General features: G+C 64.7%; 59 protein-coding genes (1 of these 59 cut by a window edge). 38 read left to right on the forward strand and 21 right to left on the reverse strand.

All coding sequences use genetic code 11. The features are described from left to right. The first annotated feature begins 26 nt into the window (after positions 1–26). Positions 27–812, forward strand: coding sequence for a GyrI-like domain-containing protein (locus AC0L3U_RS15715; RefSeq protein ID WP_473362318.1), 786 nt, complete (start codon positions 27–29; stop codon positions 810–812). A 5-nt stretch (positions 813–817) separates the two neighbouring features. Next, positions 818–1534: an SIMPL domain-containing protein gene (locus tag AC0L3U_RS15720; protein ID WP_473293603.1), complete on the forward strand. Its 717-nt coding sequence runs from the start codon at positions 818–820 to the stop codon at positions 1532–1534. A gap of 193 nt (positions 1535–1727) precedes the next feature. On the opposite strand, the gene AC0L3U_RS15725 is transcribed toward AC0L3U_RS15720, so the two are convergent. Beyond that, entirely contained in the window at positions 1728–2792 is a 1065-nt protein-coding gene (locus AC0L3U_RS15725) for an MBL fold metallo-hydrolase (protein ID WP_473362319.1), read from the reverse strand. A gap of 385 nt (positions 2793–3177) precedes the next feature. On the opposite strand from AC0L3U_RS15725, the gene ffh reads away from it, so the two are divergent. The 7 genes from ffh (at position 3178) to AC0L3U_RS15760 (ending at position 9147) form a co-directional block, all read left to right on the forward strand. Then, on the forward strand, positions 3178–4725 hold the full coding sequence (gene ffh, locus AC0L3U_RS15730) for a signal recognition particle protein (protein ID WP_007598828.1): 1548 nt from the start codon (positions 3178–3180) through the stop codon (positions 4723–4725). 86 nt (positions 4726–4811) lie between these two features. After that, positions 4812–5144 (forward strand): 30S ribosomal protein S16, encoded by a 333-nt coding sequence (rpsP, locus tag AC0L3U_RS15735; RefSeq protein WP_143842481.1) that lies wholly within the window; start codon positions 4812–4814, stop codon positions 5142–5144. 9 nt (positions 5145–5153) lie between these two features. Continuing rightward, positions 5154–5741: a ribosome maturation factor RimM gene (gene rimM / locus AC0L3U_RS15740; protein ID WP_473362320.1), complete on the forward strand. Its 588-nt coding sequence runs from the start codon at positions 5154–5156 to the stop codon at positions 5739–5741. A 116-nt stretch (positions 5742–5857) separates the two neighbouring features. Then, positions 5858–6613 (forward strand): tRNA (guanosine(37)-N1)-methyltransferase TrmD, encoded by a 756-nt coding sequence (trmD, locus tag AC0L3U_RS15745; RefSeq protein ID WP_473362321.1) that lies wholly within the window; start codon positions 5858–5860, stop codon positions 6611–6613. Between the two features lie 110 nt (positions 6614–6723). After that, complete coding sequence (rplS, locus tag AC0L3U_RS15750) at positions 6724–7110, forward strand: 50S ribosomal protein L19 (RefSeq protein WP_007598824.1); 387 nt, start codon at positions 6724–6726, stop codon at positions 7108–7110. Positions 7111–7435: 325 nt separating this feature from the next. Beyond that, a complete protein-coding gene (gene leuC / locus AC0L3U_RS15755) occupies positions 7436–8842 on the forward strand; it encodes a 3-isopropylmalate dehydratase large subunit (RefSeq protein ID WP_473362322.1) in 1407 nt (468 codons plus the stop codon). A gap of 95 nt (positions 8843–8937) precedes the next feature. Further along, positions 8938–9147, forward strand: coding sequence for a hypothetical protein (locus AC0L3U_RS15760; protein ID WP_473362323.1), 210 nt, complete (start codon positions 8938–8940; stop codon positions 9145–9147). Between the two features lie 54 nt (positions 9148–9201). On the opposite strand, the gene AC0L3U_RS15765 is transcribed toward AC0L3U_RS15760, so the two are convergent. The 3 genes from AC0L3U_RS15765 to AC0L3U_RS15775 all read right to left on the reverse strand — a co-directional run bounded on the left by AC0L3U_RS15765 (position 9202) and on the right by AC0L3U_RS15775 (position 10507). Further along, positions 9202–9771 (reverse strand): hypothetical protein, encoded by a 570-nt coding sequence (locus tag AC0L3U_RS15765; protein ID WP_473362324.1) that lies wholly within the window; start codon positions 9769–9771, stop codon positions 9202–9204. A gap of 155 nt (positions 9772–9926) precedes the next feature. Next, on the reverse strand, positions 9927–10184 hold the full coding sequence (locus AC0L3U_RS15770; protein ID WP_473362325.1) for a hypothetical protein: 258 nt from the start codon (positions 10182–10184) through the stop codon (positions 9927–9929). A gap of 41 nt (positions 10185–10225) precedes the next feature. Further along, positions 10226–10507, reverse strand: coding sequence for a hypothetical protein (locus tag AC0L3U_RS15775; RefSeq protein WP_456769762.1), 282 nt, complete (start codon positions 10505–10507; stop codon positions 10226–10228). Between the two features lie 155 nt (positions 10508–10662). Here AC0L3U_RS15775 and AC0L3U_RS15780 point away from each other — a divergent pair, with 155 nt between their 5' ends. The 6 genes from AC0L3U_RS15780 (at position 10663) to AC0L3U_RS15805 (ending at position 14767) form a co-directional block, all read left to right on the forward strand. Next, positions 10663–11064: a metallopeptidase family protein gene (locus AC0L3U_RS15780; protein WP_456766812.1), complete on the forward strand. Its 402-nt coding sequence runs from the start codon at positions 10663–10665 to the stop codon at positions 11062–11064. An 89-nt stretch (positions 11065–11153) separates the two neighbouring features. Next, positions 11154–11759 carry a 3-isopropylmalate dehydratase small subunit gene (leuD, locus tag AC0L3U_RS15785; RefSeq protein ID WP_456766813.1) on the forward strand — a complete coding sequence of 202 codons (606 nt, stop codon included), beginning with the start codon at positions 11154–11156 and terminating at the stop codon, positions 11757–11759. 81 nt (positions 11760–11840) lie between these two features. After that, entirely contained in the window at positions 11841–12626 is a 786-nt protein-coding gene (locus AC0L3U_RS15790) for a glycosyltransferase family 32 protein (protein ID WP_473362326.1), read from the forward strand. Between the two features lie 150 nt (positions 12627–12776). Then, a complete protein-coding gene (locus AC0L3U_RS15795; RefSeq protein WP_473362327.1) occupies positions 12777–13196 on the forward strand; it encodes a hypothetical protein in 420 nt (139 codons plus the stop codon). Between the two features lie 192 nt (positions 13197–13388). Further along, entirely contained in the window at positions 13389–14090 is a 702-nt protein-coding gene (locus AC0L3U_RS15800; RefSeq protein WP_473362328.1) for a hypothetical protein, read from the forward strand. 203 nt (positions 14091–14293) lie between these two features. Next, entirely contained in the window at positions 14294–14767 is a 474-nt protein-coding gene (locus tag AC0L3U_RS15805; RefSeq protein WP_473362329.1) for a hypothetical protein, read from the forward strand. 57 nt (positions 14768–14824) lie between these two features. Here AC0L3U_RS15805 and AC0L3U_RS15810 read toward each other — a convergent pair whose 3' ends face one another. Continuing rightward, entirely contained in the window at positions 14825–15706 is an 882-nt protein-coding gene (locus tag AC0L3U_RS15810; protein ID WP_473362330.1) for an HpcH/HpaI aldolase/citrate lyase family protein, read from the reverse strand. A gap of 110 nt (positions 15707–15816) precedes the next feature. Between AC0L3U_RS15810 and AC0L3U_RS15815 the strand changes: the two genes are divergently transcribed. Further along, entirely contained in the window at positions 15817–16461 is a 645-nt protein-coding gene (locus tag AC0L3U_RS15815) for a carbonic anhydrase (protein ID WP_473362331.1), read from the forward strand. 113 nt (positions 16462–16574) lie between these two features. On the opposite strand, the gene AC0L3U_RS15820 is transcribed toward AC0L3U_RS15815, so the two are convergent. Continuing rightward, positions 16575–17609, reverse strand: a complete 1035-nt coding sequence (locus AC0L3U_RS15820; protein ID WP_473362332.1) for an aspartate-semialdehyde dehydrogenase — start codon at positions 17607–17609, stop codon at positions 16575–16577. Between the two features lie 116 nt (positions 17610–17725). Between AC0L3U_RS15820 and AC0L3U_RS15825 the strand changes: the two genes are divergently transcribed. Beyond that, a complete protein-coding gene (locus tag AC0L3U_RS15825; RefSeq protein WP_473362333.1) occupies positions 17726–18526 on the forward strand; it encodes a hypothetical protein in 801 nt (266 codons plus the stop codon). Positions 18527–18682: 156 nt separating this feature from the next. Further along, positions 18683–19069 carry a hypothetical protein gene (locus tag AC0L3U_RS15830; protein WP_027566362.1) on the forward strand — a complete coding sequence of 129 codons (387 nt, stop codon included), beginning with the start codon at positions 18683–18685 and terminating at the stop codon, positions 19067–19069. A gap of 77 nt (positions 19070–19146) precedes the next feature. Here the strand turns inward: AC0L3U_RS15830 and leuB are convergent, their stop codons facing one another. Next, complete coding sequence (leuB, locus tag AC0L3U_RS15835) at positions 19147–20259, reverse strand: 3-isopropylmalate dehydrogenase (protein ID WP_473362334.1); 1113 nt, start codon at positions 20257–20259, stop codon at positions 19147–19149. Between the two features lie 229 nt (positions 20260–20488). Here leuB and AC0L3U_RS15840 point away from each other — a divergent pair, with 229 nt between their 5' ends. Next, the gene (locus AC0L3U_RS15840) at positions 20489–21679 is read left to right on the forward strand and encodes a YbfB/YjiJ family MFS transporter (RefSeq protein ID WP_473362376.1); all 1191 of its coding nucleotides are present in this window, start codon (positions 20489–20491) and stop codon (positions 21677–21679) included. Between the two features lie 165 nt (positions 21680–21844). On the opposite strand, the gene AC0L3U_RS15845 is transcribed toward AC0L3U_RS15840, so the two are convergent. The 4 genes from AC0L3U_RS15845 to AC0L3U_RS15860 all read right to left on the reverse strand — a co-directional run bounded on the left by AC0L3U_RS15845 (position 21845) and on the right by AC0L3U_RS15860 (position 25072). Next, positions 21845–22627 carry a molybdopterin-dependent oxidoreductase gene (locus tag AC0L3U_RS15845; RefSeq protein ID WP_473362335.1) on the reverse strand — a complete coding sequence of 261 codons (783 nt, stop codon included), beginning with the start codon at positions 22625–22627 and terminating at the stop codon, positions 21845–21847. A 15-nt stretch (positions 22628–22642) separates the two neighbouring features. After that, positions 22643–23272, reverse strand: coding sequence for a cytochrome b/b6 domain-containing protein (locus AC0L3U_RS15850; protein WP_473362336.1), 630 nt, complete (start codon positions 23270–23272; stop codon positions 22643–22645). Between the two features lie 183 nt (positions 23273–23455). Next, entirely contained in the window at positions 23456–24010 is a 555-nt protein-coding gene (locus AC0L3U_RS15855; protein WP_473362337.1) for a fasciclin domain-containing protein, read from the reverse strand. A 300-nt stretch (positions 24011–24310) separates the two neighbouring features. Beyond that, positions 24311–25072, reverse strand: a complete 762-nt coding sequence (locus tag AC0L3U_RS15860) for an SDR family oxidoreductase (protein ID WP_473362338.1) — start codon at positions 25070–25072, stop codon at positions 24311–24313. 126 nt (positions 25073–25198) lie between these two features. On the opposite strand from AC0L3U_RS15860, the gene AC0L3U_RS15865 reads away from it, so the two are divergent. Further along, complete coding sequence (locus AC0L3U_RS15865; RefSeq protein ID WP_473362339.1) at positions 25199–26728, forward strand: malonate--CoA ligase; 1530 nt, start codon at positions 25199–25201, stop codon at positions 26726–26728. 28 nt (positions 26729–26756) lie between these two features. Further along, positions 26757–27266 (forward strand): hypothetical protein, encoded by a 510-nt coding sequence (locus tag AC0L3U_RS15870; protein ID WP_473362340.1) that lies wholly within the window; start codon positions 26757–26759, stop codon positions 27264–27266. On the opposite strand, the gene AC0L3U_RS15875 is transcribed toward AC0L3U_RS15870, so the two are convergent. Continuing rightward, entirely contained in the window at positions 27259–28119 is an 861-nt protein-coding gene (locus AC0L3U_RS15875; RefSeq protein ID WP_473362341.1) for a sulfite exporter TauE/SafE family protein, read from the reverse strand. The two genes, AC0L3U_RS15870 and AC0L3U_RS15875, sit on opposite strands and share 8 nt — an antisense overlap. A 516-nt stretch (positions 28120–28635) precedes the next feature. Here AC0L3U_RS15875 and sdhC point away from each other — a divergent pair. The 11 genes from sdhC (at position 28636) to AC0L3U_RS15930 (ending at position 41052) form a co-directional block, all read left to right on the forward strand. Then, on the forward strand, positions 28636–29034 hold the full coding sequence (gene sdhC, locus AC0L3U_RS15880; RefSeq protein ID WP_473293580.1) for a succinate dehydrogenase, cytochrome b556 subunit: 399 nt from the start codon (positions 28636–28638) through the stop codon (positions 29032–29034). Further along, entirely contained in the window at positions 29031–29447 is a 417-nt protein-coding gene (gene sdhD, locus AC0L3U_RS15885) for a succinate dehydrogenase, hydrophobic membrane anchor protein (RefSeq protein ID WP_473293579.1), read from the forward strand. Before sdhC ends, sdhD begins: the two co-directional genes overlap by 4 nt. A 3-nt stretch (positions 29448–29450) precedes the next feature. Beyond that, on the forward strand, positions 29451–31286 hold the full coding sequence (sdhA, locus tag AC0L3U_RS15890) for a succinate dehydrogenase flavoprotein subunit (protein WP_473362342.1): 1836 nt from the start codon (positions 29451–29453) through the stop codon (positions 31284–31286). A 42-nt stretch (positions 31287–31328) separates the two neighbouring features. Next, positions 31329–32111 carry a succinate dehydrogenase iron-sulfur subunit gene (locus AC0L3U_RS15895; RefSeq protein WP_027566351.1) on the forward strand — a complete coding sequence of 261 codons (783 nt, stop codon included), beginning with the start codon at positions 31329–31331 and terminating at the stop codon, positions 32109–32111. 189 nt (positions 32112–32300) lie between these two features. Continuing rightward, the gene (locus tag AC0L3U_RS15900) at positions 32301–34472 is read left to right on the forward strand and encodes an ATP-binding protein (RefSeq protein WP_473362343.1); all 2172 of its coding nucleotides are present in this window, start codon (positions 32301–32303) and stop codon (positions 34470–34472) included. Between the two features lie 53 nt (positions 34473–34525). After that, a complete protein-coding gene (locus tag AC0L3U_RS15905; RefSeq protein WP_473362344.1) occupies positions 34526–36481 on the forward strand; it encodes an ABC transporter ATP-binding protein/permease in 1956 nt (651 codons plus the stop codon). A 162-nt stretch (positions 36482–36643) separates the two neighbouring features. Next, positions 36644–37468, forward strand: a complete 825-nt coding sequence (locus tag AC0L3U_RS15910; protein WP_473348880.1) for an FkbM family methyltransferase — start codon at positions 36644–36646, stop codon at positions 37466–37468. A 21-nt stretch (positions 37469–37489) separates the two neighbouring features. Continuing rightward, entirely contained in the window at positions 37490–37876 is a 387-nt protein-coding gene (locus AC0L3U_RS15915; protein WP_027514944.1) for a VOC family protein, read from the forward strand. A gap of 72 nt (positions 37877–37948) precedes the next feature. Further along, a complete protein-coding gene (locus tag AC0L3U_RS15920) occupies positions 37949–38434 on the forward strand; it encodes a pyridoxamine 5'-phosphate oxidase family protein (protein ID WP_456766839.1) in 486 nt (161 codons plus the stop codon). Then, a complete protein-coding gene (locus tag AC0L3U_RS15925; RefSeq protein ID WP_456766840.1) occupies positions 38434–38676 on the forward strand; it encodes a hypothetical protein in 243 nt (80 codons plus the stop codon). The genes AC0L3U_RS15920 and AC0L3U_RS15925 overlap by 1 nt, the downstream gene beginning before the upstream one ends. 186 nt (positions 38677–38862) lie before the next feature. Further along, positions 38863–41052 (forward strand): OmpA family protein, encoded by a 2190-nt coding sequence (locus tag AC0L3U_RS15930; RefSeq protein ID WP_473362345.1) that lies wholly within the window; start codon positions 38863–38865, stop codon positions 41050–41052. A 161-nt stretch (positions 41053–41213) separates the two neighbouring features. Here the strand turns inward: AC0L3U_RS15930 and argG are convergent, their stop codons facing one another. The 6 genes from argG to AC0L3U_RS15960 all read right to left on the reverse strand — a co-directional run bounded on the left by argG (position 41214) and on the right by AC0L3U_RS15960 (position 47106). Next, positions 41214–42551 carry an argininosuccinate synthase gene (argG, locus tag AC0L3U_RS15935; RefSeq protein WP_473362346.1) on the reverse strand — a complete coding sequence of 446 codons (1338 nt, stop codon included), beginning with the start codon at positions 42549–42551 and terminating at the stop codon, positions 41214–41216. 93 nt (positions 42552–42644) lie between these two features. After that, positions 42645–43421: a phosphatase PAP2 family protein gene (locus tag AC0L3U_RS15940; protein ID WP_473362347.1), complete on the reverse strand. Its 777-nt coding sequence runs from the start codon at positions 43419–43421 to the stop codon at positions 42645–42647. Positions 43422–43477: 56 nt separating this feature from the next. Continuing rightward, positions 43478–43972, reverse strand: a complete 495-nt coding sequence (locus AC0L3U_RS15945; protein WP_473362377.1) for a hypothetical protein — start codon at positions 43970–43972, stop codon at positions 43478–43480. A 123-nt stretch (positions 43973–44095) separates the two neighbouring features. Next, positions 44096–45298 (reverse strand): dual-specificity RNA methyltransferase RlmN, encoded by a 1203-nt coding sequence (gene rlmN / locus AC0L3U_RS15950; RefSeq protein WP_473362348.1) that lies wholly within the window; start codon positions 45296–45298, stop codon positions 44096–44098. Between the two features lie 189 nt (positions 45299–45487). After that, positions 45488–46150 carry an invasion associated locus B family protein gene (locus AC0L3U_RS15955; RefSeq protein WP_473362349.1) on the reverse strand — a complete coding sequence of 221 codons (663 nt, stop codon included), beginning with the start codon at positions 46148–46150 and terminating at the stop codon, positions 45488–45490. Between the two features lie 98 nt (positions 46151–46248). Further along, the gene (locus AC0L3U_RS15960; protein WP_473362350.1) at positions 46249–47106 is read right to left on the reverse strand and encodes an SDR family oxidoreductase; all 858 of its coding nucleotides are present in this window, start codon (positions 47104–47106) and stop codon (positions 46249–46251) included. 230 nt (positions 47107–47336) lie between these two features. On the opposite strand from AC0L3U_RS15960, the gene AC0L3U_RS15965 reads away from it, so the two are divergent. Further along, entirely contained in the window at positions 47337–48311 is a 975-nt protein-coding gene (locus AC0L3U_RS15965; protein ID WP_473362351.1) for an NADPH:quinone oxidoreductase family protein, read from the forward strand. A gap of 78 nt (positions 48312–48389) precedes the next feature. Here the strand turns inward: AC0L3U_RS15965 and AC0L3U_RS15970 are convergent, their stop codons facing one another. Continuing rightward, positions 48390–48770 (reverse strand): YkvA family protein, encoded by a 381-nt coding sequence (locus AC0L3U_RS15970; RefSeq protein WP_473348886.1) that lies wholly within the window; start codon positions 48768–48770, stop codon positions 48390–48392. Positions 48771–48874: 104 nt separating this feature from the next. Further along, a complete protein-coding gene (locus AC0L3U_RS15975; protein ID WP_473362352.1) occupies positions 48875–49177 on the reverse strand; it encodes a 4a-hydroxytetrahydrobiopterin dehydratase in 303 nt (100 codons plus the stop codon). Positions 49178–49331: 154 nt separating this feature from the next. On the opposite strand from AC0L3U_RS15975, the gene AC0L3U_RS15980 reads away from it, so the two are divergent. Together AC0L3U_RS15980 and AC0L3U_RS15985 are read left to right on the forward strand one after the other, a co-directional pair. Beyond that, entirely contained in the window at positions 49332–50777 is a 1446-nt protein-coding gene (locus AC0L3U_RS15980) for a TAXI family TRAP transporter solute-binding subunit (protein WP_473362353.1), read from the forward strand. A gap of 106 nt (positions 50778–50883) precedes the next feature. After that, positions 50884–52425, forward strand: coding sequence for an alkaline phosphatase D family protein (locus tag AC0L3U_RS15985; protein WP_473362354.1), 1542 nt, complete (start codon positions 50884–50886; stop codon positions 52423–52425). Positions 52426–52435: 10 nt separating this feature from the next. Here the strand turns inward: AC0L3U_RS15985 and AC0L3U_RS15990 are convergent, their stop codons facing one another. After that, on the reverse strand, positions 52436–52837 hold the full coding sequence (locus tag AC0L3U_RS15990) for a response regulator (protein ID WP_473362355.1): 402 nt from the start codon (positions 52835–52837) through the stop codon (positions 52436–52438). Between the two features lie 156 nt (positions 52838–52993). On the opposite strand from AC0L3U_RS15990, the gene AC0L3U_RS15995 reads away from it, so the two are divergent. The 3 genes from AC0L3U_RS15995 to AC0L3U_RS16005 all read left to right on the forward strand — a co-directional run. Beyond that, positions 52994–53758, forward strand: coding sequence for a Crp/Fnr family transcriptional regulator (locus AC0L3U_RS15995; RefSeq protein WP_473362356.1), 765 nt, complete (start codon positions 52994–52996; stop codon positions 53756–53758). Positions 53759–53838: 80 nt separating this feature from the next. Continuing rightward, positions 53839–54555 carry a prolipoprotein diacylglyceryl transferase family protein gene (locus AC0L3U_RS16000; protein WP_473362357.1) on the forward strand — a complete coding sequence of 239 codons (717 nt, stop codon included), beginning with the start codon at positions 53839–53841 and terminating at the stop codon, positions 54553–54555. Continuing rightward, on the forward strand, positions 54536–54908 hold the beginning of the coding sequence (locus AC0L3U_RS16005) for a radical SAM protein (protein WP_473362358.1). Its footprint extends 1058 nt past the window's final position; the window shows 373 of its 1431 coding nt (coding positions 1–373); its start codon is at positions 54536–54538; the stop codon falls past the right edge of the window. Before AC0L3U_RS16000 ends, AC0L3U_RS16005 begins: the two co-directional genes overlap by 20 nt.

A 54908-nucleotide genomic window follows, 5' to 3' on the forward strand; every position in this document is an offset into this window, starting at 1 on the left:
CGGATAAGCTATTGGGGAGAATAAAAATGTTCAGGTTTCGTCGTCTCGCTTTGGCCGCGCTGATTCCGGCAGCGGCCTTGTCGTTTGGTCTGTCGGCCACGCTGGCCCAGACGCCGAGCCCGGCGCCGGCCACATCAGCGAGCCCCTCGCCGAGCCCGTCGGCTTCGCCCTCCCCGGCCGCGAGCGCTGCACCCGCGGCCACGCCCTCGCCGGCGGCCAGCGCCTCGCCAAGCCCTTCAATGTCGCCTGCAACGTCCCCTGTAACCTCGCCCTCGCCCGCCGCCAGTGCCTCACCGAGCCCCGCCGCCCCGCCGCCCGCTGCGGCCGCAACCCCGGCTCCCGTGCAGACCGCCGATCCCTTCGGCCAGGAGACCACGCTCGAGCCCAAGAAGGTCGTGATGGTCAAGGGCACTGCCAATTGGGACTCGGCCTTCGACACGCTGATCGACGCCTTCAAGGCGCTGAACACACTGCTGGACAAGCAGGGCATCAAGCACGCCGGCAATTCGATGATCGTCTACACTTCGACCGACGACACCGGCTTCACCTTCCTTGCCGAGATCCCGGTCGAGCAGGACCCGAAGAACCTGCCCAAGGACATGAGCGTCGGCAAATCGCCGGAGGGCAAGGCGCTGAAATTCGTCCATCGCGGCTCCTACGACAACATGGACAACACCTACGAGGCGATCACCAACCACCTCGACGACAAGAAGCTGGAAGCCAAGGACACCTTCATCGAGGAATACCTCACCGATCCCCTGAAGACGGCCGAGGACAAGCTCGTGATCAATGTATTCGTGCCGCTGAAGTGAGACCTATGAAAAAGCCTGCCATCCTTTTGACCTCCCTTGTCACGTCCTTTGCCGCCGCGCTGCTGGCAACGCCTGCGCTTGCCGACGATTTTCCGTCCGCGATTTCGGTGAGCGGCGAAGCCACGATCTCCGCCGCGCCTGATCTGGCGCAGATCGACGCCGGCGTCGCCAACGACGCCAAGTCTGCGAAGGAAGCGTCCGACGCCAACAACGCCGCGATGGGCAAGGTGCTGCTGGCGCTGAAGGGGGCAGGCATTGACGAGAAGGATTACCAGACCTCGCGGCTGTCGCTGCAGCCGCAATACGGCCAGAACAAATCCACCGGTGCCTCACCCGTGGTCGGTTTCCGCGCCTCTAACCGCGTCACCGTGAAGATCCGCGACGTGACCAAGGTCGCCGCCATCATCGACACGCTGGTCGGCGCCGGCGCCAACGATATCGGCAACATCTCCTTCGAGGTGACGCAGGCCTCGAAACTGCTCGACGATGCCCGCGAGAAGGCTGTCGCAGACGCCCGCCGCAAAGCGGAGATCTACGCCAAGGCCACCGGCGTCACGCTCGGCGCGCCGCTCAGCGTGTCCGAAGGCGGCGCCCCAATGCCGCTGTTCAAGGGACGCATGGCCGCAGCGCCGATGGCCGCAGGCGGCGCGGCCGTTGCGCCCGGCGAGGAAACGCTGGCGGTGACGGTGAATGTGAGCTGGGCGATCAAGCAGGGGCAGTAGGCCGTAAGAGGCACACTGCCGCCCACAACAACGGTGTCGTCCCGGCGCAGGCCGGGACCCATAACCACAGGGAGTGGTTGTGACGCGACACAGGTAACTCCGAATATTCGCGAAACTTCTCCCTGTGGCTATGGGTCCCGGATCTGCGCTCCGCTTGTCCGGGACGACAGCGGAGATAAATCGCACGGGCGAGTCAAACCTCCACCACCTGCCCAGGCTTCATCGCCACAAATTTATCCTGCGGCACCTTCGCGGCATCGAGCGCCTCGACCAGCGCCTTCGCCGGCGCATCGATTGCCTCATCGGTCAGCTGAAACGTGCCGTGGTGATGCCCGAGTGCGGCTTGCGCGCCGCAATCCGCGAGCGCCTTCACCGCGTCTTCCGGGTTCATGTGCTGGTCGCGCATGAACCAGCGCGGCTCGTAGGCGCCGATCGGGAGGATCGCCAGGCGTAGCGGCCCGTGCTTCTCGGCGACGCGGCGGAAATGCCCGCCATCGCCATAGCCGGAATCGCAGACGACGTAGATTTTCCCCGCAGGCGTCTCCAGCACGAAACTCGCCCACAGCGCCTTGTTGCGATCGAACATGCCGCGCGCCGACCAGTGCCGGGTCGGCACCAGCGTCACGGCGATGCCGCCGCCGAGCTCGACGCGGTCGTGCCAGTCGAACGCTTCCACCTTGATCGTCGCATCGGTGCTGCGCATCGTGACGTCATTGCCGAGCGGGGTCACCACACGCGGCGCGAAATTCTTGGCGAGCCGCGACAGCGTCGCCATGTCGAGATGATCGTAATGGCCGTGCGAGACCAGCACGATATCGATCTTCGGCAGCTTGTCGAAGGCGATGCCGGGATCGTTGTGCCGTTTCGGCCCGGCGAAGCTGACGGGCGAGACCCGCGTCGACCAGACGGGATCGACGAGGATGTTGAGGCCGCCGGTCTGGATCAGCCAGCTGGCGTGGCCGACGAAAGAGAGCCGCACCTTGTCGCCGTCGACGCGGTCCGGCGGGGTGTCGGCATGGGGGCTCGGCGCCCAATCCGGCCAGCTCGCGCGCTGCCGCTTGCCGCCGAATTGCCAGCGCAGGACCTCCCGAAGCGATTTCGGCGGCACGCCGTCCGGATCGAAGAAGTTCAGGCCGTCGAAATGGTCGGAGACCGGGCCGTCATAGGTTTTCATGCGGGACATCCAAAGGGAGGGCACGCCGACCAATGCGCCGGCACCGGCGAGCATTCCGAAAAGGCGGCGGCGGGTGATCGGCACGGATCTGGCTTCAGGGATGGTCGGAGGGGCAGGACATCACCGCTATATGGGCGGGGTCTGCGGAAAAGGAACCCGCCGCCGGAAAGTTCATCTTTTCAAGGCTTTGCCTTCCAAAGCAGCCCCGGCCACCCTAACTTTCCTTGACTTTCGGGCGGCAGCGGCGTTTAACCCGGCCACTTTCTCGGAAAGGCTTTCTTTTCGACCCGCCCACTGGCCCCAGAGGCCAGAGGCCAACGCCCGACAGCGCGATGCGCCCTCGGGCGTAAAGGTGTTTGGAAGATCGCTTGCCCAAGTGAGTGGTCATCCCCCGCGCCTTCGCGGGGCATGACAGCGGTGAGTAACGGAGTGCTCCTCCCATCGGGAGGACAGCAATAGGACAACGGCATTGTTCGACAATCTGTCGGAACGGCTTGGCGGCATTCTCGATCGTCTGACGGGGCGCGGTGCGCTGACCGAAAAGGACGTCGACGCCGCCATGCGCGAGGTACGCCGCGCGCTGCTGGAAGCCGACGTCGCTCTCGAAGTGGTGCGCAGCTTCACCGAGCGGGTCCGCGAGCAGGCCATCGGCGCCACCGTCGTCAAGTCGGTGACGCCAGGCCAGATGGTGGTCAAGATCGTCCATGACGAGCTGATCAACACGCTCGGCGCCGAAAGCCAGACCATCGACATCAATTCCGTGCCGCCGGTGCCGATCATGATGGTCGGCCTGCAAGGCTCCGGCAAGACCACCACCACCGCAAAGCTCGCCCGTCGCATGGTCCAGCGCGACAAGCGCAAGGTGCTGATGGCCTCGCTCGACATCTACCGTCCCGCGGCGATGGAGCAGCTGGCCGTCCTGGGCCGCGATCTCGACATTCCGACGCTGCCGATCGTCGCCGGACAGCTGCCGGCGCAGATCGCGAAGCGCGCGCTGGAGGCCGGCAAGCTCGGCGGCTACGACGTCGTGCTGCTCGACACCGCCGGCCGCACCACGCTCGACGAAGAGATGATGGCGGAAGCGGCGGCGATCAAAGCCGCCGCCAATCCGCATGAAGTGCTGCTGGTGGCGGACAGCCTCACCGGCCAGGACGCCGTCAATCTCGCCCGCGCCTTCGACGAGCGCGTCGGCCTGACCGGCATCGTGCTGACTCGCGTGGACGGCGACGGCCGCGGCGGCGCTGCGCTGTCGATGCGCGCGGTGACCGGCAAGCCGATCAAGCTGCTCGGCACCGGTGAAAAGACCGATGCGCTGGAGGATTTCCATCCCGACCGTATCGCCGGCCGCATTCTCGGCATGGGCGACGTGGTGTCGCTGGTCGAACGCGCTGCCGCCAACATCGATGCCGAAAAGGCCGCGCGCACCGCCGAGCGGATGCGCAAGGGTCAGTTCGACCTCAACGACATGCGCGAGCAGCTGTCGCAGATGGCCAATATGGGCGGCATCAGCGGCCTGATGGGCATGATGCCCGGCATCGCCAAGATGAAGAACCAGATCGCGGCCGCCGGCATCGACGACAAGATCTTGAAGCGCCAGGTCGCGGTGATCGATTCCATGACGCGCGACGAGCGCCGTCATCCCGATTTGCTCAAGGCCAGCCGCAAGAAGCGCATCGCCGCGGGTTCCGGCCAGAGCGTCGAGCAGGTCAACAAGCTGCTGAAGATGCACCGGAACATGGCCGACATGATGAAGGCCATGGGCTCCGGCAAGCGCGGTCCGCTCGCGGGCATCGCGCAGGCGATGGGCTTTGGCGGCGGCATGAAGCCGCCTTCGCCGGAAGAGATGAAGGCGCTGCAGGAAAAGATGCAGGGCGGCGGCGGACAAGGTCTGCCCAGCCTGCCGAAGGATTTGCCGCCCGGGCTGCGCCAGGGTCTGCCGAACGTTCCAGGCCTGACCGGACTGAGCGGCAAGCCGATGCTGCCGGGCCTCGGCGGTTTCCCGGGCAAGAAGAAATGAGGAATTCGTCGCGGGAGATCGCAACGGTCTCGCGCAACGCGGAATACCAATCAACCGAACAAAACGTACTTTGAAGGAGAACTTAGATGTCCGTCGTTATCCGTCTCGCCCGTGCAGGCACCAAGAAGCGCCCCGTCTATCACGTCGTCGTCGCCGATTCGCGCTTTCCCCGCGATGGCCGCTTCATCGAGCGTCTCGGCTATTTCAACCCGTTGCTGCCGAAGGACAACGAGACCCGGCTGAAGCTCGACATGGACAAGGTGAAGGCCTGGCTCGCCAAGGGCGCGCAGCCGTCGGACCGTGTGTCGCGCTTCCTCGACGCCGCCGGCGTCAAGAAGCGCGAAGCGCGCAGCAATCCGGAAAAGGCCGTGCCGCGCAAGGAGCGTAAGGCGCAGGCCGAAGCCGCCGCGAAGGGTTAAGGCGAGATCATGCCGGCGCTGGTCTGCGTCGCGCGGATCGGCGCCGCGCATGGTGTGCGCGGCGCGGTCAAACTGTGGACCTTCACGGAAGATCCCTTTGCCGTGCGGAGCTACGGTCTGCTCTCGTCCAAGGACGGCAAGCGTCAGTTCGAGGTCGCAACGGCGCGCACGGCCAAAGATCATCTGGTTGCGACGTTCAAGGGCGTCACGACCCGCGATGAGGCCGAGCGCCTCAACGGCATCGAGCTCTACGTCGCGCGCGAAAAGCTGCCGGCGACGGACGAGGGCGAATATTACCACACCGATCTGATCGGGCTCGCCGCCGTCACCACGACGGGCGACGCGCTCGGCCGCGTGCTCGCGATCCACAATTTCGGCGCCGGCGACATCATCGAGATCGCGCCGCCCGCAGGCACGACGATGCTGCTGCCGTTTACGGACGCAGTGGTGCCGGAGGTCGACATCGCCGGCGGCCGCGTCGTGATCGCGCTGCCGCAGGAGATCGCGGGTGACGACGGCGATGACGAAGAGGAGGATTCCTCCCCGAGTCGTCCCGGCCTAGTGCGCAACTTGCGCACGGGGGGCCGGGACCCATAACCACAGGCCAGAATTTTGGCTAAGCTGATCGCTCCAGCCGTCGCAAAACGAAGCGCGGTGGTTATGGGTCCCGGGTCTGCGCTCCGCTTGTCCGGGACGACAATAATTGAGATCCGATGACCACCTCCTCACCCTGGCGCGCGACGGTGCTGACGCTGTTTCCGGAGATGTTTCCGGGGCCGCTCGGCGTGAGCTTGGCCGGCCGGGCGCTGACTAGTGGGCTCTGGAAGCTGGAGGCGCGGGACATCCGGGCCTCGGCCACCGACCGCCACCGCAGCGTCGACGACACCCCGGCCGGCGGCGGGCCGGGCATGGTGCTTCGGGCCGATGTTTTGGCGGCGGCCATTGATGCCGTCGGGATCGGCCCGGACCGGCCGAAACTGCTGATGAGCCCGAGGGGTCGGCCATTGACCCAGGCTCGGGTTCTCGAACTCGCCAAGGGCCCGGGTCCCCTGATCGTCTGCGGGCGGTTCGAGGGGGTGGACCAGCGCGTGATCGACGGGCGGGGCCTGGAAGAGGTCTCGATCGGGGATTACGTGCTGTCCGGGGGCGAGATCGCGGCCCTGGCCCTGATCGACGCCTGCGTCCGGCTGCTGCCGGGCGTGATGGGCAAGGAAGCCTCGGGAACCGAGGAGAGTTTTTCGGACGGTCTGCTCGAATACCCCCAATACACCCGGCCGCAGCTGTTCGAGGGAACCCCGATCCCGGAGATCCTGACCTCCGGTGACCATGCCAAGGTCGCCAGCTGGCGGCGGGCGGAATCCGAGGCCCTGACGGCGGCCCGCCGACCGGATTTGTGGGCCCAAATCCCGAGCAAAGCCCCGAATCGGCCCGGACGCCAAAAAACGCCAAAAAACAAGACAGACGGGTGACAAACGCTCCGGCTTGCCTTATAGCAGCGGCCACATCCGCAATGGCTGGATAAACGAATTTCGCGCAGCCCCCGTTTTCCAAGGCTGGGCGCGCCGATGGAGATTTACCCATGAACCTGATCCAACAGCTCGAAAAAGAGCAATTCGACAAGCTCTCCGCCAACAAGGAGATTCCGGAATTCGGCCCCGGCGACACCGTGATCGTCAACGTGAAGGTCGTCGAAGGCGACCGCACCCGCGTGCAGGCCTATGAAGGCGTTTGCATCGGCCGTTCCGGCGGCGGTCTCAACGAGAGCTTCACGGTGCGCAAGATTTCGTACGGCGAAGGCGTGGAGCGCGTGTTCCCGGTGATGTCGCCGATGATCGACTCGATCAAGGTGGTGCGCCGCGGCAAGGTGCGTCGCGCCAAGCTCTATTACCTCCGCAACCTTCGCGGCAAGTCGGCCCGCATCGTCGAGAAGAAGCAGGACCGCCCGGCTGCTGCCGTCAACGAGTAAGCTCCGCTTACAGACGAGTTTTAGAAAGCGCGGGGCCAAACCCCGCGCTTTTTTGTTGCGTCAGCCGTGCGCGTCAAAGCCCTCGCGATTCCAATTCGGCCTGCTATATATTCTTGGAATGTTTCCAGATTTGACCAGCCTCTCACCCGTCAAGCGCGTCGTCATCGACGATCGCTCGCGGCTGCCCGGCCGGTTCTTCGGACGCTTCGCGACCTCGGCAACGTCAGAGCTTACGCGCGCAGCCTAAAAGCTGCGCTGACGATTTTGTTGCCCCGCGCGCCAGCCGCGCAACCCGCTCTACACAACATTCCTGGAGCTGACGCTCATGTCCAAGCCGACCACATTGTACGACAAGATCTGGAACGACCATCTGGTGCACGAAGCCGAGGACGGCACCTGCCTGCTCTATATCGATCGCCATCTGGTGCACGAGGTCACTTCACCGCAGGCGTTCGAAGGCCTGCGCGCCACCGGCCGCAAGGTCCACGCGCCGGAGAAGACGCTGGCCGTCGTCGATCACAACGTGCCGACCACGGACCGCAGCAAGCCGAACCCCGACCCTGAAAGCATCGAGCAGATCAAGGCACTGGCCGACAACGCCAAGGAATTCGGCATCGAATATTACGACGAGTTCGACAAGCGTCAGGGCGTCGTCCACGTCATCGGCCCCGAGCAGGGTTTTACGCTGCCCGGCACCACCATCGTCTGCGGTGACAGCCACACCTCGACGCATGGTGCGTTCGGCGCGCTCGCGCACGGCATCGGCACGTCGGAAGTCGAGCATGTGCTGGCGACGCAGACGCTGATCCAGAAGAAGGCGAAGAACATGCGCGTCACCGTCGACGGCGAATTGCCTGACGGCGTGACGGGCAAGGACATCATCCTGGCCATCATCGGCGAGATCGGCACCGCGGGCGGCACCGGCTACGTGCTCGAATACGCCGGCGACGCGATCCGCGCGCTCAGCATGGAAGGCCGCATGACGGTCTGCAACATGTCGATCGAAGGCGGCGCGCGTGCCGGCCTGGTCGCGCCGGACCAGAAGGCGTTCGACTTCTTGCGCGGCCGCCCGAAGGCACCGAAGGGCGCGGACTGGGACGCCGCGATGCGCTACTGGGAGCGCTTGCGCTCGGACGAGGGCGCAAATTTCGACCACGAGCTGCGGCTCGATGCAGCCAAGCTGCCGCCGATCGTGACCTGGGGCACGAGCCCTGAAGACGTGATCTCGGTCACCGGCAGCGTGCCCGATCCCGACAAGATCGCGGACGAGGCCAAGCGTCTCTCCAAGCACCGCGCGCTGAAATATATGGGCCTGACCGCGGGGACGAAGATCACCGACATCAAGCTCGACCGCATCTTCATCGGCTCCTGCACCAACGGCCGGATCGAGGATCTGCGCGCCGCCGCCAAGATCGCGGAAGGCAAGCAGGTCGCAGGCGGCGTCAACGCCATGGTCGTGCCGGGCTCCGGTCTCGTGAAGGAGCAGGCCGAGGCTGAAGGTCTGGACAAGATCTTCATCAAGGCCGGCTTCGAATGGCGCGAGCCCGGTTGCTCGATGTGCCTCGCGATGAACCCGGACAAGCTGGCTCCGGAAGAGCGCTGCGCCTCGACCTCGAATCGCAATTTCGAGGGCCGCCAGGGTTTCAAGGGCCGCACCCATCTGGTGTCGCCGGCGATGGCCGCAGCCGCGGCGATCGCGGGTCACTTCGTCGACATCAGGGAGTGGCGGTAAGCCGCTCCCTGCAATTTGAGCGATCGCGGCAAACCGCCGTTAATCGGTAGCGCCGACACTGCGTCCTCGCGAACATTTCGCGAGGACACGAGCTCATGGCCGGCAAGCCTGAATATGTCGATCTGATCAGCGCGGCGACGCCCCAGCACCGGCGGCGCGCGGCACCGCTGCGCATGATCGCCAAGCCCGAGGTCGAGGAGGCCTCGAAGCTCAGCCGTTGGCCGCCGGCGATGTTCAAGCAATGGAAGCTGGAGAACCTCACGCGCTGGACGTCGGCGACGTGGAAACTGAAGGATTGGCTCTAAACCACCGGATGAACAAAGGGCGCCGTCGAGGCGCCCTTTTCATTTCCGTCGTGCTTACCAATAGCGGTACGGATGGTGCCAGCGATGCCAACGGCAGACGCGGCGCGGGCCGTAATAGGTCCAGATGACCCGGCAGCGGCGCGGATGGCTGTAATAGGGATAGTAGCCGCCATAGTAGCGCCGGTGGAAATGGCGATGGCCGTAATAGGCGGGGCGATAGATGCCGTAGCGATGGAATCCGCCTCCGCCATAGTGGCGAACTCCGCCGTAGCGATAGCCGCCGCCATGAAAGGCGGGCGCGGCGCGGAAGCCACCAGCGTGGAAGCCACCGCCGCGGAAGCCGCCGATATGTCCTCCGCCACCGTGGAAGCCGCCTCCACCGTGGAAGCCGCCGCCATGGAAGCCGCCGCCATGACCGCTACCACCATGTCCACCGCCGCCGCCGCCGTGGCGAACCTGGATCATGTCGTCACTTGCGGCCTTCGCCGCAGGCAACGCCGTCGGATTGATCGGGGTCATCGCCTCAGCACGACGCGTGGTTCCGGCCGACAGCATCAGCGTCGCGGCGGTCGCAATTCCGAGCAAGCGCATCGGGCTTGCCCTGAGACCCAATATTCTCAGCATCGACTTCTCCCTGAATCTGGACAGCGGAGTTGCGACGCTCGCTCCCGGCTCGCGTCATCCCTGTTCATTGGCAGTCGCTCCCAAGATTAAATTAGGGACAGCGACGTGAATGCCTCATGAATGAACGACGTGCACTGCGCCGCGCCGCGACGTCGTCACCACGGCCCGAAGCCGAGCACGAACGGTGCCGGCACGCCGTAAGGATAAGGGCGGTAGTAGACCGGCCGCGCGTAGTAATGTGGATCGGGACGCGGGGCGTATCGCACGACGTCGGACCGCACATGTCGGCGCCCGTCGAACACCGCGCGCCCGGCCGACGCATCGGGCAGCTTCGTCACCCTGTGCGCAGCGGACGCGTGAGGCAGGCCTGCAACAAGCCCGACGGCAACCGCCAATGCGAACCATCTCGTCATGACGACCTCCGCCTCGGGCGCGCGACGGCATCGCGCTCGTATCAGCCCCGGCGCCAGTAGCAGCTCATATGCGGCACGATCACCGTGCCGCTGGGGCGATATTCCTGCACATAGGTGGCGTTGCACTCGCGGACTGCATCGGGACCGGGATTGTAGCGGGGATAGACGCCATCCGGACTGTAATAGGGCGTGACGCGCAGGCGCGCCGGGGCCCGCTTGCGCGGCGGCGGGAGATCGTCTCGCGAGGCCGCCTGGGCCAGTCTGATCCCGGGAGCCGCGGTCTGGGCCTCCGCGCCAACGCAAAACTGCGAAAACAACCCCATGCACAGTAGCGTCAGCGCTGTTTTCGCTCGCATTTTTCCGCCCATTTGAACGTCCATTTCGAGGCCCTACGCTCCCCGTTTTGACGGCGCCCGTCAACCTCGCCGCGTTTATAAAGCCGGATGCATCGCTGCGAAACCCACGCTATGACAAGCCCATGTGGACGGAATTGAAAGCGCCCTCGCTGGCCGAGATGGAAGCGATGGCGCATGAAGTATTCGAACGCCTGCCGGCGGAGTTTCGCAGCCTCTGCGAGGGCGTGATCATCCGCGTCGACGACTTCCCCACGGAGGACGTCCTGGACGAGATGGCATGCGAGAGCGAGTTCGACCTGCTCGGCCTGTTCCAGGGCGTCGGCCTGCCGCAGCAGAGTTTTGGCGACGTGGCGCGGCTGCCCAACATGGTCTGGCTCTACCGCCGGCCGATCCTGGATTATTGGGCCGAGCACGACGAAAGCCTCGGCCATATCGTCCGCCACGTCCTGATCCACGAGATCGGCCATCATTTCGGGCTGTCGGACGACGACATGGCCGCGATCGAGGCTCAAGAGCCCGGTTAGGCAGACGAGATCTGTCGAATTCGGCCTAGGATTTCCGCGCCGATCGCGATAAATACCGGTTCCCTAGACCACCCCGGGAAAGCGCAACCATGGACAAGTTCACCACGCTGGAAGGCGTCGCGGCGCCGCTGAAGATCATCAATGTCGACACCGACATGATCATTCCGAAGCAGTACCTCAAGACCATCAAGCGCACCGGCCTTGGCAAGGGGCTCTTCTCCGAGCAGCGCTACAAGGACGACGGCAGCGAGAATCCTGATTTCGTCCTCAACCAGCCCGCCTATCGCAATGCGAAGGTGCTGGTCGCCGGCGACAATTTCGGCTGCGGCTCGAGCCGCGAGCATGCGCCCTGGGCGCTGCTCGACTTCGGCATCCGCTGCGTGATCTCGACCTCGTTCGGCGACATCTTCTACAACAACTGCTTCAAGAACGGCATTCTGCCGATCCGCGTGGCCCAGGAAGACCTCGACAAGCTGTTCGACGACGCGGAGCGCGGCGCCAACGCGACGCTGACGATCGACCTGCCAAACCAGGAGATCCGCGGTCCCGACGGCGGCAAGGTCAAGTTCGAGATCGACCCGTTCCGCAAGCACTGCCTGATCAACGGCCTCGACGACATCGGCCTGACGATGGAGAAGAAGGCCTCGATCGACACCTATGAGGAGAAGCTCAAGCACGAACGCGCCTGGGCCTGATCGCAAGTTTTTGTTTGAGCCCCGGTGCTGACAGCGCCGGGGCTTTTTCTTTGCCAGCGTTGTCCTCTATAGCTTGCGCCCATGCTGCCTGACATCGTCACCTTCTGGCACGGCCCGATGGACGCCCTGCGCCAGACCTGTCTGCGCTCGCAGCTGGCTGCCGGCCACAAGGTCACGGTCTACAGTTTTGACACCATTCCCGGCCTGCCCGCCGGCGTCGGCAACGCGGATGCCGAGGCGATCCTGCCGCATGCGTTCTCCGAACGATTGCGGCCGCCGCAGCCGGACGGCAGCTGGCGCGACTGGACCACGCTCCAGTTCAGCGACTTCTTCCGCATGAAGCTGATGGCAAAAGGCCTCGGCCTCTGGCTCGACGCCGACGTGCTGCTGCTCAGGCCGGTCGAGATCGATCCGGCAAAGCCCTATTTCGCGTGGGAGCGGCCGCGCCAGCTCGGCAATTCCGTGATCTACCTTCCGCCCGGGCATGGCATCGTTGCCGCCTTCGAAGAGCTGATGGAGCAGGAGGAGCTGACGCCGAACTGGCTGTCGCTGCGCCATCGCGTCACGTTTGCGATGCGCCGCCTGCGCGGCGGCTCGAACCGCCTCTCCGACATTCGCGTCGCGATCTTCGGGCCGGCGGCACTCACCGCGCTCGCGCGCCGCACCGGCGAGCTGCACTGCGCCTTGCCGAAGCAATCGTTCTACGCAGTGCATGCCGAGCCAAAACTGTTCTTCGATCCGTCGAGCTATCTCGGCCTCGTCACCGATCCCGAGATCATCGGCCTGCACATCTCGCCCAAGGGCCGGGGCGGCGAGAAACCGATCCCGGGCAGCCTGTATGCGTGGGCGGCAGAGCGGTTCGGCTGACTGCCGCGCAAGAGCTGCGCTCCCTCTCCCGCTTGCGGAGAGGTGCAGCGGAGCCCCGGGCTCCCTCATCGCTATTTGATCCAGCGCAACGCGCCCCTGCACCATTGTGCCTAATCTCGCTCCAATTCCGCCGTTCCAATGGAGCTTCGCATGAGCACCGCGACCAGGCCTTATCCCATTGTCCAGGACCTCATCGAGTCCTTTGCAAGCTGGCTGAAGCATCGCCGCGAGCTGAACGAGATCCGGCAGCTCGACCGCGCCGATTTCGATCGCATCGCGCAAGATCTGCGGATCGCGCCTGACGATCTCGAGGAGCTGGTCCGCCACGGCAAGCACGCCGCCGACGAGCTGCCGAAGATGCTGGAGCAGCTCGGCATCAGCGCCGAAGGGCTTGGCCGCGCGCATCCGCTGCTGCTGCGCGACATGGAGCGGGTGTGCGCTCTTTGCAGCCACAAGGGCCAGTGCGATCGCGAGCTGGCCGACGGCACCGCCGCGGAGAACTATCACGGCTTCTGCGCCAATGCGTCAACGCTGGAGTCGCTCGATCGGGCGGATCACGCGTCGCACTGAAGCGCCGCGGGAGATTTTGCTAGCGCGCGCAATTACCAATGCCTGCCTTTGATCAGGGGTATTGATGGCTGCTGCTGCCCGCAGCGATGCAATAGTGAACGGACATCGTCGGTCCGAAAAATTCATCAGCTCTGACTCGACAACACCTTGGTATCTTGCAGCGCCCTGCGATGTCGTGCCAAGGGATAGACGATGCAGGACAACCGCAACAATTTGGCGGCTCTCAATAACGCCGAATGGTGTGCCGCAGTTTGGCGGTCGCATGGGCTGCCGGTAGAGCAAGCTCATGGCATGTGGTTTTGCTCCCGTCCAACGCCACAATATTATCCCAACATCGTGACGGTCGATGCTGGAGCAGACCCCGTTATCCAAACCGGATTCATTGCTGAGCTGGCTCGCGACAACGACCTCGGCCTCAGCGTGAAGGACAGCTTTTCTTGCCTTAACTTGTCGCTCGCGGGCTTTCAAATTCTGTTCGACGCTCGGTGGCTCTGCCGGAGGCAATCCGCGCCGCCAATTATAACGGACGCACTTGATTGGCGCCGTATTGTCGATGGGCCAGGTCTGGCGGCGTGGGAGCAGGCTTGGCGCGGCACCGATCCAGAATCTCAGCGCATATTCCGCGCCGAGCTGTTGGAGGACCACCGCGTTTGCGTCCTTGCGGGCTTCGACGAGATGGACATGATTTGCGCTGGCGGGATCGCGTACGACGCAGCCGGCGCAACTGGGGTCACGAATATTTTCGGCTCACGCCAGCAATTCCTGAACGCCGTGGTTACGCTGTTCGGTCCGACCGAGATCGTCTGCTATGAGCATGGGCAAGACTTGGCGCACGCGGTGGATCTCGGTTTTGTGCAGCTGGGTGGCCTAAGGGTGTGGACTCGTATCGCATAGGATTACGGTGCACTTAGCTGCCTGCGAAAAGTCAGTTTTTTCGTGCACCATAACCAACAGCTTTACGGCTCAAGATTCAATTGATCCATTCTTGTCGACCTCGCCAGCGTCAACCCTTGCCGCCGACACGGGCCTCTGTCATCAAAATATTGGACCGATCTTGGCCATGCCGCCGTCGACGGCTCAAAGAGGCTGTTAGCGTCATGAGAGTCACCACTGTTGCGCTCGCTCTTCTCCTGCTCGTACCGCTTGGAGTTGGTCATGCCGCAGAAACGCGCCCTCAGGGCAAGAACTGCGATCTTGCTGAGCCACCCGCAGACGCGGGAGAAGAAACGAATCACGGCATGGTGCTGCGCGTCTACCCTCGCGCCAAAGAGATCGGGCCAGACTACTCCGGCTGCCAACTCTTGATGATGCAAAGCAACGAAGAATGGATCGTTGTTTTATACACCGAGGTGATAGCCGGCGACCCCGTTCGTGTCTGGTCTGAGTTTGAACCCGACCCAGCCAAGTTTTCTTGTCGGTTCAAGGCTGGAAAGTTGGTCTCGGGCAACGAAGATGTTTGCCCAGCACCACAGTACCTGTTGATGCGATCGCTCGCGCCTGGCTGCGTGTCCGCGATCCGCGAGGAAATCAACAAGCGCACGCCAAGGCCAGTAGGTTGTGACTACGACTAGTGGCAATGACGCTCAACCTTTCGCTCCAGCGGACAGCAAAAATACCGCGACCGATTGTCAGCCCTTCGCCATCGCCGCAATCGCGTCCGCGATCTCGATCGTGCGCCGCGCCATGTCGGCGTGCAGCCGCTCCACCATGGCGCCGTCGAGACGGATCGCGCCGCGCGAGACGTTCTCCGGCAATTCGAACGCGGCGATGATCTTTCGGGCGCGCGCGACGTCCTCTTCGGGCGGGGTGAAGATCGCGTTGCAGGCTTCGATCTGCGAAGGGTGAATCAGCGTCTTGCCGTCAAAACCGAGATCGCGGCCTTGCGCGCATTCGGTGGCGAAACCATCGGGATTGGCGATGTCGCTGTAGGGGCCGTCGAGGATTTCGAGGCCATGGGCGCGCGTCGCCAGGATGCAATGGGTGATCATCGGGATCATCGCGGCGCGGCCCGGCAGCATCTTGATGCGCGTCTCGCGCGAGATGTCGTTCGGGCCGAACACGAAGCCTGACAGGCGCCTCTTGGGATCGCGCCCCGCGGCGGCCAGTTCCTCGGCATGCAGCACGGCGCGTGCGGTCTCGATCATGGCCCACACTTTTACGGTCGGCGCCGCGCCGAGCTCGGCGAGACGGCGGCCGATCGTGTCGAGGTCCTCGACGCTTGAAACCTTTGGAACCAGGATGCCGTCGGGCGAGGCCTTCGCCGCCATCGCGACGTCGTCGGCCCACCAGGGCGTGTCGAGGCCGTTGGTCCGGATCAGGATCTCGCGCTTGCCGAACCCTTTGGCCGCGATCGCGGCGGCGATGCCGTCGCGTGCCACCGCCTTGGCATCGGGCGCGACGGAGTCTTCCAGATCGAGGATCAGGCCGTCGGCGCCGAGATTACGCGCCTTTTCCAGCGCGCGGGGGTTGGAGCCGGGCATGAACAAATGGCTGCGGCGCGGGCGGGTCATGCAAGCGTTCCTTCCGGTTTCTCGTCTCACTTCCGACCGAAGCCGATAGCATCTGGCCTGCCTATTCGAAAGGCTTGTTCGTCCCAGCGGTATATGATTAGCCATAGGCCATGACCACATTCCCAGAGCATTTGCTGGAAGGCTACAAGGCCTTCGCCACCCAGCGGCTGCCGACCGAGCAGACCCGCTACCGCGAGCTGTCGGTGAAGGGGCAGTTCCCTGAAGTGATGGTGATCGGCTGCTGCGATAGCCGCGTCTCACCCGAAGTGATCTTCGACGTCGGGCCGGGCGAACTCTTCGTGGTCCGCAACATCGCCAATCTGGTGCCGGTGTATCAGCCCGACGGCAACGCGCATGGCGTCTCGGCGGCGCTGGAATATGCCGTGACGGTGCTGAAGGTGAGGCACATCGTGGTGCTCGGCCACGCGCAGTGCGGCGGCATCCGCGCCTTTGTCGACAAGATCGAGCCGCTCACGCCGGGCGACTTCATCGGCAAATGGATGCAGATGTTCATCAAGCCCGGCGAGGTGGTGGAGCAGCGCGATCACGAGACCATGGCGCAATTCGTCGAGCGCATCGAGAAGGCCGCGGTGTTCCGCAGCCTGGAAAACCTGATGACCTTCCCGTTCGTGCAGAAGGCGGTCGAGAGCGGCCAGATGCAGACCCACGGCGCCTATTTCGGCGTCGCGGAGGGATCGCTGTTCGTGCTGGACAAGGCGGCGAAGGAATTCAGGAACGCGCGCGAGGTGGCGTAAGTCTCGTAGGGTGGGCAAAGCGAAGCGTGCCCACCAATTCTATCGTAATCGCGGAATGATGGTGGGCACGGCGCGATGCGCCTTTGCCCACCCTACGAGACCGATGACAGCTCCTACGCCGCCTTCTTCTTCGCGCTGATCAGCTTGCGGTTGATCAGGACTTCCGCGATCTGGATCGCGTTGAGCGCGGCGCCCTTGCGCAGATTATCCGAGACGCACCACAGCACGATACCATTCTCCACCGTCGCGTCCTCGCGGATGCGGCTGATATAGGTGGCGTCCTCGCCGGCGGCTTCATACGGCGTGGCGTAGCCGCCGGGCTCATGCTTGTCGATGACGAGACAGCCCGGCGCCTTGCGCAGGATGTCGCGCGCTTCGTCCGCGCTGATCGGGTTCTCGAACTCGATGTTGACGGCCTCGGAATGGCCGACGAAAACCGGCACGCGCACGCAGGTCGCGGAGAGCTTGATCTTGGGATCAAGAATCTTCTTGGTCTCCGCCATCATCTTCCACTCTTCCTTGGTGTAGCCGTCCTCCATGAAGACGTCGATCTGGGGGATGACGTTGAAGGCGATGCGCGCCGGAAACTTCTTATTGACCAGCTCCTGGTTGGTGTAGACGGCCTTGGTCTGCGAGAACAATTCGTCCATCGCGTCCTTGCCGGCGCCCGACACCGATTGATAGGTCGAGACCACGACGCGCTTGATCGTCGCCTTGTCGTGCAGGGGCTTGAGCGCGACCACGAGCTGCGCGGTCGAGCAGTTCGGGTTGGCGATGATGTTCTTCTTCTTGAAGCCCGCGGTCGCGTCCGCATTCACTTCCGGCACGATCAACGGCACGTCCGGGTCCATGCGCCAGGCCGAGGAATTGTCGATCACGACCGTGCCGGCGGCGCCGATCTTCGGCGACCATTCCTTCGACACCTCGCCGCCGGCCGACATCAGACAGATGTCGACGTCGGAGAAGTCGTAATGCTCGAGCGCTTTGACCTTCAGCGTGCGGTCGCCGTAGGAGACTTCGACGCCCATGCTGCGGCGTGACGCCAGGGCCACCACCTCGTCCGCGGGGAATTTGCGCTCATCGAGAATGTTGAGCATTTCCCGTCCGACATTGCCGGTCGCGCCGACGACTGCGACTTTGTAACCCATCGTTCACTCTCCGACGAAAAAGCCCTTTCCTGAAGCTGAGGCTTAAACAGGAAGAGCAGCGCTTCTATGCGAGAACCGGCCTCAAGACAACGTTGGACCATGCCTTAGGGACGTGGATGCAGTCGCCTGAGGCCAGCACGGCCGCAAACCCCACCCAGATCCATCTGGCGCTTGCAGCCTTCGCCGACGAGGTCGTCGGCACGCTGGCGCGCCTGTTCGCCTATGTGGGGGCTTTGGTGCTGTTTGCCATCCTCGGCCTTGCCGCACTCGGCCAGCTGCCAACCTTGCGCGACGACGATCTGGCGCTGAAGCCGGGTTGGGCCGTGGCCGACCGCTCGCCTCCGGGCTTCGCCCTCAGCCGGCTCGATTCGACAGAAAAAACAGCCTCTTACACTATCTTGAGGCACCCCGAAGGCGGCCGCAGGGACGTGATGCGCTGGGCGGGCGAGGCGGACAAGCCCATGGCCGAGTTCATGGCCGAGCTCGAAATCTATCGCGAGGGCGGCGAATTCGACGTCACTCGTCCGGCCGCCGCCGATCTGGCCGTCCGGATGGGACTGGGCACCGCGACCCCGCTGGAGCAAGCCGGCCTGATCGACACGAAATTCGGCCCCGTCGCCCTATTCCAGCCGACCGGCACGGCGGAGGGCGCGCGGGCCTGCCTCGGCTACCTCAAGCGCAGCGAGGAGCCGGCGCTCCAGATCTCCGGATTCTCCTGCCAGGGCGACAGCCTGCCCGCCCGGCGCGCGGCGATCGCCTGCACGCTGAACCGGCTGACGCTGCTGACCTCGGGCAACGAGCCGAAGCTGGCCGAATTGTTCGCCCATGCGGAGCTGAAGCGCCGTCCCTGCGCGCCCCCGGGTTCGTCGGATTGGCTGCTCGGCGCCGCCAATGCGCAATTGCGCGGCGCGCTCTGACCGGCATCAAGCTCAAGTGGCTGTATCCATGCAACTTTTGCCGGCGCGCACGATTATTCAGCGCTGGTGTGACCCAATAGACCTAGTTGCAGCTGCCCCGGCCGGGTTAGTATGGGGGTGAAATTGATTGGCGGCTTGCCGCCTGAAGGGGACGTGATGAGCTCGAATTTCTCTGCCGCGAACAAACTGGCGATGTGGCTTGCGGCCGGCGCCGTGATTGCCATGTCCTCAGCCTTCGCGACACCCGCCTCGGCCGACACCAAGAAGCAGCGCTATGACAGCGGCCGTCACTATTACGGCCCGAGCGGCCCCAATGCGAGCTATCAGCAGGGCCGCACCCGCATCTATGTGAGCAAGCGCTCCTGGCTCGACGGCGGCACCGAGGTCAATCCGGGCGACCGCAAGTTCTCCGACTACGCCTTCCCGCCGGCGGTGGGCTATCCGACCTTCGCGCGCGAAAATCTCAATCGCCCGATCGATCGCCAGCCGCTGAGCACGCCGCAGGATGTTGGCGGCTATCCGCAGAATTTCCCGCTGTACTGAGGCGGGATTATCGACCGAATCAAAATGGCCGGGCTCGCGCCCGGCCATTTTTTTTGAGATGTCGGCGACGCGCGTCGTTACGCGTGGAGCTTCTGCAATTCCTTCAGGATCGCTTCGCCCATCTGCGTGGTCGAGGCGGACGTGGTGCCTTCCGACTTGATGTCGGCCGTGCGCAGGCCGCTGGCCAGCACCGCGGCGATCGCGGCGTCGACCTTATCGGCGAGCGCGCCCATGTCGAAGGAATAACGCAGCGCCATGCCGAACGACGAGATCATCGCGATCGGATTGGCGAGGCCCTGGCCTGCGATATCTGGCGCCGAGCCGTGCACGGGCTCGTACAGCGCCTTGCGCTTCTTGCTCTTGACGTCGACCTCGCCGAGCGAGGCCGAGGGCAGCATGCCGAGCGATCCCGTCAGCATCGCCGCGATGTCGGACAGCATGTCGCCGAACAGATTGTCGGTGACGATGACGTCGAACTGCTTCGGCCATTTCACCAGCATCATGCCGCCGGAATCGGCGAGCTGGTGCTCGAGCGTGACGTCGGGATATTCGCGCTTGTGGACCTGGGTCATGACCTCGTTCCAGAGCACGCCCGACTTCATGACGTTGCGCTTCTCCATCGACGTGACCTTGTTCTTGCGCTTCTTCGCAAGCTCGAAGGCGACGCGGCCGATGCGCTCGATCTCATAGGTGTCGTAGACCTGGGTATCGATGGCACGCTTCTGGCCGTTGCCGAGATCGGTGATGGTCTTGGGCTCGCCGAAATAGACGCCGCCGGTGAGCTCGCGCACGATCATGATGTCGAGGCCCTCGACCGCCTCGCGCTTCAGGCTCGAGGCCTCCGCGAGCGCCGGGTAGCACACGGCGGGACGCAGGTTGGCGAACAGACCGAGATCCTTGCGCAGGCGCAGCAGGCCGGCTTCGGGGCGCACCTCGTAGGGCACCGCGTCCCATTTGGGACCGCCGACCGCGCCGAAGATGATGGCGTCTGCATCCTTGGCCTTGGCCATGTCGCCTTCCGAGATCGACACCTTGTGCGCGTCATAGGCCGAACCGCCAACGAGGCCGGTGTCGGTCTCGAACTTGGCGATCCCGGCCGAATTGAGCCAGTCGATCAGCCGCTTCACCTCGCCCATCACCTCGGGGCCGATACCGTCGCCGGGAAGCAGCAGCAGTTTGTGGGTCGCCATGGTCGTTCTTCCTCCGTTTCGTCTTGGCCGGGCTTGACCCGGCCATCCACGTCTTGCCTCGGGTGCAGAAGAACGTGGATGCCCGGCACAAGGCCGGGCATGACGGCATCTCGTGAATTTCGGCCGGAGTGCTAGAGCGGCGATGCGTGCTTGGCAAGACACCATTGCCGCCTCGCGGCTGTGCAAGGCGGGCAGGGCCTGCCACACTGCGCATGCCGGAGTACCTCCTTTGCACGCCCCTGACCGTCCCCCGCCCGACGCGCACCCCGCGCGGCTGATCCTGACCCTGTCGCTGGCGGCGACGGTCGGGCTAGGCATCGGCCGCTTCGCCTATTCGCTGGTGCTGCCGGACATGCGGGAGGACCTCGGCTGGTCCTACTCGGCGGCCGGTTTCATGAACACCATCAACGCCGTCGGCTACCTCGCGGGAGCGCTTGTGGCGTCCCGGCTGATCCAGAGGGTCGGCTGGTCGGCCGCTATCCGGGGCGGAACCCTGGCCTGCGTCGTCGCGCTCGCGACTTGCGCGCTGACCGGGAATTTCGTCGCGCTGAGCCTGGCCCGTCTGGTGCTGGGCGTTGGCGCCGCGGCGGGCTTCGTCGCCGGCGGCGCGCTGGCGGCATCCATCGCGCAGTCGCGCCCGGAGCGGGCCAATTTCCTGCTCAGCCTGTTCTATGCCGGGCCCGGCATCGGCATTCTGGCATCGGGCCTGATCGCCCCGTTCACGCTGCAATATTTCGGGCCGGGCTCGTGGTGGATCGTGTGGTGGGCGATGACCCTGCTGTCCGTCGTCATGACTGTGCCGCTGTTCCTGGTCCGCATCGAGAGTGGCGTGCGTTTCTCGCAAGGCGGCCACGGCGCCTTCGCGATTCTCCCCGTGCTGATCTATCTCGCCGGCTACTTCCTGTTTGGCGCGGGCTACATCGCCTACATGACCTTCATGATCGCCTATGTGCGCGACGGCGGCGGCGGGGCCGCGGCACAGGCCGGGTTCTGGAGCCTGATCGGCTTGAGCGCCTTCGTCACGCCGTGGGCCTGGCGCGGCGTGCTCGCGCTCGATCGCGGCGGGCTGGCCACCGCGATCATTCTCGGCACCAACGCGCTCGGCGCCGCCCTGCCGATGCTCGGGCATTCGCCGGCATGGCTCGCGGTCTCGGCAATCGTGTTCGGCGTCGCCTTCTTCGCCGTGGTCGGCTCGACCACCGCCTTCGTGCGGTTCAACTATCCGCCCGAGGTATGGCCGACCGCGATCGCGGCGATGACGATCTCGTTCGGCGTCGGCCAGACGCTGGGGCCGATCGTGGTCGGCGCCATCACGGATGCACTGGGGAGCTTGAGTTACGCGCTGAATGTGTCGGCCGCGCTGCTGGCGCTGGGCGCGGTTGCGGCGTTGTGTCAGCGAAAGGTGGGGCCGGCTAAATAGCTGGTGTCGTCCCGGCGAAGGCCGGGACCCATACCGCGTGATCTATCGATGGGTGCAGGCGAGAGTACAGTGGGAGGACGCTTCACTACGAGTCCCCGCCAAACGTCTCCCTGTGGTTATGGGTCCCGGCCTTCGCCGGGACGACGATCAGGTTAACTCGCGGAGCTAACTCCCGCTGAACGAATTGTACCCCTGGTCTTCCCAATAGCCGCCCTTATAGTCGTTGGTGACTTCCATCGACACCACGTATTTCGGGTTCTTGAAGCCGAGCTTGGTCGGCACGCGGATCTTCATCGGGAAGCCGTAGGCGCGCGGCAGGATTTCGCCGGCGTATCTGAACGTCATCTGGGTTTGCGGATGCAGCGCGGTGCGCATATCGAGCGGCGAATTGTAGCCGTCCTTGTCGGCGCACTGGAACCAGACGTACTTCGCACGCGTGTCGGCGCCGATCAGCTTGAGGAAGTCGCGCATCGGCGTGCCGGTCCAGCTGCCGATCGCGCTCCAGCCCTCGACGCAGATGTGACGCGTGATCTGCGTGACCTGCGGCAGCTTGTACAATTCCGGAAGCGTCCACGACTTCTTGTTGTCGACGAGGCCGCGGACTTCGAGCTTCCAGTCGGCACCGTCGACGTCAGGCGCGTCGTCGAGATCGTAATAGGCGTTAAACGGAAAGGGCTTTGTGATCGCGCTCTCGGGAAACGTCGGCGCCAGTGCGTCGGGATTGAAGATGAAATCCTGCACGGCGTCGTTGAATTTCGAAACCGACTTCAGCATCTCCTCGGCGGAGGACGAGTCGATCACGTCGCAGCCGGTTAGCAGCGTCAGCGCGCCGAGGCTGGCGCCGCCCGCGATGAAGCGGCGGCGGCTGACCTCTGGCATCGTCTTGATGGAGTCCTTGATCAGCAGCCGCTTGTCGACGCCGGGGATCAGGAATGAGCGCTTGGCCATGGTTCTCTCTCCGCTCTAGCGGCCGATGATCATCGCACGCAGGCTCTTCGGCACCAGCAGCGCGAGTAAAACGTGAATGACGAGGAACGCGCAGATCGCGGCCATGCAGAAGAAATGGATGTAGCGCGCGGTCGGATAGTCGCCGAACAGGCTCACGAGCCAGTGCAGCTGCACCGGCTTCCACATTCCCAGCCCCGACAGCACGATAATCACGCCGACCAGGATAATGCCGGCATAGAGCACGCGCTGCACGTAGTTATAGACGGTGAGATCGGCATGGCCGAGCTTGAAGGTCAGGGCAGCCCTGACGTCGTGAAGCACGCCGGACGGGGTGATCGGCAGCAGTTTTTTGCGGAAGCGGCCGGTAGCAAAACCGGTGACGAGATAGGCAAGGCCGTTGATCATCAACAGCCACATCGCCGCAAAGTGCCAGAGCAGGCCGCCACCGAGCCAGCCGCCGAGCGTGTAGTCGCGCGGAAAGCTGAAGCCGAACAGCGGCGAGGCATTGTAGATCTGCCAGCCCGACAGGATCATCAGGATCATGGCGAGGGCGTTGATCCAGTGCATGACCCGGACCCAGGCCGGCTGGATCACTTTGGCCGGGGTGGCGCTGACCTGCTCGTCGGTGGCAGTGAGGCTCGACATGGCGGTTCCGTCCTGAACATCGTCTGACAGCAATTATACGCCGATGCTTCCGCTTTCGTTACGCCCTGCCCGGCATCGAATCGATACCGGCGGACTATCATGGTCACAATAAAGCGAGCCGGGTACCCCCGGCTCGCCATTTCGTCGCATCCGGTTCGGGGATGAAGCCGGGTCGCGCGGTATTTACGTCGCCGGCATCAGCACGGTGTCGACCACATGGATCACGCCGTTCGACTGATTGACGTTGGAGATCGTCACCATCGAGGTGCCGCCCTTGGCATCGACGATCCAGACCTTGCCGTCCATCTTCTTCACCGTCAGCTCCTCGCCTTCGGCGGTCTTCATCTTCTTGCCGTCGGCGAGATCGGACGCCTCGAGCTTGCCGGGCACCACATGATAGGTGAGGATCTTGGTCAGCGTCGCCTTGTTCTCGGGCTTGACCAGGGTATCGACGGTGCCGGCCGGCAGCTTGCCGAAGGCGGCGTTGGTCGGCGCGAACACCGTGAACGGGCCCTTGCCTTCCAGCGTCGGCACCAGGCCGGCCGCCTTCACCGCCGCCACCAGCGTGGTGTGGTCCTTCGAGTTGACGGCGTTCTGGACGATGTTCTTTGACGGGAACATCGCGGCGCCGCCGACCATGACGGTCTTTTCCTCGGCGCGGGCGGGCGCGACGACGGTCGCGGTGATGGCCAGGGTGCTGAAAGCTGCAGCAGCGAGATAGGCAATGCGCTTCGACATGGAGAGTCTCCCGATTGGATGATGACCGGCGATTGCCGGCGTTCGAGTTGGGCAACAACGGTGGCTGCGACCTGTGAGCGTGAAGCAGCAGCGACGTCGTTGGCTCGAATTACGGGAGGTTTTGCGAAGCGGTTTCGAATAAAACTTCTTTGTGATGCGTGAAACTAAGTGCGGGTGTGTTCGTGGGGTGCGTCATTGCGAGGAGCGAAGCGACGAAGCAATCCAGGCTGCCACCACGGATGCACCGCTGGATTGCTTCGCTTCGCTCGCAATGACGAGCCTCGACGATCTACCTGCCGCTCAATCCCTGTTGTGCGGCGTCTGAATGAATCCGCGGTTATGCGTCGGGCTGATCAAGAGTTCGTTGATGCACACCCGCGCCGGCATGCTCGCGATGAAGGCGATGGTGCGGCCGAGATCTTCGGATTGCAGCATCCTGGCCTGCTCCTCCTCGCTTGGCACCACCGGGCGCAGCTTCAGGATCGGGGTCGCCACCTCGCCCGGCATCAGGCAACAGGCGCGCAAGCCGTTGACGCATTCGTCCATATTGAAGGAATGGGTCAGCGCCAACACCGCATGCTTGGTCGTGGTGTAGGCCGGGCCCGGCATTTTCGAGACGTGGCGGCCGGCCCAGGACGAGACGTTGATGATGGAGCCGTCCTGCTGCTTGCGCATCGTCGGCAGCACCGCGCGCAAGCAATAGAGCACGCCGTTGAGGTTGACCTGAACCAGCTTGTCCCAGCCCTTCAGTTCCATGTCCTGCCAGCTGCGCTTGGGGACATTGATGCCGGCATTGTTCACCAGCAGGTCGATCCGGCCGTGCTTCGCGACGATTTGATCGGCGGCCTTCTGGGCCGCAGCGGCGACCGACACGTCCAGCGCGATGGCTTCAGCGGCTCCACCCGCCCCAGTGATCTTCGCGACCACGGTATCGAGGGCGTCCTTGCGCCGGCCCGAGACCACCACCGTCCAGCCGTCGGCCGCCAGCGCCTCGGCGCCGGCCTCCCCGATCCCGCTGCCCCCGCCTGTCACCCAGGCCACGCGTTTCCCGTTTTTGGTCATGCAAACTGTCTCCGTTGCTTCATCGGGGCGGTTTTTGCTAATCCAGCCCTCGGTTTTGACCGGCCTTGTCTGACGAGCCTTGTGGTCAAGCCTTGCAGTCAAGCCTTGCGGTCGAGGAAATCTTGCATGAACCAAGCTGCCAACGCCAATCTGTTTTCCCGCCTGTTCGACGGCCTGGACGATCCGAAGCGCCTCGCGATCGAGACGCACGACGGCGGCCGCATCAGCTATGGCGATCTGATCGCCCGGGCCGGACAGATGGCCAATGTGCTGGTCGCGCGCGGCGTGAAGCCCGGCGACCGCGTTGCGGTTCAGGTCGAAAAATCCGTGGCCAACATCGTGCTGTATCTGGCCACGGTGCGGGCCGGCGCGGTCTACCTGCCGCTCAACACCGCCTATACGCTGAACGAGCTCGACTATTTCATCGGCGATGCCGAGCCCTCGCTGGTGGTCTGCGATCCCGCCAAGGCGGAAGGCCTCGCCCCCATCGCCGCCAAGGTGACGGCGAAAATCGAGACGCTCGGGCCTGACGGCAAGGGCTCGCTGACGGATGCCGCCGACAAGGCAAGCAGCGAATTCACCACGGTGCCGCGCGCAAACGACGATCTCGCCGCGATCCTCTACACGTCCGGCACCACCGGCCGCTCCAAAGGCGCGATGCTGACCCACGACAATCTGGCGTCGAACTCGCTCTCGCTCGTCAGCTTCTGGCGCTTCACCGAAAAGGACGTGCTGATCCACGCGCTGCCGATCTACCACACCCACGGCCTGTTCGTGGCGACCAACGTGACGCTGTTTGCGCGCGCGTCGATGATCTTCCTGCCGAAGCTCGACCCGGATCTGATCATCAAGCTGATGGCGCGCGCTACGGTGCTGATGGGCGTGCCGACGTTCTACACCCGCCTGCTCCAGAACGCCGCGCTGTCGCGCGAAACCACACAACACATGCGGCTGTTCATCTCGGGCTCGGCGCCGCTGCTCGCCGAAACCCATCGCGAATGGTCGGCGCGCACGGGGCATGCCGTGCTCGAGCGCTACGGCATGACCGAGACCAACATGAACACGTCGAATCCCTACGACGGCGAACGCGTGCCCGGCGCAGTCGGCTTTCCGCTCCCCGGCGTCTCCGTGCGCGTCACGGAGCCCGAGACTGGCAAGGAACTGCCGCGTGACGAAATCGGCATGATCGAGGTCAAGGGCCCCAACGTGTTCAAGGGCTATTGGCGCATGCCGGAGAAGACCAAGGCGGAATTCCGCGACGACGGCTTCTTCATCACCGGCGACCTCGGCAAGATCGACGCCAAGGGTTACGTCCACATTCTCGGCCGCGGCAAGGATCTCGTCATCTCCGGCGGGTTCAACGTCTACCCGAAGGAAATCGAGAGCGAGATCGACGCCATGCCCGGCGTGATCGAATCCGCCGTGATCGGCGTGCCCCACGCCGATTTCGGCGAGGGCGTCACGGCCGTGCTGGTCTGCAACAAGGGCGCCGATGTGACCGAGGCCGCGGTGCTGAAGGCGCTCGACGGCCGGCTGGCGAAGTTCAAGATGCCCAAACGCGTCTTCGTGGTCGACGAGCTGCCGCGCAACACCATGGGCAAGGTGCAGAAGAACGTGCTGCGGGATATTTACAAGGATCTTTACGCGAAGAAGTAGGGGCGCAATCGCTCCGGGCTTGGGGGACATGAACCGAGAGCAAGCTAAGAAGATACACAAGCACCTGCTCGATGCTGCCGCAGCATTCCGGCGAGCGGAGGCCGCGATCGTCGATGTTGGCGATGACGGTCGAAAGCTGTTTGCAGACCCGCTCGTAACGGCGGTTTTCCATTTGCAATTCAAGCTTCTGCGACTGATCTACAAGCGATTTCCGGATCTTGAACCGCCGGGACGGCCTGCCACCATCGACAGCACACTCCGGTGGGAAGACGTTTCACTTCCGTCCTCTGTGCTGGAGACCGATTTGGATCGCGTCATTTTCTCTGTCATGAAGCCGCGATGGCAGACGGTCGCAATGGTCCTGTACTGCGCGGTTGAGAGGGTCGAAAAGGAAGAAGCGTTAGCGGCTCCCGTCGATTTTGAGGTCTTTGCGGCCCGCATTCAGGCGTTGGTTGAGGCCGATCTTCTGGAGGCGCAAGGCAATCTTCAAATGTGGGGCCACAGCGAAGTGAGATTGAAGGACCGGTCGGTTAACTAGCGCCCATCAGACTCAGCACAAACCTGCTGCCGACGATGAACAGATAGCACCCGAACGCGACCTCCAGCCTCCGCTTGGACATCGCATGCGCGGCTCTCACGCCGAGCGGAGCTGTCACAAGGCTCATCGGCATCACCAGCACGGCGCCGATCAGGGAGACGTAGCCGAGCGCGAATGGGACTTGCAGGGCTGCAACGCCGGGATAGTGCGCCGCCGCAGGCCAGCCGGCATAGATGTAGCCGAGCGCACCGGGGATCGAGATCAGCACCGCGAGCGCCGACGATGTCGCCACGGCCTGATGGATCGGGCGGCCGTAGAAGGTCATCAGCAGGTTCGAGAACAGGCCGCCGCCGATGCCCATCAAGGTCGACAAAATGCCGACGCAGAAGCCGTAGAATCGCATCAGCGGCCCCTTCGGCAGATCATCGCCGAGCTTCCAGCTCTCGCGCGCGAAGATCAGCCGTACCGCGGCCGACCAGGCGACGGCGACGAACACGATCTTGAACAGCCGCTCCGGCGCGTAGCGGGCGACCACGCTGCCGGCGACGACGCCGACCAGGATCGGCAGCCACCAGACCCGAAGGATCGCAAGATCGACGGCGCCGCGCTTGTAATGCGCTTGGAACGAACGGATCGAAGTCGGGATGATGACAGCGAGCGAAGTGCCGATGCAGAGCGGCATGCGCACCTCGAGCGGCACACCGGCGATGCGGAAGCACTCGTAGAATACCGGCACCAGAATCGCGCCGCCGCCAATGCCGAACACGCCGGCCAAAAATCCGGAGAGCGCGCCGGTTGCGATCAGCAACAGCGCGAGTTCGACGATCTCCTTGATATCGAGTCCTGCAATCACCCCTGACCTGCCCCGGCGGTGGTCGCAACTTCTCCGATGCATCGCTCGGACAGCTGCCCGCAATGCTCTAGGCGATCTGATTTGTCGGGTCGACCGCCGCATCGGCGGTCTGGGGTGGGATGCAGGCTGCGCATATCCGCCCGTCTCGCGAAAAATCGGTGCGCTTGGCGGAAATTGGAAATTGCTCGCTGATCAGCCCTGCCGGTTCGAACGTCAGGAATGACTGGTTCGAACCCTGGTTGGCCTGTGGCGGCTTAGAGCCGTTCCAATAGTAATTTCAATGCGCCGCAGCTTTGGGGCAAGACCTGAATTTTGGTTCTGTCTTTAGCCGGTGCGCCATGGCCCTGGTATACCAAGCCGCCGATTGGCCTTGTTACATCAAGGGCCTAGAGCTGAACCCAAGTTCGATCTATGGCGATTTGGTGATTGCGCAGGTGAAATCGACTCCGTAAATAGAGCCGACCTTTCGCGATCCCCGCGCGCCCATGCTGGGCCGCAATAAAGCAATCGAAGCCCATGACCGCACGGATCGAACGACCGCTTTCGCCACACATGCAAGTCTACCGCTGGACGTTGACGATGGCGCTCTCCATCGTTCATCGCGCCACCGGGATTGCCCTCTACGCCGGAACGCTGCTGCTGGCCTGGTGGCTGATTGCGGCGGCCTCGGGCCCCGCCGCCTATAGCCACGTCCAGGCCTTCACCGGCAGCATCATCGGCCGGCTGATCGTGTTCGGCTTCACCTGGGCGCTGATGCACCACATGCTCAGCGGCATCCGGCATTTCGTCTGGGACCTCGGCTACGGCTTCAAGGCCAATGAGCGCGAAGCGTTGACCTGGGGCGCGTTGATCGGTGGCATCGTGCTCACGGTCCTCGTCTGGATCATCGCCTACGCGATCGGAGGCGGACGATGAGTTTCGACGAATCCCACGGCTCTCCGAAGGGTTCCTCCATGCGCACCCCGCTCGGCCGCGTGCGCAATCTCGGCGCGGCGCATTCGGGCACGTCCGATTTCTGGCGCCAGCGCATCACCGGCGTCGCCATGACGCTGCTGATGATCCCCGTGATCGTGATCGTGATGATGCTGCTCGGCCGCAACCAGGCCGGCGCCGCACAGATCCTGGGCTCGCTGCCGGTCGCGGTGATCCTGCTGCTCTTCATCTTCGCCAGCGCCTGGCACATGAAGATCGGCATGCAGGTCGTGATCGAGGACTACATTCATAACGAGAAGCTGAAGCTCATCTCGATCATGCTCAACAACTTCTTCTCGTTCGCCGTGGCGCTCGCCTCGACCTACGCGATCCTGAAACTTTCCTCCGGAGTCTAACCCATGGCCACAGAGACCAATGGCAAGGGCAACGGCGCTCCCGCCACCAACGGCAAAGCCTATCCGATCGAAGACCACACCTATGATGTCGTCGTGGTCGGCGCCGGCGGCGCGGGCTTGCGCGCCGTGGTCGGCTGCAGCGAAGCCGGCCTCCGCACCGCCTGCATCACCAAAGTGTTTCCGACCCGCTCGCACACCGTCGCGGCGCAGGGCGGCATCTCGGCGTCGCTCGGAAACATGCACAAGGACGACTGGCGCTGGCACATGTACGACACCGTGAAGGGGTCGGATTGGCTGGGCGACCAGGACGCGATCGAATACATGGTGCGCAACGCGCCCGAGGCAGTCTACGAGCTCGAGCATTGGGGCGTGCCGTTCTCGCGCACCGAAGACGGCAAGATCTACCAGCGTCCGTTCGGCGGCATGACGATGGACTACGGCAAGGGCCAGGCGCAGCGCACCTGCGCCGCCGCCGACCGCACCGGCCACGCCATGCTGCACACGATGTACGGCCAGTCGCTGCGCCACGCGGCCGAGTTTTTCATCGAGTTCTTTGCCATCGACCTGATCATGGACGACCAGGGCACCTGCCGCGGCGTCATCGCGCTCAAGCTCGACGACGGCACGCTGCACCGCTTCCGCGCCCAGACCGTGATTCTCGCGACCGGCGGCTATGGCCGCGCCTATGCGTCCTGCACCTCGGCGCACACCTGCACCGGCGATGGCGGCGGCATGGTCCTGCGCGCCGGCCTGCCGATGCAGGACATGGAGTTCGTGCAGTTCCACCCGACCGGCATCTACGGCTCGGGCTGTCTCGTCACTGAAGGCGCGCGCGGCGAAGGCGGTTATCTCGTCAACTCCGAGGGCGAGCGCTTCATGGAGCGCTATGCGCCCTCGGCGAAGGATCTGGCCTCGCGTGACGTCGTCTCGCGCGCGATGACCATCGAGATCCGGGAGGGGCGCGGCGTCGGCAAGAAGAAGGACCACATCTTCCTTCATCTCGATCATCTCGATCCCGCCGTGCTGGCCGAGCGCCTGCCGGGCATCTCGGAATCCGCAAAGATCTTCGCCAATGTCGACGTGACGCGCGAACCGATCCCGATCGTGCCGACCGTGCACTACAACATGGGTGGTATCCCGACGAACTATCACGGCGAAGTCCTGACCAAGAAGGACGGCGACGACAACGCCATCATCCCGGGCCTGATGGCGATCGGCGAGGCCGCTTGCGTTTCCGTGCACGGCGCCAACCGCCTCGGCTCCAACTCGCTGATCGACCTCGTCGTGTTCGGCCGCGCCGCGGCGCTGCGCCTCGCCGAGAAGCTCACGCCGAACGCCAGCCAGCCGGAGCTGCCGGCGAATTCGTCCGACCTGGCGCTCGGCCGGCTCGACCATTATCGCTACGCCTCCGGCGGCACGCCGACCGCCAAGCTGCGCGAAGGCATGCAGCACGTGATGCAGAACAATTGCGCGGTGTTCCGCACCGGCGACATCCTGAGCGAAGGCCAGAACCTGATCGAGAAGGTCCATAGCGGCATCACCGACATCGCCGTGTCCGACCGCTCGCTGGTGTGGAATTCCGACCTGATTGAGACGCTCGAATTCGACAATCTGATCGCGCAGGCGGTGGTGACGATGAACTCGGCCGCCAACCGCACCGAGAGCCGCGGCGCGCATGCCCGCGAGGATTTCTCCGACCGCGACGACAAGAACTGGATGAAGCACACGCTGGCCTGGCTGGAAGATTCCGGCAAGGTCAAGATCGAGTACCGCCCGGTTCACGACTACACCATGACCAACGACGTCCAGTACATCCCGCCGAAAGCTCGCGTTTACTAAACGGCGCGCGTGTACTGAACGAACAGCGAAAGCTTTATCGAAATGGTTGAATTCGCACTTCCGAAGAACTCCAAGATCAGCGGCGGCAAGACCTGGCCGAAGCCCGCGGGCGCGACTGAAACTCGCGAATTCCGCGTCTATCGCTGGAACCCGGACGACGGCAAGAATCCCAGCGTCGACACCTATTATGTCGACACCCATGATTGCGGGCCGATGGTGCTGGACGGCCTGATCTGGATCAAGAACAACATCGACCCGTCGCTGACCTTCCGCCGCTCCTGCCGCGAAGGCGTCTGCGGCTCCTGCGCGATGAACATCGACGGCCAGAACACGCTGGCCTGCACCCGCTCGATGCACGACGTGAAGGACGGCGCGGTGAAGATCAATCCGCTGCCGCACCAGCCTGTCGTGAAGGACCTCATCCCCGACCTCACCAATTTCTACGCGCAGTACGCTTCGGTCGAGCCGTGGCTGAAGACGACCTCGCCGACGCCGCAGAAGGAATGGAAGCAGAGCCACGAAGACCGCGAGAAGCTCGACGGGCTCTACGAGTGCATCCTCTGCGCCTGCTGCTCGACCTCGTGCCCGAGCTATTGGTGGAACAGCGAGCGCTATCTCGGTCCCGCCGCGCTGCTCCAGGCCAACCGCTGGGTGTCGGATTCGCGGGATGAAGCCACCGGCGAGCGGCTCGACAATCTCGAGGACCCGTTCCGCCTCTATCGCTGCCACACCATCATGAACTGCGCCAAGGCCTGCCCGAAGGGCCTCAACCCGGCGGAAGCCATCGCCGAGCTCAAGCTCAAGATGGTCGAGCGCCAGATCTAGGCGTCATTCATGCTGCGATCCCCGGCCGGAATGGCCGGGGCATTCTACGGCGGGCGCGTATTCGAGCAGATTTTGCCTCCGCCCCTGCGCGGGCAAGCCGACGACTTGCAACCTCAGGTTCCCGCCACAAGCCGCTTCCTTCCCGGCGCGAAATTCAAGTAAGCTCTCCGGTGTGGGACCGGAGCGACCGTGCAGGGCGCACAACGCAATTCGCTGAGATTGCTGCAGTGGATGATGGCTGCGTCCCTGGCGCTGCCGATTGCGCTGTTCGCGATCGCCGCCTCGATCTCCTACACCTCGACCAAAGACATCGCCGACCGCGAGATCGAGCGCACCCTCGATGTCGCGCATGAGCATGCGCTCAAGGTGTTCGAGACCATCGACCGCAGCCTCGCCGAGATCAACGAGGTGGTGCGCGGCATGCCCGACGACATCATCCGCTCGCGCGAGCCGGCCCTGCACCGCCGCCTGAAGCAGCTGACCGATTCGCTGCCGCAGCTCAAATCGGCCTGGATCTTCGATGCGGACGGAAAGTCGCTGGTCAACAGCCTGGCCTCGCCGCCGCCGGCGCAGAGCTTTGCGGACCGTGACTACTTTGCCGCCCATGTCGACCAGACCATCGGCAGCTACATCGGAGTCCCGCTGACGCCGCGCCAGCCCTATCAGGGCGCGCGCTTCTTCGGGGTCAGCCGCCGCCGCGGCTCCGACGACGGCAGCTTCATCGGCGTGATCCAGGCCTCCGTCCTGCCGGAATATTTCGAGAGCTTTTACGCCAGGATCGGCTCCGATCCCGGCAGCTTCCTCGCCATGGCACGCACCGACGGCGTGGTGCTGGCGCATCTTCCGCGGCTGGACCGCGACCTCAGGCTCGATCCCAACGGTCCGGTCGGCCGCAGCATCGCAGCTCACCCCGAGCATGGCCTCATCACCATCGCCTGGCCATCGGACCAGGTCGAGCGGCGCATCGGCTACCGACGCATCGCCGAATACCCGATCTATGTCAGCGCGGGGTTGGAGACTTCGGCAATCCGCGCGCGCTGGTTCGCCACCATGGGCCAGCATCTGGTGTTCGGCATTCCCGCCACCGCGCTGCTGTTTCTGCTGCTGGCGTTCGCGTTCCGGCGCACCCAGCATCTCCAGGCCGAGGCCGCCGCGCGGCGCGAAGCCGAGGAGGCGCTCAAGCACAGCCAGCGCCTGGAGGCGCTCGGCCAGCTCACCGGCGGCGTCGCGCACGACTTCAACAACCTCCTGACCGTGATTCGCGCCTCGGTCGACCTGCTGAACCGGCCGCAGCTGAGCGAGGAGCGGCGCCAGCGCTACATCACCGCCATCGCGGACGCGGTCGGGCGCGCGGCCAAGCTGACCTCGCAGCTGCTCGCATTCGCGCGGCGCCAGACCTTGAAGCCGGAAGTGTTCGACGTCGGCGCGCGGCTGCAGTCGCTGAACGACATGCTCGCGACGCTGCTCGGACCCGCGATCGAAATCGCGATGCGGCTGCCGGCCGAGCCCTGCCTCGTCAATGCCGATGCCAGCCAGTTCGAGACGGCGCTGATCAACATGGCGACCAATGCGCGCGATGCCATGCACGGCAAGGGCAGGATCGTCTTCAACGTCGAGGCCGCGGCGACCATTGCGGACACGCGGGCTCCCGTCTCGGGCAACCCTGATCTTTCAGGCAGCCAAGACCTTCCTGGCAAACATGGCTTCGTCGGCATTGCCGTCAGCGACACCGGCATCGGCATTCCGGCTGCGAGGCTGGAGCGCATCTTCGAGCCGTTCTTCACCACCAAGCAGGTCGGCCACGGCACCGGTCTCGGCCTGTCGCAGGTGTTCGGCTTCGCCCGGCAGTCCGGCGGCGAGGTGACAGTCACCAGCGAGGTCGGCCACGGCAGCACCTTCTCGCTCTATCTGCCGCGCGTGGCGCCGCATTTGCTGCCGCAGCGGCAGGCACCGAACACGGCGCCGGCCGTGGCCGGCAGCGGCATGTCGGTGCTGCTGGTCGAGGACAATATCGAGCTCGCCAATTTCGCGGCCGACGGCCTCACCGAGCTCGGCTACAGCATCACGCTGGTCGACAATGCAACCGACGCACTCGCCGAGCTGGTCATGGATTCCGATCGCTTCGATGTCGTTTTCTCGGACATCGTGATGCCCGGCATGACCGGTCTCGATCTCGCGCAGGCGGTCCGCGACCGCGGCATCGGCGTGCCGGTGGTGCTGACCACCGGCTACAGCGAGGCGCTGTCCCAGGACGGCAAGGTCGATTTCGAGCTCGTGCAGAAGCCCTACGCGATCGATCAGCTGTCGCGCGTGCTGCACCGGCTCGCACGGCGCCGGGTGCGCGACGGCGCCGCCGAATGAGCTGACGCCGGGAACCGGCGGGAACCTTTTGATTTCTCTTGCGTTATCCGGCCATGCAAAAGCCGGCCGGAAAGCGCGAATCGGGCAAGAAGCCGCCCATTGTCGAAATCGTCGGCGAGACCGGCGAGGAAGTGGCTCCGCCGCCGCCCGAGCTCGTCGAGCCCGACCCGGCGCTGTCGCCCGAAGAGGCCGAGCAGGCCCGCAAGGACTATCTCCTCACCCGCTTCTGGATCAGCGCGCGCGGCTTCTGGGGCCGCAACGGCGACCGGCTGGCATGGCTCTACTCCATCGGCCTCGGCGTGCTGATCGTCCTGACCGTCGGTTTCCAATACGGCATCAATGTCTGGAATCGGGCGATCTTCGACGCGATCGAGAAGCGCGAGGCGTCCACCGTCTTCCATCTCACCGCGGTGTTCTTTCCGCTCGCGATCGGCAGCATCGTGCTCGGCGTGGCACAAGTGTTCGCGCGCATGGGCATCCAGCGGCGCTGGCGAGCCTGGCTGACGGCCAGCGTGCTGACGCGCTGGCTCGGCAACGGCCGCTATTACCAGCTCAATCTCGTCAGCGGCGACCACAAGAATCCGGAATACCGGATCGCGGAGGATCTGCGCGTCGCGACCGATTCGCCGGTAGATTTTCTGGCCGGTGTGACGTCCGCGCTGCTGTCGGCCGCGACCTTCATCGTCGTGCTCTGGACCATCGGCGGCGCGCTCACCGTCACCCTTGCAGGATCGTCGGTGACCATTCCCGGCTTCCTGGTGATCGCCGCGATGCTTTATGCGGGACTCGCATCGGGCTCGATCCTGGTGATTGGCCGCCAATTCGTGCAGGTCTCCGAGGACAAGAACCAGGCCGAGGCCGATTTCCGCTACACGCTGACGCGCGTGCGCGAGAACGGCGAGAGCATCGCGCTGCTCGGCGGCGAGGAGGAGGAGCGCGACGGCATCGACCGCAATTTCACCAACGTGCTGCGGCAATGGGCGCGGCTCGCGGGTCAGCACATGCGCACCACGCTGGTGTCGCAGGGGTCGAGCCTCGTTGCGCCGGTCGTGCCGCTGCTGCTCTGTGCGCCAAAATTCCTCGACGGCAGCATGACGCTGGGGCAGGTGATGCAGGCGGCTTCCGCCTTCACCATCGTGCAGAGCGCGTTCGGCTGGCTGGTCGACAATTATCCGCGGCTTGCCGACTGGAATGCCTGCGCGCGCCGCATCGCCTCGCTGATGATGTCGCTCGACGGCCTCGAGCGCGCCGAGCAGGGCGACGGAATCGGCCGCATCAAGCGCGGCGAGACCAGCAACGACGCCATGCTGGAGATGAAGGATCTTTCCGTCACGCTCGATGACGGCACCGCCGTGGTCGGCGAGACCGAGGTGGTGATCGAGCGTGGCGAGCGGCTGCTGGTCGCCGGCGAATCCGGCACCGGCAAGAGCACGCTGGTGCGCGCCATCGCCGGGCTCTGGCCGTGGGGTGGCGGCAGCGTCAATTTCCATCCCGACCGGCGGCTCTTCATGCTGCCACAGCGACCATACGTGCCGTCCGGCTCCTTGCGCCGCGCGGTCGCCTATCCCGGCGCGGAAGATGACTGGACCGTCGAGGAGATCGGCGAGGCCCTGCACAAGGTCGGTCTCGACCATCTCAAGGAGAAGATCGAGGAAGAAGCACCGTGGGACCAGACGCTGTCCGGCGGGGAGAAGCAGCGCCTCGCCTTCGCGCGGCTCTTGCTGCACAACCCTGACATCGTCGTGCTCGACGAGGCGACCTCGGCGCTCGACGAGAAGAGCCAGGACAAGATGATGAAGATGATTACCGACGAGCTGCCGAAGGCCACCATCGTCAGCGTCGCGCATCGCGTCGAGCTGGAAGCCTTCCACAGCCGCAAGATCGTGCTGGAGCGCCGCAAGGGCGGCGCAAAACTCGTCAGCGACATCGAGCTGATCCCGCGCAAAGGCAAGCGCAAGCTGCTCGGCCGCTTCCTGCGCCAGCGCAAGGCGCCGAAAAAGGCGGCGTGACCTGTAGCCCGGATGGAGCGCAGCGCAATCCGGGAAAGTCTGTCCGCGCGGCAAGACCCCCGGATTACGCTGCGCTCCATCCGGCTACCGAACCTCTCGTGAACGATTGGAGTCCCCGGAAAAACCGGCTATGCATGCGCCGCTTGCAATGAGGACCGCCGCTTGACGACCGACAATGCCCCTTCGTCCGCGCCGTTCGGCGCGTTTGCGCCGAACGCGGCGCAGGCCGCCATCATTCGCCTCGCGACACAGTCGCGGCTGAAGCGTGGAGCGTTCCGGCCGTGGCTGTCGCGATTGGTGAACCTGCTGCGCGGTGGCCCCCTCGACGTGCAGTACCAGGGCGCATCGTTCCGCTTCTATCACCAGGGCAGCGCGACCGAGCGCGGCGCGCTGTTCAATCCCGATTACAATCTCGACGAGCTCGACTTCCTGCGCCAGCACACCCCGGCGGGCGGCGTGTTCGTCGACGTCGGCGCCAATGTCGGCACCTTTGCACTGGTGATGGCGCGACAGGTCGGGCCATCGGGAAAAGTGGTCGCAATCGAGCCGCATCCGATGACGTTTGGACGGCTGTCGTTCAACCGGGCCGCGTCGCAAGCGACGCAGGTGCGCCTGGTGCAGGCGGCCGCCGGCGACAGCGACGGCGAGCTCATGATCGAGAGCGGGGGCGGCAATCTCGGCGCTACGCATGTCGTCACCGGCACGGCCAGCGCGGAGGCGATCAAAGTGCCCTCGCTGCGGTTGACGCGCATTCTCGACGAAGCCGGCGTCACCAATGTGGACGCGTTGAAGATCGACGTCGAGGGCTTCGAGGATCGCGTGCTGATCGGCTTCTTCCGCGACGCGCCGCAATCGCTGTGGCCGCGCGCGGTGGTGATCGAGCATTTGTCACAAAAGGATTGGCGGGAAGATTGTATCGCCGACATGGTCGCGCGCGGCTTTGTGGTTGCGCGCAAGACGCGGAGCAATACGTTCCTGTCGCGTTGACGACGAACGACGGAGGTTACGATGATCGACCATATGGGCTTCCCGGTCTCCGACTATGAGCGCGCCAAGGCGTTCTATGCCAAGGCATTGGCCCCGCTCGGCTACGGCCTGATCATGGAGGTCACGCAGGAGCAGACCGGACACGATCCAGCCGCCGGCTTCGGCGCCGATGGCAAGCCGGATTTCTGGATCGGCGGCGAGGGCGCGCTGAACAAGCCGGTGCATGTCGCGATCCTGGCAAAGGACCGCGCCGCTGTGGATGCGTTTTACAAGGCGGCGATTGCGGCGGGCGGGCGCGACAACGGGCCGCCGGGCATTCGGGCGCATTACCATCCGACCTATTACGGCGCCTTCGTGCTCGACCCCGACGGACACAACATCGAGGCGGTTTGCCACGCGCCGGAATAGATAAGTTCCATCCCTCGGCCGGAACCTCGTTCCGCGCGCGCCGTTGTCGTCCCTTGCAAGAAGGAGCACGACATGGCCAACGACAATGCCCGCGATATCGATCGCGTATGGGATCTGATGAAGACGATCGGATTCGCGATGCTGGTGACGCGCGATGGCGACAAGCTCCGCGCGCGGCCGATGAGCGCATATCTCGATCGCAACGCGGACACGATATATTTCCTCACCGACGCGCGGCGTCACAAGGACGAGGAGATCGCGCGCAATCCGTCCATCAACCTGTCGTTCGCGGATGCGGGCAGCCAGAAATACGTGTCGCTGACGGGCACCGCTGTCGTTTCCAATGACCGCGCGAAGATCAAGGAGCTGTTCTCGACGCCGGCCAAGGCGTGGTGGGACTCTGCGGAAGATCCCAACATCCGCGTGCTCAAGGTCACGCCCGACGATGCCGAGTTCTGGGACTCGCCCGGCACCGTGATCTCCTATGTGAAGATGGCGGCCGCGGCAGTGACGAACACGCGGCCCGATCTCGGCGACAACCGCAAGGTCTCAATGTAATGCCGATCGAGCCGCCCGAGATTCCGCCGTCGACGCCGGGCACACCTACCGAGCCACCGCCGGGGATTCCGCCGGGCAATCCGCAGCCTGAAATCGCGCCGCCGGTGCGCGAGCCCGGCTCGCCAGCGCCGCCCGACGAATTACCGGGCCGCATGCCCGAAGAGATTCCATCACGCGGACCGAACGGACCGCTCACGCCGAATCCCGCGACGGACGCAAGTCCGCCGCGGGATCTCGCATGAGGCGACGCATCACATCCAAGGCAATTGCAACCTGCGTCTGAATGCGCAATGAACGTCACCATAGTGAGGTGATTTGCGTGCAGAAATAAATCGGGCCGCGTGCGCTTCGTCCGCCACAATCCGGCCTAACGCGTAGCTGTTCATCCCAACACTTCGTCAAAGAACCTTCCGGGGAAGTTCACCATCATGACTAATCTTCGTTTCGTGCTGCTTGCCACCACGGCTCTGACCGCGATGCAATTCGCAAGCTCCGCATCGCATGCGCAAGGCGCGCCGCCGCTCGTCGTCGCGCAGGCGCAGCCACAAGAGACCGGCCCTGACGGAAAACCGAAGCAGCCGCCGAAGGGACCGCCAGCGGCCGCGCCGCCTGCGGCGCCCGCGCGCCCGGCCGCACCGCCGCCCGCAGCTGCACCGCCCCATCCGCCCGCGGCACCTCCGCCGGCTGCCGCACCGCCGCGCCCCGCAGCTCCGCCGCCGCCTCCGCCGCCACCTGCGGCCCGTCCGGCACCGCCCCCGCCACCGCCTGCGGCCCCGAAGCCGCCGTCGCCGCCCCCGGCTGCGGCTCCGCAACAGCATGCGCCGCCTCCTGCACCGCCCGCGGCACGCCCGGCTCCCACGCCCCCGGCACCGCCGCCCGCCGCGGCACCGCAGCAGCACGCACCCACACCTCCGCCTCAGACGCCGCCCGCGGCTCGTCCGGCTCCCACACCGCCCGCCGCCGCTCCGCAGCAGCACGCACCGACACCTCCGCCGCCTCCTGCGGCCGGTCCTTCGGGACGGCCTGCGCCTGCACCGACAGCAACGCCTCCGGCATCTGCTGCTCCCGCAGCGCGCCCGGCAACGCCTGCTGCCCCGACCGCCACGCCTGCTCCGACAGCAACACCTGCGCCGACCGCAACGCCGGCTCCGGGCAGCACACCAGGCACGCCGCCGACTGGACGCCCCGGTGCGCCGCCCCCCGGCGGACGTCCTGGCGCACCCCCGGCTGCAGGATCAGCGACACCTGCTCCGGGCGCCACGCCCGCGCCGACGACCACCCCGACCCCCGGTGGCGCTCCGACGCCCCCGCCCGGACGTCCCGGTGCGGGACCCACGCCCGCTCCTGGCGCGACCCCGGCTCCAGCCGCGACGCCAACCCCAGGCCAGCAGGGAGGAACGCCTCCTGCTGGCGCGCCCGCTGCCGGAACTCCGCCGACCCAGCCGCAGGCAGGCGCCCCGCCCCGGCCGCCGGCTCCCCCCGCCGGCGCCGCGGCACCGAGCACCGTCTCGGGCTCCGCGGCCGCAACGCCTCCGCCCAACAGGGCGCAATACGCGCCGCCGACGGTTGCACCGGCTTTCCGAACCGCGCCGAGGATCGCAGCACCGCTGCCGCCAGCACCGCGTCCGCCGCAGCGTGACCTCACGCCGCTCGCGATCGGTGCAGGCGTGGTGGCCGGCGCCGTGATCGGAGCCACCATCGCCGACCTCCACAATCAGCGGCGCGAATCTGTCGAAGGCGGTCGCACCGTCTACACCGAGCCGGACCGCATCATCATCCGCGATCCCGGCGGGCAGGCCTACGTCCGCGGCAACGATCTCTATCGCTTCCGCTATGGCGCCCGCGACATCCGCACCGAGACTGTCGGCGCGGATACCCGCACCGTGGTGATCCGTCCCGACGGCAGCGAGATCATCACGACGGTCGGTCCGGACGGTCGATTGCTGCGACGCATCCGCAGGGATCCCCGCGGGCGCGAGCTCATCATCATCGACAACAGCTACCGCGATCCGCAGTCGGTCGGCGGCTTCTATGTCGACGCGCCGCCGCCGGTCGTGAACATTCCCTACGACCGCTATATCGTCGACGCCCAGGAGGCGTCGCCGGACGTGATCTACCAGACCATGCAGGCACCGCCGGTGCAGCGGATCGATCGACGTTATACGCTCGACGAAATCCGCTACAGCCCCAATGTTCGCATGCAGATGCCGAGCGTCGACGTCAACTCGATCACCTTCGAGACGGGTTCGTGGACGATCCCCCAGGATCAGGCGGCCAAGCTGCAAGTGATCGCCGACGGTCTCAATCAGGCGATCCAAGCCAACCCGCGCGCGGTGTTCCTGATCGAGGGACACACTGACGCGGTCGGCAACGACGTCGACAATTTGTCATTGTCGGACCGTCGTGCGCAGTCCGCAGCCGAATTGCTGACCCAGCAATTCGGCGTGCCGTCCGAGAACCTGACGTCGCAGGGCTATGGCGAGCAGTATCTCAAGGAGCAGACGCAAGGACCGAGCGCGATCAACCGGCGCGTCACCGTCCGCAACATCACGCCGCTGCTCAACGGCGGCCAGGCCTCGCTGCCGCCGCCCCCGCCCGGCACCGCGCCGCCGCGCTAAGGCGAAGCACAAAATGAATGGCCGGGAGCAATCCCGGCCATTTTTGTTTCTGTCATTGCGAGGAGCGAAGCGACGAAGCAATCCAGACTATCGCTGCGGGAAGACTCTGGATTGCTTCGCTTCGCTCGCAATGACGAATGAGGCAGCAATCCCCGAGCGCGTCAGCCCTTGTCGTTCTCGAGCTTGAAGATCTGCGAGCCTTCACTGCCCGACAACAGGCCCGTGTCGCTGTAGAGCTTCAGCTTGGCGCGGGTGTCGTTGATGTCGAGGTTGCGCATGGTGAGCTGACCGATGCGATCGGCCGGCGTGAACGCCGCGTCCTCGACCTTCTCCATGCTGAGCCGCTCCGGCGCATAGGTGAGGTTCGGGCTTTCCGTGTTGAGGATCGAGTAGTCGTTGCCACGGCGCAGCTCCAGCGCCACCTCGCCGGTGACGGCGCGGGCGACCCAGCGCTGCGCGGTCTCACGCAACATCAGAGCCTGTGAATCGAACCAGCGGCCCTGATAGAGCAGGCGTCCGAGGCGCATGCCGCTGATGCGGTACTGCTCGATGGTGTCCTCGTTGTGGATGCCGGTGACGAGGCGCTCATAGGCGATGTGCAGCAGCGCCATGCCGGGCGCTTCATAGATGCCGCGGCTCTTGGCTTCGATGATGCGGTTCTCGATCTGGTCGCTCATGCCGAGGCCGTGACGGCCGCCGATCGCGTTGGCTTCGAGGAACAGCGCGACGGGATCGCTGAAGGTCTGGCCGTTCAGCGCCACCGGCTGACCTTCCTCGAAACGCACCACGACCTTCTCGGCCTTGACGCTGCAGTCGTCACGCCAGAACGGCACGCCCATGATCGGGTTGACGATCTTGATGCCGCTGTCGAGGCTCTCGAGATCCTTGGCCTCGTGCGTGGCGCCGAGCAGATTGCTGTCGGTCGAATAGGCCTTCTCGGCGCTCATCTTGTAGGCAAAACCCTGGGCGGTCATGAACGCCGACATCTCGGCGCGGCCGCCGAGCTCGTCGATGAACTGCTGATCGAGCCAGGGCTTGTAGATGCGCAGGCCCGGATTGGTCAGCAGGCCGTAGCGATAGAAGCGCTCGATGTCGTTGCCCTTGAAGGTCGAGCCGTCGCCCCAGATGTTGACGCCGTCCTCCTTCATCGCCGCGACCAGCATCGTGCCGGTGACGGCGCGCCCCAATGGCGTGGTGTTGAAATAGGTGATGCCGCCGGTCGAGATATGGAAGGCGCCGGACTGGATCGCGGCGATACCTTCATGGACGAGCTGCGTGCGGCAATCGACCAGCAGCGCTTTCTCCGCGCCGAACTCCATCGCCTTGCGCGGAATCTCGTTGTAATCGGATTCGTCGGGCTGGCCGAGATTGGCGGTATAGGCGTAGCAGCGGGCGCCCTTCTGCTTCATCCAGAGCAGCGCGGCGCTGGTGTCGAGACCGCCCGAAAACGCGATGCCGACTTTCTCGCCCTTGGGCAGGCTTTTCAGGATCGTGGTCATGGGGCTTCCAATCGGTCTCGAAGGGCGGATGTCGTTTCACGGGTTGACCGCGCGAATATCAAATTTCGCGGGGCTCGGCACCCCTTTAATGGCTCAAACTGAGGACTCGGCACTCGACTTGCTGCCGAACAGGCGCTGGCGCAGCCGGTAGGCGGGCATGTTCAGCCGGGTCAGGGCGGCATCGACCGCCTCGTCCGAAAACCGGGTCCGCGGCCAGCGGTAGATCAGCGCGTAGGCAAACCAGATCACGACGAAGGTGACGAGGCCGGCGATCGAGACATCGGTGAAGAAGTGGCCGCCAAAGGCCATCCGCAGGCCGCTGGTCACGAGGCCGAACACCACGGCTCCGGCATAAGCGAGCGGCCGCCACGGCGGCGGCGCCAGTGCGGCGGGCGCCAGCGTCCAGAATGCGGTCGCGCCCTCGCCCGAGAAGAACGAGCAGTTGCGCGCACAGCCGCCGCGCGGATCCCACCACGGCACGAACTGCTGATCGCCGGCAAACTGCGTCACCACCACCGGACGCGGCCGGCCCCAATAGGACTTGAAGGCGAGATTGGTAAGGATGCCGGCTGATAGGATGATCGTGACCAGCAGGAAGACGATCGCGCGCCCGGATACCATCAGCGGGCGGTCGGGCCGGACCATCTTGACCACGAGCGCGACCAGCGCAGGCAGCACGAACGCCCAGGCGACCCACATCGCGGCATCGCGCGCGATGCCGGCCCAATCGTTCAGCTTGAGCGGAAACGACTTCGTCGCGGGGTCGAAGAACAGCGCGGCGAGCTTGAGATCAAGCTCGGGATAGAGGCCGAAAACGACGCCGATCACGAGCCACAGCGCCAGGGCGATGAAGAGTCCAGTCCGGTTCATGGCGCGCGGTTTAGCCGAGTGAGAAGGGGATGAAAACCCCGGGACAAGTCAGAAACTCACCGCGCATCCGGTCTTGAATTCGACGGCAGCGGCGGAGGCGGCTGGCGCGGCAGCGGCGGATTGCGCCAGGCGCCGGCGTTGCGGCCGGCGATCAGCCAGTAGACGACACCGGCGACGATGCCGGCGCCGGTCATGATCTCGAGATGGCGGCGCACGATGCCTTCGAACTGCAAGGTGTCGGAGTGAAAGGGAACGAGCCCGAGATAGCAGGCGAGCCCCACGACGCCGCCGCCTACGGCATAGGCAAGCGCGCTACGGATGTAGAGCGCCTCGGTGATCGCGACGATCACCGCCGCCGGCACCAGCGCAAAGCCGGAGACGAAGATGAAGCCGAACCCGAGCACGATATCGATCGTGCCCTGATCGACGGGACCTGCGCCGAGGTCGGCGAACTCCGGAAACAACAGCGCGACGACGACGATCATGCCGCCGATGAAGCAGGCGGCGAGAAAGCCGATGAAGATGACGATGAGGCGGCCGATCAGGGACATCACACCACCCTCGCCGTCATTGCGAGCGTAGCGAAGCAATCCAGTCTGCCTCTGCGGAAAGACTCTGGATTGCTTCGCTGCGCTCGCAATGACGAGGATGCGAGAGCATTTGCGCGCATCAACTCAATCCGTCATCGCCATGGCGCGTAGCGTCTGGCGTTCACGGGCCGAGAGCTTTTCCGTCTCCGACTTGAGCTGGCCACAGGCGGCGAGGATGTCGCGGCCGCGCGGGGTGCGCACCGGCGAGGAATAGCCGGCGTTGAAGACGTACTCCGAGAATTTCTCGATCTGGTCCCAGTCCGAGCACTCATAGGCGGTGCCGGGCCAGGGGTTGAACGGGATCAGATTGATCTTGGCGTGAATGCCCTTGAGCATCTTCACCAGCAGCTTGGCGTCGTCGAGCGAATCGTTGACGCCCTTGAGCATCACGTATTCGAAGGTGATGCGGCGCGCGTTCGAGGCGCCGGGATAATCACGGCAGGCCTGCAGCAATTCCTTGATCGGATATTTGCGGTTGAGCGGCACCAGCTCGTTGCGCAGCTCGTCGCGCACCGCATGCAGCGAGATCGCGAGCATCACGCCAATTTCCTCGCCCGCGCGCACGATGTTCGGCACCACGCCCGAAGTCGACAGCGTGATGCGGCGGCGGGAGATGCCGATGCCTTCGTTGTCGCCGACGATGAGCAGCGCATCGCGCACCGCATCGAAATTGTAGAGCGGCTCGCCCATGCCCATCATCACGATGTTGGTGACGCGACGCGTACCGTCTTCGCGATCGGCCCAGTCGTTCAGACGATCCCGCGCGACCATCACCTGTCCGACGATCTCGCCGGCGGTGAGGTTGCGCACCAGGCGCTGCGTGCCGGTGTGACAGAACGAGCAGTTCAGCGTGCAGCCGACCTGCGAGGAGACACACAGCGTGCCGCGATCGGTTTCCGGGATGTAGACGCACTCGACTTCATGCGCCCGCTCGACATTGTCGCCGCTCGGCAGCCGCAGCAGCCATTTGCGTGTGCCGTCGTTGGAGATCTGCTCGGCCACGACTTCGGGCCGGTCGACGGTGAAATGTTGCGCGAGCTCGGCGCGAATGCCCTTCGAGACCGACGTCATCTCTTCGAAATTCTGGACGCCACGGAAATACATCCAGTGCCACAGCTGCTGCACACGCATCTTGCGCTGCGCCGGTGCAACGCCGATCTCGCCGAGGCGATCGGCGAGCTCGGTGCGCGACAGGCCGATCAGCGACGGCCTCGCCGGCGGCACATAGGTTTCGAGCGGAGTCTTCTCCACCAGCGTTGCGTTGTGCGGCTCGATCATCGGTTGCATGGAATGGCCTGATCAGGTGGTCGTTCCGGGATGGTCCGAAGGACCGGACCCGGAACCGCGAGATTCTCAGGTGCGCAATTGCGCACCATAGTTCGATGCTCCGCATCACCCCGGAATGACAGGAGAAAATCTGGAACGCGCCCTATATAGCAACCGGAACCGCCGATTGCGACCTTATCGACCGCAGCCTTAACGCCTGCAATCCTGGGAGATCCGGTCAAGCGCCTGGGCGAGGCCCTTCAGCGAAAAGGTGTCGGTCGTCTCGGTCCCCTTGGACGAGATGCCCTTGACCACGAGATCGGCGGATTTGCGCATGGCCTCGACCATCCGCTCTTCCTCGGCCGCGTTCTTGATCCAGAGACCGTCGCCCTGCGAGTACATGGCGAACGCGGCGCCGCCGACCTCGACCGAGGATTCAGAGCCCGGCTTCAGCGCGTAGCCGATCATGACCGAGACTTCGTTGTTGACCTTCTCCGCCGGGCGGGTGGAGACGAAGGCATAGGCAGGATCGCGCGGCCGATTCGGCGGGTTGGTCTTCGACGACGACGGCTTGGCCAGCGCGAAGCAGACCTTTTTGCCATTGGGCGCAGCCGAATAGGCGCCCCAGGTGCCGAACTGACCGATCAGGGTCGGCTCGGCGCCGCCCGCAACCGCCGCGTGCGGGGCCGCCGGTTTGCTCTCGGGCTTGGCAACCGTCTTTCCAGTGGTATTGGCCACCGGCGCAGCCGGTTTCGGGGCAGCCTCTTTCGGTGCAGCCTTGGGCGCAGGTTGCGCCGTCTGCGCCCGCGCGGAATCGATGATCCCACAGGCCGCCACGCCCGTCATCAAAGCTAAAATCAGCACCCGCCACATGCTGGAGTGGTTCCCTCAATATTGTGACTGGAAGATGGCCCGGTCGCGCATTGTCCCCGCGGCAGGGATAGCCGGGAAAGTCCAATTTGGGAAGGCAGTTAGCGAAGCTCGCGGCGACTAGGCCCTGGATCGCGCGCACGCTGCTCCGCCCATTGCGCGTCGGTCCAGCGCAACAAATCCTCGGCGCCGGAGCTGCGCAAATGCGCGCCACCGTCGATCACCACCATCTCGCCGTTGATGTAGCCGGCACGATCGGAGACCAGAAAGCTGGCGAGGTCGGCAAGCTCGCCGTGCTCGCCGGCGCGTCCCATCGGGTTGCGCGCGGCCCATCCTTCGTCGCGACCCTCGGGGCGGAGCTGGCCCGAGGCGCCGGCGGTCGGGAACGGTCCCGGCGCGATCGCGACGGTGCGGATGCCCTTCGGGCCCCATTCCACGGCGAGACTTTTGGTCATCGCCAGCACCGCCGACTTCGCCATCGCCGACGGCACGGTGAAGGCGCGGCCGGTGATGGTCGAGGTCGAGAGGATCGAGAGCACGACACCGCCATGCTTGCCGTCGATCCAGCGCTTGCCGGCGGCAAGCGTGCAATACATCGCACCATGCAGCGTCGGCGCGAGGATCGCATCCGCGGCGCGGAATGAGAGATGCTCACTCTGCGCGATGAAAGTCGCAGCCGCGTTGTTGACGAGAATATCGAGCGGCGCCTCGCGCCAGATGGCGCCCATCATCCCATCGACGGCGGCGCCGTCGCGGATATCACAGGCGATCGTCGTGACCTTGCCGCGGGTCTCTTCGCGCATCTCGCTCGCCGCCGCCTCGAGCCGATCGAGCTTGCGGCCGCAGATCACGAGCTCGGCACCGAGCGTGAGGAAGCGACGCCCCATCGCGGCGCCAAGGCCCGAACCGCCGCCGGTGACGAGGATGCGCTTGTCCTTGAGCAGGCCTGTTTCAAACATGGTTTGAACCCTCCCTTTTCTTCTTCCGTCATTGCGAGCGAAGCGAAGCAATCCAGGCTATTTCCGCGGCACGGATTCTGGATTGCTTCGCTGCGCTCGCAATGACGAGGATAGGGCCGAATGCAATTTCAGACAAAGAAACCGGATTGTGGGACCGCGCCAAATCCGGCAGAACCAGCCCAACTATAATTCTGCCTCGAAACGCCAAGTGCTCTCAAGAAGGTGCCGCCATGAAAGCCATCCTCTGCTCGCAATATTGCCAGCCCGACGATCTCGTTCTGGCCGATTTGCCGGATCCGGTGGCCGGTCCCGGCGAAGCCGTGATCGCGATCAAGGCTGCGGCCCTGAACTTCTTCGATATCCTGATGATCCAGGGCAAGTACCAGATCAAGCCGCCGTTCCCGTTCTCGCCGGCCGCCGAAGTGGCGGGCATGATCGAGAGCATCGGCCCCGGCGTGACCGATCTGAAGGTCGGCGATCGCGTCGTCGCCTCCTGCGGCCACAATGGCGCGCGCGAAAAGATCGCATTGCCGGCGGCATCGATCGTGAAGATCCCCGACAATCTCGATTATGACCGCGCGGCCGGCATCATCATCATTTACGGCACCGCGCTGCATGCGCTGGAAGATCGCGCGAACCCGAAGCCGGGCGAGACGCTCGCGGTGCTCGGCGCCGCCGGCGGCACAGGCCTTGCGGCTTGCGAGCTCGGCAAGCTGATGGGCCTGAAGGTGATCGCCTGCGCCTCGTCGGACGAGAAGCTAGAATTCGCTAAGGCGCACGGTGCAGAACTCACGCTCAATTACGGCAAGGAAGATTTGAAGGAAGGCTTGCGAAAGCTCACCGGCGGCAAGGGCGTCGACATCATCTTCGATCCCGTGGGCGGCACCTATGCCGAGCAGGCCCTGCGCTCGATCGCTTGGGAAGGCCGCTTCCTCGTGATCGGCTTTGCCGCCGGCGACATTCCGAAGATGCCGCTGAACCTCGCACTGCTGAAGGGCTGCGACATCCGCGGCGTGTTCTGGGGCGCCTGGACCCGCCTCAACCCGGAAAAGAACCGCGCCAATCTCGAGAAGCTCGTGAAGTGGACAGCGGAGGGGAAGATCTCCTCGCATGTCGATCGCGTCTTCCCGCTGGCACAGACGGCGGATGCGCTGAAGGTGCTGGCGGGGCGTCAGGCCATGGGCAAGGTGATTTTGCGTCCGTGAGGGAAGGGTAGCGAAGACTCTCTCCCCGAGTCGTCCTGGCGAAAGCCAGGACGACGTTGGAGTTGGAGCGGCGCGCTGCTAGTGCGCGTCGCCCTCATCCACCCCGCGCTTCAGCGCGGCGCGGGCGGCTTCGCGATGTTCATTCGTGATGTGGCTGGCGACCATGCGGATCGCAGTGGCGAGCACGGCGGCGTCATCGGTGAAGCCGAGGATCGGCATCACGTCGGGAACGAAGTCGAACGGCAGGATGAAATAGGCGATCGCCCCGAGCAGCGAGGCCTGGACATGGCGCGGCGTCTGCCGGTCGAAGGCGCAGTAATAGGCGGCGAGCAGATCCTCCGCGAACGGCAGATGCGCGGCGACACGCTTCAGCTTGCGCCAGAAGCGGCGCCGAACGCTTTCACGATCTTCCGCGAGCCGGTCGGCCGGCTCGAAACCGACGCTGTGTTCGGCAGCCATGTTCGACAAACTCCCCGTTCCAGCCAAGGGCGGCATCGGGGGTGGCAGATCGCCGCATCCCGTGCTGATCACAAGATGGGGACTCGACCGGTCCCCGCAAGGCGTCAGCCTGGTGTCAGCTTGACGATGGCGTTCATCGCCCCGGCGAGCTCGATGTCGAGGGCGGTGACGCCGCCGGCGTCATGGGTCGACAGCACCACCTCCACCGTCTTGTAGACATTGCGCCATTCGGGGTGGTGGTCCATCTTCTCGGCGACCAGCGCCGCGCGGGTCATGAAACCGAACGCCTCGTTGAAATCCTTGAAGACAAAGGTTTTCCCGATCGCGTCGCGTCCCTGAACCTCGGTCCAGCCAGGTAGTCCGCCCAGCGCCTGCCTGCGCGCCTCCGCCGAGAGCCGTTCTGCCATCGTCGCCTCCGTCCTTTCAGGGGAACTTTACCCTAACACCGCACTGACGCCCCGGGTTCATACTGGATTAGACCCCATCCGCTAACCATGACGGAGATGTAACCCTGCCGGACAAGAAATTTGCTACACTTGCGGGCGTAAATCGCCGGCCAAGATGAAACTGAGCCTCAAGCGACTCTTCGGGAGATCGATGACCGGGGGATTGGACCTGGCCGAAGCGCCCACCCAGCCCTCGCCGCGATCATCGGCGCGGAAGACGGCGCTCGTGACTCTCGCACTGGTGCTCGCGATCGTTGGCGCGCTCGCCGGCGGCTACTATTTTGCCATGCGGCCGGTGACGCTGAAGATCGCGGTCGGCCCCGCCAACAGCGATGACGTCAAGGTCGTGCAGGCACTGACCCAGGCCTTCGCGCAGCATAAGAGTTCTGTGCGGTTGCGGCCGATCCAGACCGACGGCGCCACCGCCAGCGCCAATCTGCTCGCGGAAGGCAAGGCCGACCTCGCCATCGTGCGCGGCGATCTCGACGTGCCGAAAAACGCGCAAGCCGTTGCGACCCTGCGCAAGAATGTCGTGGTGTTGTGGTCCATACCCGTCAAAGGCAAGAAGAAGGGCGCGAAGATCACCAAGATCGCGCAGCTCGCCGGACATCGGGTCGGCGTGGTTGGCCGCACCCAGGCCAACGTCAATTTGCTCAAGGTGATCCTGCAGCAATACGGCGTCGATCCCGCCAAGGTCGAGATCGTGCAATTCCCGGCCAATGAAGTTGCCGAGGCGATCAAGTCGCAGAAGGTCGATGCCTACCTCGCCGCCGGTCCCGTCAACAGCAAGATCACTGCGGACGCGATCGCCACTTCGGCCAAGGAGTTCGGCACGCCGACTTTCCTTGCGATCGATTCCGCCGATGCGATTGCGCAAAATCATCCGGTCTATGAAGCGGCCGAGATTCCCGCGGGCACTTACGGCGGCTCGCCGGATCGTCCCGATGACGAGGTCAAGACCATCAGCTTCTCGCACCACATCGTGGCGCGCAAGGCTGTGTCCGAAACCACCATCGCGGCGTTCACGCGCCAGCTTTTCGCCGTACGCCAGCAATTGGTGACGGAATTCCCGCTGGCGGCGAAGATCGAAACGCCCGACACCGACAAGGATGCGGTGATTCCCGTGCATCCGGGCGCCGCCGCTTTCGTCGACGGCGAAGAAAAGACCTTCCTCGACAAATACAGCGATTACATCTGGTGGACCCTGATGGCGCTCTCCGCCATGGGCTCGATCGGCGCCTGGTTTGCGGGCTATCTGAAGAAGGACGAACGCGACAACAACAGCCATCTGCGCGAGCGGCTGCTCGACATGATTACCGCCGCTCGAAAAAGCGAAACGACCGAAGATCTCGATCAGATGCAGACCGAGGCCGACGAGATCCTGCGCGATACGCTGCGCTGCTACGACCACGGCGCGATCGAGGAAGGTGCGTTGACCGCCTTCAACATCGCGCTCGACCAGTTTCATGCGGCGGTTGCCGACCGCAAGGCGGTGCTGTTCAGCCTGCCGCAGAACCTGCAGCGCGCCGGTGCCCAATTCCGGGCCGCCGGCAACGCGTAAGCGCTTGCGCGCGTAATCGCTGCGTCACATTGTCTCAATATAGCGTCAGGCTTCACCGTGGCGGCCGCCCAGGGCGATCGCCACACGCGATATCGGGACCGTCTTCATGAACATCAAATTCTCCCGCCGCCGTTTCCTGACGAACAGTGCCGGCGCGCTCGGCGCGGTCGCAATGCCCCATCTCTCCCGCGCGGCCGACCGGCCGGCGGTGACCCACGGCGTGCAGTCGGGCGACGTCACCGTCGACAGCGGCGTGGTCTGGGCGCGCACCGACCGGCCCGCGCAGATGCTGGTCGAGGTGGCGACGACGGAGTCGTTCAGGGATGCCCGCGCACTGCCGCCGATCGCGGCGCTGCCCGAGAGCGACTTCACCGCGAAGATGCTGATCGAAAACCTGCCCGGCGGACAGGACATCTTTTATCGCGTCCGCTTCCGCGATCTTTCACACACCGCGGTGGCGGGCGAGCCGGTGACCGGCCGCTTCCGCACCGCGCCCGCCGACCGCCGCGACGTCAGCTTCGTCTGGGGCGGCGATGTCGCAGGACAAGGCTGGGGCATCAACCCTGATGACGGCGGCATGTTCACCTTCTCGGCGATGCGCAAGCACCGTCCGGATTTCTTCCTGCACTCCGGCGACACCATCTATGCCGACGGCCCTATCCAGTCCGAGGTGAAGCTCGCCGACGGCAAGATTTGGAAGAACGTCACGATCCCCGAAAAGGCCAAGGTCGCCGAGACGCTGGACGAGTACCGCGCCGCGCACAAATACAATTTCACTGACGACAATCTTCGCGCCTTCAATGCCGAAGTGCCGATCTTCGTGCAGTGGGACGACCATGAGGTGACCAACAACTGGTCGCTTTCGAAGGAGCTGCCGGCGACCTACAAGGAGCGCGACATCGCGCTGCTCGCAGCCCGCGCCGGCCGTGCCTTCCACGAGATGTATCCGATGCGCGAGAGCATCGTCGAGCCCGGCCGGGTCTATCGCCAGATCTCCTATGGTCCCCATCTAGACGTGTTCGTGCTCGACGAGCGCAGCTATCGCGGCCCGAACGGCCCCAACCTCGAAACCGCTTACGGCCCGGCCAGCTATTTCCTCGGCCCGGACCAGATCGCCTGGCTCAAGCGGGGCCTGTTGAATTCGCGCGCGACCTGGAAGGTGATCGCCTCCGACATGCCGCTCAGCCTCGTCGTGTCAGATACGGCAAAGGGTGGATCGGAAGCCATTGCGCAGGGCGACGGCCCGGTGCGCGGCCGCGAGTTCGAGATCGCCGACATCCTGCGTTTCATCAAGATGGCGCCGATCAGCAACACCGTATGGCTGACGGCGGACGTGCATTACGCCGCCGCGCACTATTACGATCCGAACAAGGCGCAATTCCAGGATTTCGAACCGTTCTGGGAGTTCGTGTCGGGCCCGCTTCACGCAGGCACGTTCGGTCCGAACGCGCTCGACAATACGTTTGGGCCGGAGGTGCGTTTCGTCAAGGCGCCGGGGAAAGACAGCCAGAACCTGCCGCCGTCCGCCGGCATGCAGTTCTTCGGTCACGTCAAGATCGACGGCGCTTCCGGCCAGATGACGGTGACCTTGCGCGACCGCGCCGACGTCGCGCTGTGGTCGACCACGCTCGATCCGAAACAGGCGTGACGCCGTATCGCTAGTCCGCGGCGCGGAGCTGGAGCGCCGCCTCCAGCGCGTCGCTCGAACACGGCTTCTGCAGACGCGGCTGGCTGGCGAATTGCGGCGGGATGCGCGCGTCAGCGCCGTAGCCGGTGACGAAGACGAACGGAATTTTCAGGGCCGCGAGCCGTTCGGCGACCGCAAAGCTGTTCTCGCGACTCAACCCGACGTCGAGCAAGGCGAATTCGGGGGCATGCGCCGCGATTGCGGCCAGCGCCTGCGCCACTGAACCTACCGTGCGCACGCTCTGCACGCCAAATCCGAGCAGGCGATCCTCGAAGTCGATCGCGATGATCGGATCGTCTTCGACGATGAGGACATCGGCGGGACAGTTTGAACCATCGGAAACAGCGGGTGCCATCATCGTAACTTGGAGCATGAGGTTTTCTCTGACTGGGATACCGGTCACGACGCCTGTACCCAGCGCGGAGGGTTCCCGGAACGAAACCACCACATCACAGTTGTCAGGTCTGTCTACTTGTGCACACAGGACCTCGTCGGAACTCGCTAATGTGGAGGCGGATGGGAGTTTGAGATGGACGCACGGACCAGCAACGCCACCGAGATCGACAGCCGGCCGACCAACAATCTGCTGCGGCGCTTGAGCGCGGCCGACTTCGCCCTGCTTGCGCCACATGTCATGCTCGAAAGCGCCGCGGCGAATGAATTGCTCTACAACCCCGGCGACGACGTCCAGGTCGTCCACTTTCCCTGCGGACCGTCGCTTGCAACCTTCCTCGTTCCCAATGAGGACGGCCGCGATGTCGAGACCATCCTGGTCGGCCGCGAAGGCGCGGTGGGCGGCATTGTCAGCGAGGGTTATCTGCCGGCCTACACCCGGATCTGCGTGAAATTCGGCGGGCCGTTTGTGCGAATTCACGTCAGCAAGCTGGAGGCCGCCAAGCAGCGCTCGCCCTCGTTGCGCCATGTCTTCGCTCGCTACGCCGACTGCATGCTGGCGCAGATCTTCCAGTCCACCGCCTGCAATGCCATTCACTCGATCGAGCAGCGCACCGCCAAATGGATGCTGGCGGCGATGGAGCGGACCGGCGACGAGAGCAGCGTGCCGCTGACCCACGAACAGCTCGCGACCCTGCTCGGCGTCGGCCGCAGCTATGCCAGCCGCGTGCTCCAGTCGTTCAAGGCCGAAGGCGTGCTCGACACGCGACGCGGATCGATCCTGGTCCGCAATCGCGAGGGCCTGCGCCTGCGTGCCTGCCGGTGCAACGAGGCCGTGAAGATGCACTTCGAAGAGGTGCTGCGCGGCGTCTATCCGACCGAGGAGCGGCAAGCCGGCTAGCTGCCTGCCTCGCTCCTCTTCGGGGATAAGAAACGGCCGCACTATCCCGCCGGGCGGGAACCTGGGCTAATGTCCCCCGCATGAGCGGGGCTTTCCTTCACACTCTTTTCGACATCGCAGCGTGGCTGGCTGCGGCCGTGGCGCTGTACTGGCTGTCGCGACAGGGCTTGCGGTTTCCGGCGCAATCCTTCGAGCGGTCCTACCTCGCCGCTTTGGTGTTCGGTGCGGGCCTCGGCGCCTATCTGTTCGGCTCCGCCAATCTGTGGCTGTCGGGCCAGAGCGGCATCGCGCGCTCCGTGGAAGGTGCGCTCGTCGGCGGCATCGCGGCGATCGAGCTCTACAAATGGTCAGCAGGGATCACGGTACGAACCGGCGCCCGTTTTGCGCTGCCGCTGGCGATCGGCATCGCGATCGGCCGGCTCGGCTGCTATTTCGCGGGCCTCGACGATTTCACCTACGGCACGCCGACGGCATGGCTCTGGGGCCATGATTTCGGCGACGGCATTCTTCGGCATCCCGTGCAGCTCTACGAAAGCGCCGCGATGGGCGTGTTCGCGCTGCTCTACGTGCTGGCGGTCTTGAACCGGAGCGCGTTTGTGATCACCAATGGTTTCTACCTCGTCCTCGTCTACTATAGCGCACAGCGCTTCCTGTGGGAATTCCTCAAGCCCTACGGCACGCTGATCGGCCCCTTCACGCTGTTTCACCTGCTGTCGCTGTCCATCCTGCTCTACGCCGTCGTCATGCTGGCGACGGCGCCCAAAGCGAGACCCATGCATGAACGCGCCGTTGCGTAAGTCGCGCCCCTACATTTTCTGGGGCCAGACCCAATCTCTCTGCGAGACCTGCCTGAAGCTGGTGCCGGCCAAGATCCAGATCCTCGACAACGAGGTCTGGTACGAGAAGCGCTGCAAGGAGCATGGCGTCCAGTCCACGCTGGTGTCGACGGACGCAGCCTATTGGCGCCTGTGCAAGGATTTCATCAAGCCCGGCGACCGGCCGCTCGCCTTTCAACGGCCTACCGAATTCGGCTGCCCCTACGATTGCGGCCTGTGTCCCGACCACGAGCAGCATTCCTGCCTGGCACTGATTGAGATCACCGAGCATTGCAATCTGACCTGCCCGGTGTGCTTTGCCGATTCCTCGCCGG

The sequence above is a fragment of the Bradyrhizobium sp. Kon69 genome (assembly GCF_055807515.1).

Coding starts and splice junctions, on each gene's coding strand:
- AC0L3U_RS15715 (WP_473362318.1), top strand. CDS start 27: ATGTTCAGGTTTCGTCGTCTCGCTTTGGCCGCGCTGATTCCGGCAGCG.
- AC0L3U_RS15720 (WP_473293603.1), top strand. CDS start 818: ATGAAAAAGCCTGCCATCCTTTTGACCTCCCTTGTCACGTCCTTTGCC.
- rpsP (WP_143842481.1), top strand. CDS start 4,812: ATGTCCGTCGTTATCCGTCTCGCCCGTGCAGGCACCAAGAAGCGCCCC.
- rimM (WP_473362320.1), top strand. CDS start 5,154: ATGCCGGCGCTGGTCTGCGTCGCGCGGATCGGCGCCGCGCATGGTGTG.
- trmD (WP_473362321.1), top strand. CDS start 5,858: ATGACCACCTCCTCACCCTGGCGCGCGACGGTGCTGACGCTGTTTCCG.
- rplS (WP_007598824.1), top strand. CDS start 6,724: ATGAACCTGATCCAACAGCTCGAAAAAGAGCAATTCGACAAGCTCTCC.
- leuC (WP_473362322.1), top strand. CDS start 7,436: ATGTCCAAGCCGACCACATTGTACGACAAGATCTGGAACGACCATCTG.
- AC0L3U_RS15760 (WP_473362323.1), top strand. CDS start 8,938: ATGGCCGGCAAGCCTGAATATGTCGATCTGATCAGCGCGGCGACGCCC.
- AC0L3U_RS15765 (WP_473362324.1), bottom strand. CDS start 9,771: ATGCTGAGAATATTGGGTCTCAGGGCAAGCCCGATGCGCTTGCTCGGA.
- AC0L3U_RS15770 (WP_473362325.1), bottom strand. CDS start 10,184: ATGACGAGATGGTTCGCATTGGCGGTTGCCGTCGGGCTTGTTGCAGGC.
- AC0L3U_RS15775 (WP_456769762.1), bottom strand. CDS start 10,507: ATGGGGTTGTTTTCGCAGTTTTGCGTTGGCGCGGAGGCCCAGACCGCG.
- AC0L3U_RS15780 (WP_456766812.1), top strand. CDS start 10,663: ATGTGGACGGAATTGAAAGCGCCCTCGCTGGCCGAGATGGAAGCGATG.
- leuD (WP_456766813.1), top strand. CDS start 11,154: ATGGACAAGTTCACCACGCTGGAAGGCGTCGCGGCGCCGCTGAAGATC.
- AC0L3U_RS15790 (WP_473362326.1), top strand. CDS start 11,841: ATGCTGCCTGACATCGTCACCTTCTGGCACGGCCCGATGGACGCCCTG.
- AC0L3U_RS15795 (WP_473362327.1), top strand. CDS start 12,777: ATGAGCACCGCGACCAGGCCTTATCCCATTGTCCAGGACCTCATCGAG.
- AC0L3U_RS15800 (WP_473362328.1), top strand. CDS start 13,389: ATGCAGGACAACCGCAACAATTTGGCGGCTCTCAATAACGCCGAATGG.
- AC0L3U_RS15805 (WP_473362329.1), top strand. CDS start 14,294: ATGAGAGTCACCACTGTTGCGCTCGCTCTTCTCCTGCTCGTACCGCTT.
- AC0L3U_RS15810 (WP_473362330.1), bottom strand. CDS start 15,706: ATGACCCGCCCGCGCCGCAGCCATTTGTTCATGCCCGGCTCCAACCCC.
- AC0L3U_RS15815 (WP_473362331.1), top strand. CDS start 15,817: ATGACCACATTCCCAGAGCATTTGCTGGAAGGCTACAAGGCCTTCGCC.
- AC0L3U_RS15820 (WP_473362332.1), bottom strand. CDS start 17,609: ATGGGTTACAAAGTCGCAGTCGTCGGCGCGACCGGCAATGTCGGACGG.
- AC0L3U_RS15825 (WP_473362333.1), top strand. CDS start 17,726: ATGCAGTCGCCTGAGGCCAGCACGGCCGCAAACCCCACCCAGATCCAT.
- AC0L3U_RS15830 (WP_027566362.1), top strand. CDS start 18,683: ATGAGCTCGAATTTCTCTGCCGCGAACAAACTGGCGATGTGGCTTGCG.
- leuB (WP_473362334.1), bottom strand. CDS start 20,259: ATGGCGACCCACAAACTGCTGCTGCTTCCCGGCGACGGTATCGGCCCC.
- AC0L3U_RS15845 (WP_473362335.1), bottom strand. CDS start 22,627: ATGGCCAAGCGCTCATTCCTGATCCCCGGCGTCGACAAGCGGCTGCTG.
- AC0L3U_RS15850 (WP_473362336.1), bottom strand. CDS start 23,272: ATGTCGAGCCTCACTGCCACCGACGAGCAGGTCAGCGCCACCCCGGCC.
- AC0L3U_RS15855 (WP_473362337.1), bottom strand. CDS start 24,010: ATGTCGAAGCGCATTGCCTATCTCGCTGCTGCAGCTTTCAGCACCCTG.
- AC0L3U_RS15860 (WP_473362338.1), bottom strand. CDS start 25,072: ATGACCAAAAACGGGAAACGCGTGGCCTGGGTGACAGGCGGGGGCAGC.
- AC0L3U_RS15865 (WP_473362339.1), top strand. CDS start 25,199: ATGAACCAAGCTGCCAACGCCAATCTGTTTTCCCGCCTGTTCGACGGC.
- AC0L3U_RS15870 (WP_473362340.1), top strand. CDS start 26,757: ATGAACCGAGAGCAAGCTAAGAAGATACACAAGCACCTGCTCGATGCT.
- sdhC (WP_473293580.1), top strand. CDS start 28,636: ATGACCGCACGGATCGAACGACCGCTTTCGCCACACATGCAAGTCTAC.
- sdhD (WP_473293579.1), top strand. CDS start 29,031: ATGAGTTTCGACGAATCCCACGGCTCTCCGAAGGGTTCCTCCATGCGC.
- sdhA (WP_473362342.1), top strand. CDS start 29,451: ATGGCCACAGAGACCAATGGCAAGGGCAACGGCGCTCCCGCCACCAAC.
- AC0L3U_RS15895 (WP_027566351.1), top strand. CDS start 31,329: ATGGTTGAATTCGCACTTCCGAAGAACTCCAAGATCAGCGGCGGCAAG.
- AC0L3U_RS15905 (WP_473362344.1), top strand. CDS start 34,526: ATGCAAAAGCCGGCCGGAAAGCGCGAATCGGGCAAGAAGCCGCCCATT.
- AC0L3U_RS15915 (WP_027514944.1), top strand. CDS start 37,490: ATGATCGACCATATGGGCTTCCCGGTCTCCGACTATGAGCGCGCCAAG.
- AC0L3U_RS15920 (WP_456766839.1), top strand. CDS start 37,949: ATGGCCAACGACAATGCCCGCGATATCGATCGCGTATGGGATCTGATG.
- AC0L3U_RS15925 (WP_456766840.1), top strand. CDS start 38,434: ATGCCGATCGAGCCGCCCGAGATTCCGCCGTCGACGCCGGGCACACCT.
- AC0L3U_RS15930 (WP_473362345.1), top strand. CDS start 38,863: ATGACTAATCTTCGTTTCGTGCTGCTTGCCACCACGGCTCTGACCGCG.
- argG (WP_473362346.1), bottom strand. CDS start 42,551: ATGACCACGATCCTGAAAAGCCTGCCCAAGGGCGAGAAAGTCGGCATC.
- AC0L3U_RS15940 (WP_473362347.1), bottom strand. CDS start 43,421: ATGAACCGGACTGGACTCTTCATCGCCCTGGCGCTGTGGCTCGTGATC.
- AC0L3U_RS15945 (WP_473362377.1), bottom strand. CDS start 43,972: ATGTCCCTGATCGGCCGCCTCATCGTCATCTTCATCGGCTTTCTCGCC.
- rlmN (WP_473362348.1), bottom strand. CDS start 45,298: ATGCAACCGATGATCGAGCCGCACAACGCAACGCTGGTGGAGAAGACT.
- AC0L3U_RS15955 (WP_473362349.1), bottom strand. CDS start 46,150: ATGTGGCGGGTGCTGATTTTAGCTTTGATGACGGGCGTGGCGGCCTGT.
- AC0L3U_RS15960 (WP_473362350.1), bottom strand. CDS start 47,106: ATGTTTGAAACAGGCCTGCTCAAGGACAAGCGCATCCTCGTCACCGGC.
- AC0L3U_RS15965 (WP_473362351.1), top strand. CDS start 47,337: ATGAAAGCCATCCTCTGCTCGCAATATTGCCAGCCCGACGATCTCGTT.
- AC0L3U_RS15970 (WP_473348886.1), bottom strand. CDS start 48,770: ATGGCTGCCGAACACAGCGTCGGTTTCGAGCCGGCCGACCGGCTCGCG.
- AC0L3U_RS15975 (WP_473362352.1), bottom strand. CDS start 49,177: ATGGCAGAACGGCTCTCGGCGGAGGCGCGCAGGCAGGCGCTGGGCGGA.
- AC0L3U_RS15980 (WP_473362353.1), top strand. CDS start 49,332: ATGAAACTGAGCCTCAAGCGACTCTTCGGGAGATCGATGACCGGGGGA.
- AC0L3U_RS15985 (WP_473362354.1), top strand. CDS start 50,884: ATGAACATCAAATTCTCCCGCCGCCGTTTCCTGACGAACAGTGCCGGC.
- AC0L3U_RS15990 (WP_473362355.1), bottom strand. CDS start 52,837: ATGCTCCAAGTTACGATGATGGCACCCGCTGTTTCCGATGGTTCAAAC.
- AC0L3U_RS15995 (WP_473362356.1), top strand. CDS start 52,994: ATGGACGCACGGACCAGCAACGCCACCGAGATCGACAGCCGGCCGACC.
- AC0L3U_RS16000 (WP_473362357.1), top strand. CDS start 53,839: ATGAGCGGGGCTTTCCTTCACACTCTTTTCGACATCGCAGCGTGGCTG.